A 56,999-nucleotide genomic window follows, 5' to 3' on the forward strand; every position below is an offset into this window, starting at 1 on the left:
TGACCCCAGGCACGCCGTTCTCCTGTCACCGGTTCCTGTTCTTCGACAGCTCAGAAACCTAGGCAGGGAGCGGCGTGCCGCCACGACAGGCGCGCTCACCTACCCACAGATGTGTCAGGAGAGCCGGTTGACCGGTGATCCCGACGGGCGGACTACTCGCCCGCGGGCGTCAGCACCAGCCGGTCCTCGGCCGCGGCCTCGACCGCCTCGCGGGTGTACGCCCACGGGAGCGTCTCGCCGTCGACGAAGAGCTCGGTCTGGTCGGAGTAGTGCGACGACGCCGGGTGCCCGGAGACGCCGGTGAGGTTGATCCACCGCGAGTCGTCCCAGTCGGCGAGCGAGACCACCATCCGCATCGAGGGTGCCGCGGTCACCTCGAAGCCCTCGACCGCGTTCCAGGAGGTGGCGTCGACGATCGACGAGCCGCCGCCGACCTCCCAGCCGGTGCGGTTGAAGAGCCGCTCGACCGGCGCGATGCCGGACTCGCCGAGCGTGGCCTGGCGCAGGTCCATCCGGTGCAGTCGGCCCCACTCCCACAGCTTCGGGTCGCGGGACTGGCGCCGGGTCATCTCGTCGCGGGCGTCGATGAGCGCCGCGCGCAGGATGTCGTCGCGGGTCTCGACGGTGCCCTCGGTCGTCGCGTCGTCCCACCACGGGCCGGCGGGCTCGGTGAGCATCTGGCCGACCACGCGGAACCACCTGTCGCCGCCGTCGGGCCAGGTGCGCTGGCGCAGGTCGTCGTGGAAGGTCTTCTGCAGCAGCGTGCGCCACACCGCGTTGAAGTACGCCGCGGGAGCGCTGTCGGCAGGAGAGGTGAAGTCCCACCCGCGCAGCAGGTTCTGCGCGTTGCGGTAGTAGGGCGACGGCAGCCGCTCGACGTCGAGGAGGTAGGGCACGAGGGTCTCGGCCATCGGGTTCACCGAGTCGAGCTGCAGCTCGGCCATCTCCTCGACGGACAGCTCGCCCTCGTCCTCGAGCACCTCACGGATGCGGGTCGACCGGTAGCCGTAGTCCCAGTCCTCGGTGAGGAGGTAGGGGTAGTCCTCGTCGACCACGGCCTGGTTGGCCGTCGCGATCCAGCCCTCCTCGGGGTCCAGGACGCTCGGCAGGCCGTCGAAGGGGATGTAGTCGCCGGTCCAGTCGTTGGCGCTGATCCAGCCCTCCACCGGCAGCGTGCCGTCGTTGCCGGCTCGCCGGATCGGGATCCGGCCGGGCGACTGGTAGCCGATGTGGCCCTCGCGGTCGGCGTACACCAGGTTCTGCGCGGGCACGCTGAAGTCGGCGGCCGCCGCCCGGAAGGAGTCCCAGTCCGAGGCGCGGTTGAGCGCCAGGATCGCGTCGGCGGTCGGGGCGGGCTCGAGGGCGGTCCACGCCAGCGCCACGGCGTACCCGGTGCCGCGCTCGCCCGGCTCGTCGGTCGGCGCGTTGGCGCCGACCGAGGCGAACTCGGCCGACACGTCGCTGATCAGGGGGCCGTGGACGGTCTCGCGCACCCGCAGCTCGACGTCGTCCTCGCCGCGGACCTCGATGGTCTCGGTGCGCACCTGCATCGGCTCGGTCTCGCCGTCGCGGACGTAGCGGTCGTCGCCGGCGGTCTGCTCGAGGAACAGGTCGGTCACGTCCGGGCCGAGGTTGGTGAAGCCCCAGGCGATGTCGGCGTTGTGCCCGATGATGACCCCGGGGACGCCGGAGAAGGTGAAGCCGGCGGTGTCGAGGGTGCAGTCGGGCGTGACGTCGCGGCAGTGCAGGCCCATCTGCATCCAGATGCCCGGCTGGCTGATCCCCAGGTGCGGGTCGTTGGCGAGGATCGGCAGGCCGGTGGCGCTGTGCTCGCCGTCGACGACCCAGGAGTTGCTGCCGATGCCGCGGCCCTTGCCGATGAGCTCCGGCATCGCGTCGAGCCGGTCCTGCACGCGCTCGAGCGCGTCGACCACGCCTCGCGGGTACGCCGGGCGGCGCGGGTTGCGGGTGGCGTTGCCGGTGGCGTTCTGCTCGAAGACGCCGTCGACCACGCCGCCCCCCTCCACGATCGGCGGGTGCTCGTCGTAGGGGTACTCCGGCCACAGGGACGCGATCTCGTCCTCGGTGTGATCCAGGGACAGCAGCACCCGGTCGACCTCGGCGTCCATGTTGCCGCGCAGGTCCCACGCCATCGCCTTGAGCCAGGCCAGCGAGTCGACCGGCTGCCACTCCTCGGGCGTGTAGTCGAGGCCCGTGAGCCCGAGCACGCTGTACTCGGTCGCGAGCTGCGAGGGGCTGCGGTCGGCGAGGTAGGCGTTGACCCCGTCGGCGTACGACGACAGCGCGTCGCGCGTGGCCGGCTCGAGCAGCGCCCACTCGCGCTCGGCGACCCGGCGCCACCCCATCGTGCGGATGAACCGGTCGGTCTCGAGGGTGTCGGGACCGAAGATCTCCGAGAGCCGCCCGGCGGTGACGTGTCGGCGGAAGTCCATCTCGAAGAACCGCTCCTGGGCGTGCACGAAGCCCTGCGCGAACATCAGGTCGGCGTCGGTGTCGGCATAGACCTGCGCGATGCCGTGCTCGTCGCGCACCACCTCGACCGCGGCGGACAGGCCGGGCACCTCGAGCTCGCCGGAGGTCTGCGGCAGGGGGCGGCGTACGACCGTGACGACCGCGGCGGCGAGCACCACGAGGACCAGCACCAGACCCAGGGCGGTCCACGCCGCCCAGCGCACCGCCCGGGGCGCGCGTCGGAAGGTCTGCCACCGCGAGCGCCGGCCGGGCGCGGCGGTGTCGGGCTCGGGGGTGGCTGCAGGCTCGCTCATGTCTTCGCCATTGTGCCGTACCATTGGCAGTCGAAGGGCCTGAGTGCCAGCGCGTCGCGCCGGCCCTGCCGATCCCCGCCCGCAGCGCCACCCGAGGACCACGATGCCCACCTACCAGTACGCCTGCACCGAGTGCGGCCACTCCTTCGAGCAGTTCCAGAGCTTCAGCGAGGACGCGCTGACCGTCTGCCCCGAGTGCGACGGCCGGCTGCGCAAGCTGTTCAACGCCGTCGGCGTGGTCTTCAAGGGCTCGGGCTTCTACCGCACCGACAGCCGCTCGTCCGACTCGTCCTCCTCGACCCCCGCCGCGGCGACGTCGGGCGCCTCGTCCTCGAGCGGCGCGGCCTCGACCTCGTCGTCCTCGGCGTCCTCGGCGTCCACCTCGAGCTCGACCTCCTCGACCTCCGACTGACCCCTGTGGAGAGCCCGAGCGGCCGACCGCCCGTCCGGCCTAGCGTCGGCGCATGCTCCCGGGACTCCCACCTGCCCGCCGCCGGCTCCGCGCCGTACGCCACCAGCTGCGGCGTCGACGACGACTGATCGCCGCGACGCTGGCGGCGCTCGCGGTGCTCAGCGCGCTGCGTACGCTCGCCCCGCCTGCGCCTCCCACCGTCGAGGTCCTCGTGGCTGCCCGCGACCTGCCGTCCGGGGCGCTGATCGGCGAGGACGACCTCGTCGGCCGCGCGTGGCCGGCCGACCTCGCGCCCGACGCCGCCGCCACGTCACCGGCCGGTCGCGTCCTGGCCGCACCGATCGCCCGCGGTGAGGTCGTGACCGACGTACGTCTCGTCGGCCCGCGGCTCGCGCCCGCCGGGGAGACGGTCGTGCCGGTACGGCTGCCCGACGCCGGCATGGCCGCGCTGCTGAAGGCCGGGGACGAGGTCGACCTGCTCGCCACCGACCCCGGCACCGGCGCGTCCACGGTGGTGGCGCGGGACGTCACGGTGCTGGCCACCCCCACCGGCGTCCCGGAGGGCCCGGCCGGCGGGTCGGGCGGAGCACTGGTGGTGGTCGGCGCGAGCGCCACGGAGGCGACCGGCATCGCCGGGGCTGCGCTGACGCAGTTCCTCACGGTGTCGTGGAGCCACTAGCATGAGCCGCGTTCACTGACCCGCGGCTCCTCGGGGGCCCCACACGAGGGAGATCGACCATGAGTGGCTTCAAGGCATTCGTCCTGAAGGGCAACCTGATCGAGATCGCGACCGGCCTGATCATGGCCTTGGCCTTCGCGGCCGTCGTGACGACGTTCACCGAGTGGCTCACCGGCCTGCTGCCGGACACCAGCTCGGAGATCTTCTCCACCGCGCCCCAGAGCTTCGGCGCATTCCTCAATGCGCTCGTCTCGTTCCTCATCATGGCCGCCGTCGTCTACTTCTTCATCGTCCTGCCCTACACGAAGGCCAAGGAGCGCTTCTTCCCCACCGAGGAGGCCGGCACCCCCGCGGACGTCGCGCTGCTCGAGGAGATCCGCGACCTGCTCCGCGCCCGCGGCGGCGCGGTCTGACCCCTGGCGGCGTACGCCCGGCTCAGCCGTGGTGCGGCGGGACCTGCTCGCGATACCAGTCGTCGCCCTTGCCCGTACGGTCCTCGCGAGCGTCGCGGTCGTCGGAGGTCTGCTCGGGCCCGCCGTCGCCGAAGACCGCGGCCAGCCGGCGGCGGCGCTCCCACTCCGGCTCCGCACCCTCGCCGGGCGCCGGGGGCGTGTCGGAGGAGGGCGGCCTGCTCATGCGCAGACGCCGAAGATGCGCTCCTCGGGCGGCGTCGTCGTCTCCGGCTCCTCCGACGGCGTCTCCGTCGGGGTCTCGGTGGGCGAGGCGGTCTCGGTGGGCGTCTCGGACGGCGTCTCGCTGGGGGTCTCGCTGGGCGAGGCGGTCTCGGACGGCGTCTCGCTGCCCGGCGGCGGTGTCGCCGTGGAGCTGGGCGGTGCCTCGGCGCTGGTCGAGGTGCCCTTGAGCAGGCGGGCCGGGATCTCCTTGTCCTGGGCGATCAGCTCCCAGATCCGGTCGGCCTCGGGCCTCCAGAACACCTTGCCGCGGAACTCGGAGTCGGTCGAGTAGTAGTCGGTCGGCAGCGTGACGAACTTGATCTTGTCGAGGCCGATGCCCTGCAGCTGCATCGCGACCTTGCCCAGCCGCGTGACCCGGGCGAACTCCTCGTCGGTCTGCAGCGACTCGGTCGCGGCGTCCAGGAAGCGCACCACCTTGTCGAGCCGGGTCAGGGTGCCGGCCGAGAGGACCTTGCGCACCAGCGCACCGATGAACTCCTGCTGACGCCGGATGCGAGAGATGTCGTTCTGCTGCTCCAGCTCGCCGACGTAGCGGGCCCGGACGTAGTCGAGGGCCTGGTCGCCGGTGAGCACCGACGGGTCGCCGGCGGGCACGTAGATCTGCCGCGGCCGGTCGACGATGTCCTCGGGCACGCACACCGGCACGCCGCCGACCGCGTCGACCATCGAGCCGAAGCTGGCGAAGTCGACGACGACGAAGTGCTCGACGCGGATCCCGGTGTTCTGCTCGACCTGGGCCAGCGTGCACACCGGCCCACCGATGCCGTACGCCTCGTTCCACATCACCTCGGTCGCGGCCGGGGAGTCGCAGCCGTCCTCGGGACGGTCGACGATGGAGTCGCGCGGGATCGACACGGCGTACGCCCGGCTGCGGTCCGCGGACAGGTGCACGAGGATCGTGGTGTCGGAGCCGCCGCCGCCCTCGGCGTCGATGTCGCAGCCCTCGCACTCGCGCGAGTCGGAGCCCATCACCAGGATGTCGAGCGGCTGGCCGTTGCCGGTGTAGACCTCTTCGGGCCGGTCGGTGAGCACGTCGGTGGAGATGCCCTCGATGTTGCCGTCGAGGTGGCGGACGAAGTAGATCGTGCCGAGCCCCGTGACGAGGGCGAGCACGAGCGCGCTGATCAGGATCACGCGACCGACGGCGTGCTTGCGGGCGACCTTGCCCCGGCGCTTGGGCGCGCCCACGGCAGGTTCCGGGCGCGACTCGTCGGACACGGGCTCACCTTCGAACGGGTGGGGAAGAAACTGACCGGGACGGAATCTACTTCACTTCGGCAACTTTGCCGCCCTCCGCAGGACGCGGCGCGCGGCCGCGTACGACCTCAGCCGTCGCGTCGCGTCGCCAGCAGGCCGATGAACTCGTCGGCCATGTCGAGCTGCCGCACCAGGCGCTGCCGACGCTCGGCCGCGTCCTCCGACACCGCACCGAGGCGCGCGCGGGCGACCTGCCGGGCAGCGTCGTCGGCAGCCGGGTCGTCGAGCACCTCGAGGTCGGCCATCACGGCCTTCATCTCGTCCAGGCTGAACCCCAGCGGCTTCATCCGGCGGATCACGAGGATCTTGTCGACGTCGGCCTCGGTGTAGAGCCGGAAGCCGCCGTCGGTGCGCCCCGACGGGGTGAGCAGGCCGACCTCCTCCCAGTGCCGGAGGCTGCGCAGCGAGAGCTCCGTACGGGTCGCGACCTCGCCGATGTGCATGACGGGCCCCTCGACGGACTGCTCGCCCACGACCGCCACCCTCCTCACGATTTCAACCCTACCCTCACGTGAGAGTAGGTTTCCCCCCCGTGCCTGCCACCGCCGAGCCTATGGCCCCCGTCACCGAGCCCACCGTACGAGCCGCCCTCCGCTCGCCGCGGCTGCTGCGCACCGAGGTCCTCGCCGGCCTCGTCGTCGCGCTGGCGCTCATCCCCGAGGCGATCTCGTTCTCGATCATCGCCGGGGTCGACCCGCGGGTCGGGCTCTTCGCGTCCTTCACGATGGCGGTCTCGATCGCCTTCCTCGGCGGCCGCCCGGCGATGATCTCGGCCGCGACCGGCGCCATCGCCCTCGTCATCGCGCCGGTCATGCGCGACCACGGGTACGACTACCTGATCGCCACCGTGCTGCTCGGCGGCGTGCTCCAGGTCGGCCTCGGCCTGGCCGGCGTCGCGCGTCTGATGAGGTTCATCCCGCGCCAGGTCATGGTCGGGTTCGTCAACGCCCTCGCGATCCTGATCTTCCTCGCGCAGGTCCCGCACCTGGTCGACGTGCCGTGGCTGGTCTACCCGATGGTCGCCGTCGGCATCGCGCTCATCGTGGGCTTCCCGCGCATCAACACCGTCATCCCGGCGCCGCTCGTCGCCATCGTGGCGCTCACCGCCTTCACCCTCGTGGCCGGACTGTCGCTGCCCGACGTCGGCGACGAGGGCGAGCTGCCCGACAGCCTCCCCGAGCTGTTCCTGCCCGACGTCCCGTGGACGCTGGAGACGCTGCAGGTCATCGCCCCGTACGCCGTGGCGATGGCACTCGTCGGCCTGCTCGAGTCCCTGCTCACGGCCAAGCTCGTCGACGACATCACCGACACCCGCTCCGACAAGACCCGCGAGGTATGGGGCCAGGGCGCCGCCAACGTCGTCACCGGCTTCTTCGGCGGGATGGGCGGCTGCGCGATGATCGGCCAGACGATGATCAACGTGAAGGCCTCCGGCGCCCGCACCCGGATCTCCACCTTCCTCGCCGGCGTCTTCCTGCTCACCCTCGTCGTCGGCTTCGGCGACGTCGTCGCGCTCATCCCGATGGCCGCGCTCGTCGCGGTCATGGTGATGGTGTCGGTGGCGACCTTCGACTGGCACTCCGTGCAGCCCTCGACGCTGCGGCGGATGCCGCGGTCGGAGACCACGGTCATGCTCGCCACGGTCGCGGTCACCGTCCTCACCCACAACCTGGCCATCGGCGTCGGGGTCGGCGTGCTGGTCGCGATGACGCTCTTCGCCCGCCGCGTCGCCCACCTCACCGAGGTCCAGCGCGAGGTGGTCGAGGACCGGCAGGGCGTCCCGACTGCCGTCTACCGCGTCACGGGCGAGCTGTTCTTCGCCTCGTCCAACGACCTCTACACGCAGTTCGACTACGCCGGCGACCCCGACCACGTGGTCATCGACCTCTCGCAGTCCCACGTGTGGGACGCCTCGTCCGTCGCCTCGCTCGACGCGATCACGACCAAGTACACCCGCAAGGGCAAGGTCGTCCAGATCGTCGGGCTCAACCCCTCGAGCGCCGAGCGCCACGAGCGGCTCAGCGGGTCACTGCCGTCGCACTGACGCGCGACCCCGTACGCCGTCGTGGCAGGATGCTGCCCGCCGCGGCACCATGGTGACGCGACAACGCCCCAGTAGCTCAGTGGATAGAGCAGCCGCCTCCTAAGCGAAAGGTCGCAAGTTCGACTCTTGCCTGGGGCACCACCCAACCACCAGCACGCGTCACTCCGCACCCGCGCCCGACACCGTGGCGGGGAAGACGAAGTCCTCGTCGGGCAGGAGGTCCTCGACGCCTCGCACGGCGTCGCCCACCTCGGAGCCGCCGCTCGTGCCGATGGAAGGTGCGATGCAGGTCGCGCATGGCCCCGCTCGTCAGCCGCGCGGCGCCGTCACCCCGGCCCGGGCCAGGCTGTCGAGGTGCGCCCACACCTCGTCGGCCGACCCGGTGCCGTGCACGCGGAGGAGCTCGGCCAGCGCCGGGTGGTCGGCGGCGAGCAGGTCGGCCGCGCGCAGGAGGTCCTGTCCGGACGCCACGGCCCGGAGCAGCTCGGCCGTCGTGGGCTCGGCATGCGTGCGCGCGGTGGAGCCCGTCAGCGTCGTCGAGTCCTGCTCGCGGATCTCCTCGAGACGGGGCGCCACCTGGCTGTGCGCCAGGCCGGAGACCACCTCGTCGGAGAGCTCGACCAGCGCGCGGAGCCGTTGGACCGCGAGCGGGTTGCCGATGGTGGTGCGTCGGCCGCTCGCGAGCTGGGAGAGCATGGGGGCGCTGACCCCGATCGTGCGCGCCACGGCGGCCTGGCTCAGGCCGAGGGTCCCAGTGACCCGGTCGAGCACGTCACCGATCGCCGCACCGTAGAGCTCGACCTGCCGCTGACGGCTCTCGGACTGCACCACCATGACCGGATCGTAACGCACGCACATGTTATGTTTGCGATTGCTAACGCTGGGTAGGACCGTCGCAGGAGGTACACCATGACCACGCCGATGCCGACGTTCCACACCCGCACCACGAGGGCGCTCGCCGCCCTGGCCGCCCTGACCCTGCTCGTGCTCGCCACCACGCTCGGCGCGGTCGGCCCCGCCGCCGCGAGCGAGACCAGCACCGAGAGCGAGACCGACAGCCAGACCGAGAGCCGGACCGAGACCGACTACGCCCGCATGGTCCTCGTCCTCGATTCCTCCGGCTCCATGGCGGAGCCGGCCGGTGGCGGGAGCACCAAGATCGAAGCCGCCCGCCAGGCGCTGGGGACCGTCGTCGACGGCCTGCCCGACGAGGCGTACGTCGGGCTCCGGGTCTACGGCGCCACGGTGTTCTCCCGCGACCAGAAGGGCGCCTGCACCGACTCCCAGCTGGTCGTCGAGCCGGGCACCGACAACCGCGAGGACCTGCGTGCGGCGCTGGAGCAGTACGAGCCGTACGGCGAGACCCCCATCGGCTTCGCGCTGCGCAAGGCGGCCCGCGACATCGGCGGCGAGTCCACCCGCTCCATCGTCCTGGTCTCCGACGGGATCGCCACCTGCGAGCCCGACCCGTGCGTGGTCGCCGGCGAGCTCGCGCAGCAGGGGATCGACCTGCAGATCGACGTGGTGGGTCTCAGCGTCGACGCGAGGGCGCGCGCCCAGCTGCGGTGCGTGGCGGCGAAGGGCAACGGCACCTACTACGACGCCGAGGACGCTGACGACATCGTCGAGAGCCTGGAGACAGCCGCGGACCGCGCACTGCGACCCTTCGACCTCGACGGCACGCCGCTGGCGGGCGGCGACTCCGCCACCCCCACCCCGATCGGCGCCGGGCTCTGGAGCGACAGCGTCGGCACGACGTCGCAGACCTCCGAGCGGTGGTTCTCCTACACCCGCACGATGCCCGGCTCGACGGTGCGAGTGGGGCTGGCGAGCCTCGGCGGTGACCCCGAGGAGTGGGACACCGTGCGGGTCGCGACCAGCACGCCGCTCGGTGACTCCTGCGGCACCGACAGCGGCTTCAAGAACATCAACTCCGCCGAGCTCCTCGGGGCCGAGATCGCCGTGGGCGCGCCACAGAGCGACGAGGACTGCGTGGCCTCCGACGAGTTGCTGATCACGGTGTCGAGGTCGCTGGACCACCTGGGGCGCGGGCAGGCCCCGTTCAGCCTGCAGGTGGTCGAGGAGCCGCCGGTGGACGGCGAGTCGCTGCCTGAGCCGGACGACTGGAACAACATCGACTTCGAGCCGCCCGCGGTGACCGGCGACCCCGAGCCCGTCACCGGCGGGGACTCCTTCGCCACCGCGCCGGCGCTGGTGGACGGCGCCTATCGCGGCACCATCGTGCCGGGCGAGACGCAGGCCTTCCGCGTCGAGGTGGCGTACGGCCAGACGCTGAGCGCGCGGCTGCGCACGCCTGCGGCCTCCCCGGCGCTGCGGGAGCAGATCGGGATGCTGGGGCCGTATGCCTCCCTGCGGGTCTACAGCCCGATGCGCGGCGAGGTGGTGATGAGCGGCAGGCAGATCAGCCCCGGCGGCTTCGCCGCGAGGTCCGTCGCCGGCGTCATGGGGGTCCAGACCCCCGAGGTGCGCTACAACAACCGCGTCGGCTCGAGCACGCTGAGCAGCAGCCTGCCGGGCTACTACTACGTGGTCTTCGCCGCCGACGCGGACAGCTCAGGCGAGTCCTACGAGATGCCCTTCCGCCTCGACCTGCAGGTGCGGGGCGAGGAGGCCGGCGTGCCGGAGTACGCGGAGGGGCAGTCACTCGTCACCGGTGGCGACGCACCGCTGGGGGCGCCCGTCCCGACGACGGCGGAGCCGGACGAGGAGCCGAACGACGAGCCGTCCGCGGAGCCGACCGAGACCTCCGGCGAGTCGCGCGGGCCGACGCGGGCCGCCGGCGACACGGCGGACGAGTCGACGTCGGCCGCCACCCTGGCAGCCGCGGGCGGGTTGCTCGCGGTGGCCCTCGGGTGCGTGCTCGTGGCCGTCAGGCTCCTCCGCGGTCGCCGAGCCTGAGCGTTGCGCTCCGACACCATGCAGGCAGTTCGCCGCCGGCGGGTGCCCGGCCGAGCGTGACGCGCGGCCTGCGACGCACGAACTGCCTTCATGGTGCGGAACAGGGTCAGGCCAGGAGCAGCCACGCGGCGCCCGCCAGGCAGGCCGCCGCCACGACCAGCAGCAGCACGGCCAGCCGACGCCGATCGGGGACGGGGGTGTCCCCGCCGGCCTCCGTCCGGTCCTCCGCCGTCGGTCGCGGGCGCACGCGGGTGGGCGCGGACACCACGCCCTCGAGCTGGTCGAGCACGACGACCGGCTCCTCCGGGGCGGGTGTGCCGGACAGGTCGAGCGCGACGAGCCGTTCGCGGAGCGCGGCTGCGCTGGGCGGACGCGCGGTGGACTCCGTTCGGACCGCCTCGAGCAGCAGTGAGGCCAGCGGCTCGAGGCTGGGCTGGGCGGCCAAGACGGCGGGCACGGCGTCCCGGGTGCGAGGCGGACGGACGCCGGTCAGCATCTCCAGGCCGACCATCCCCGCGGCGTACACGTCCTGCGTGACGGCAGGGTCGGCCCCGCTCGCCTGCTCGGGCGCCATGTAGCCCGGCGAGCCGATGACCTGGCTGGCGTGGGTCAGCCGCGGGTCGTCGAGCCGCGCCGAGATCCCGAAGTCGGTGAGCAGCAGGTGCGGGCGCGCGGTTCCGGTCGCGTGCAGCAGCAGGTTGGCCGGCTTCACGTCGCGGTGCACCACGCCGGTGGCGTGCACGGCCTCGAGAGCGGTGAGCAGCTGCAGCAGCAGCTCGCGGGTCCAGCTGGCCGGGAGCGCCCCGTGGTCCCCGATGAGGGTCGCGACCGACCCTCCCCGGACCAGCGGCATCGTGAAGAGCACGCGGTCGTCCTCACCCGCCCACGACAGCGGGGTGACGACGTGGTCGTGGGAGATGCGGGTGGCCTGCTCGCGCATGAACCGCACCAGGGAGGCGGAGTCGGACTGGCGCAGCACCTTGCCGGCGTACACCTGGTCGTCGCGGCGGTCGCGCACGACCCACACCGACCCCATGCCGCCGTCGGCGATCGGCTCGAGGAGCTCGAAGCGCCCGGCGAAGACCTCCCCCACGCCCATCCCCTCAGAGGGTCTCGAAGCGGATCCCCGCCGCCTGCAGCCGCGCCAGCAGCGCGTCGCCCATCGCCTGGACGGGCGTGACCTGCCCGGCGGCCTCAGGGTTGTCGTCCAGCGCCAGGCACAGCGCGGCCTCGGAGAGCATCTTCGCGGTCTCGGTGTAGCCCGGGTCGCCTCCGCTGACGCGGGTGTGGACGGTGCGGCCGCCGGCCTCGCCGACGAAGTCGACGGTGAACCACGACTTCTCGCGCTTGGCCGCGTCGGGGCCGGAGCCCTGCGGCACCTTGGAGAGCAGGAGGTCGCGCAGCGGCTTGACCTGCGACGCGACGGTCAGGGCGCCCACCCCGACGGCACCACCCGCGGCGTAGCGCAAGGTCTTGGTCCCGGCCCAGTGGGAGTAGCGGAACTTCGGTCCGTACGCCTCGAGCGCGGCGCCGCTGCGGGCGACGACGATCGCGTCGATGGTCGGCAGCGGGAGCAGCCAGTAGCCGAGGACGGGATCGCGGTGCGGCTTGCCGCCGACAGAGCGGGACGAGCGCCCCTCGGGCCGGGTCTCGGCGCGGCGGCGGGCGGCGTACGTCTTCCGCATCTCGCGGGCCCGGGAGAACTGGTTGAGAGCGGAGTGGAAGGTGCCACCGGAGAAGGTGCCGCCGGAGCGGACGACGCCGCGCAGGGTGATCGGCTGGTCGGACGGCAGCTGCCGGACGGTGAAGTACGCGCCGAGGTCGTGCGGGATCGAGTCGAAGCCGCACGCGTGGACGAGCCGGGCGCCGGTGCGCAGCGCTGTCTGGTGGTGCTCGAGGAACATCCGGTCGACGAACTCCGGCTCGCCGGTGAGGTCGACGTAGTCGGTGCCGGCCTCGGCGCACGCGCCGACGAGTGGCCCGCCGTGCTCGAGGTAGGGCCCGATGGTGGTGGCGACCACCCGGGTGCGGCGCGCGACGTCGGCGAGGGCGGCGGCGTCGGCGGAGTCGGCGACGAGCACCTCGACGTCGCTCGCCCCCTCATCGGCCAGGCGGCGGCGCACGGCCTCGAGCTTGTCGGCGTTGCGGCCGGCGATCGCCCAGCGCAGCCCGGTCGGGGCATGCGCGGCGAGGTAGTCGGCGGTGAGGCCGCCGGTGAACCCGGTGGCGCCGAAGAGGACGAGGTCGAGGTCACGGCCGGGGCGGGGGTCGGTCACCGCGCCATCGTGCCACGCGGAACCACGGCACCGGCCGCCCCGTCCCACCGCCATGCGAGCACGCCGGACCCTCACGATCGTCACCAGCCTCGCCGCCGCCGTGGGCGTCGGCTACGTGCTCGGCAGCGAGCCGGGCCGACCGGGGGCGACCGCCTCGCCGCCGATCGCGCTCGCCAACGCCGACCTCGGCGCCGCGGGCAGCTGCGAGGACCTGCTCGCCTCGTACGTCGACCGCGCGCTGGACCTCGTCGGGCCGTACGGCTGGGGCGGCGGTGGGTGGGTCGAGCTCGGCCTCGGCTCGGAGGGCGGCTCGGACGCCGGCGCGGGCGACGCCATGGCGGCGGAGAGCGCCCAGCCGGGCGTGCGCACGTCCCGGTCGACGAGCAACGAGTCGGGCACCAACGTCCAGGAGGTCGGCGTCGACGAGTCCGACGTCGTCAAGGTCGCCGGCAGCCTGCTCGTGCGACTGCGCGACGGCGAGCTGCTGGCCTACGACGTCGCCGGCGACGAGCCCCGCCTGCTGTCGTCCACCCCGCTCGACGACGCGCGCGGCAGCTCGGCCTGGGTCGGCGACCCGGGTGGCGAGCTGGTCCTGGTCGACGGCCGGGCGGTGGTCGTAGGGACCGCGCAGGACGGGACGTCGACCACGATCACCACGGTCGACCTCTCCGACCCGACCGCACCGTCGGTGGTCGATGCGACGACGATCGGCGCGCGGGCCTCGGCCGTGAGGCTGCACGACGACGTGGTGCGCGTGGTGCTCCACAACGGCCTGCCCGAGCTCGACTTCTCCTTCCCCGACGGGGCCTTCGGCCAGCTCCGCGCCGGTCTGCGCAACCGGTCGCTCGTGCGCGACACCACGCTCGCCGACTGGCTTCCGACGGTTGAAGGCGAGCCGCTGGTCGACTGCGCCGACGTGGCGGTCCCGAGCGACGAGGAGATCGCCCTCGGCACGACGACCGTGCTCGCCCTCGACCCGGCGGACCCGACCGCCCGGACCACGACCGCGGTGGCGACCGACTCGGACGTCTCCTACTTCTCGACCGACCGGTTCTACCTCGCCGCAGCCGGCCCGCGGTGGGGCTGGGGCGAGTGCATGGACTGCCGCGGCGGGCCGACGACGTCGAGCGGCACGACGCCGCTGTTCGCCTGGGCGCTGGACGGGGCGAGCGCCACGTACGTCGCGTCGGGCGAGGTCGCCGGCACGATCGCCGACCGGTGGTCGATGGACGCCGTCGGCGGGTCGCTGCGGATCGCGGTCGGGCCGAGCAGCGAGACCGGCGACTTCAACTCCGTGGTGACGCTGCGCGAGGACGGGTCCGAGCTGGTCGAGGACGGCCGGGTCGACGGCCTCGGCGTCGGCGAGGAGATCAAGTCGGTGCGCTGGTTCGACGACCTCGCGATCGTGGTGACCTTCCGCCAGGTCGACCCGCTGTACGCCGTCGACCTGTCGGAGCCGTCGGCCCCGGTGCTGCTCGGGGAGCTGAAGATCCCCGGCTTCTCGGAGTACCTCCACCCCCTCGGGGAGCAGCGGCTCATCGGGATGGGCCAGGACGCCTCGCCCGACGGCGTCGTCCGCGGCGCCCAGGCCGCGCTCTTCGACGTCAGCGACCTGACCGACCCGCGCCAGCTCGACGTCGTGCGCTACGCCCCCGGGACGCATTCGGGCGCCGCCGCCGACCCGCGCCAGTTCACCTGGCTGCCCGAGCAGCGGGTGGCCCTGACGGTCGTCACCCGCGGCTGGACCGGCACCACCGGATGGGTCTCGGTCCTCTCGCTGGACGACGGCTCGATGCGCAACCGGATGGTCGAGGTCGAGCACGGCAGCGCCGTCGCGGACGTACGGCTCGTGCCGCTCGCCTCGGGCGAGGTGGTGCTCGTGACGGGCGACGACGTCTCCTTCTTCTCCATCGCTGGTTGAGGAGGGACGAAGTCCCGTCACGAAACCCGGTCAGGGAGGTGGGTTTCGACGCGCCTGTCGCGACTTCGCAAGCTCACTCGCGGGCTTGCTCAACCTCCCGCCACACGCCCTCCACGACTGCGTCGTGGCGGGCTAGTGTCGTGACATGTGCCGCAACATCCGCCCGCTGAACAACTTCGAGCCGCCCGCCACGCGCGACGAGGTCACGGCGGCCGCCCTGCAGTACGTCCGCAAGGTGGCCGGCACGACGAAGCCCTCGCAGGCCAACGAGGAGGTGTTCTGGGCCGCGGTGAAGGAGATCGCGCACGTCACCGAGCACCTGCTCGACGACCTGGTGACCTCCGCGCCGCCGAAGAACCGTGAGGTCGAGGCGGCCAAGGCCCGGGCCCGCGCGCAGGCACGGTACGCGTGACGCTCGCCGCGCAGCGCCCGGTCGACGAGGCGCTCGAGCTGCTCGCCACCCGGCCGCTTGTCGTGCTGACCGGTGCCGGCCTGTCGACCGACTCCGGCATCCCCGACTACCGCGGGCCGGGCTCCCGGGCGCGGGCGCCGATGACCTACCAGGAGTTCGTCGCGACGCCGCAGACGCAGCAGCGCTACTGGGCGCGCAGTCACCTCGGGTGGCAGCGGATGGGTCGCGCCCTCCCCAACCCCGGCCACCACGCGCTCGCGGCGCTCGACCCCTCGCTCCTCATCACGCAGAACGTCGACGGCCTGCACGAGGCGGCGGGGTCGCGGCGGCTCGTCGCCCTCCACGGCCGCGTCGCCGACGTCGTGTGCCTGTCCTGCCGGACGACCAGCTCGCGCGCGGCCCTGGCGGCCGAGCTCGACGCCCTCAACCCCGGCTGGGTCGAGCGGCACACCGGCGCGGAGGCGCGGCCCGACGGCGACGTCGACCTCGACGACACCGCCGACTTCGTCGTGCCGCGGTGCCCCTGCGGCGGGGTGCTGAAGCCCGACGTCGTGTTCTTCGGCGAGAACGTCCCGGCCGACCGTGTCGCGCGCTGCTACGCCGCGGTCGAGGCGCTGGGCACCGACGGCGCGCTGCTCGTCGCCGGCTCATCGCTCACGGTGATGAGCGGCCTGCGGTTCGTGAAGCGGGCGGCCTCCGGCGGCACCCCGGTCGTCGTCGTGAACCGCGGGCTGACCCGCGGGGACGCGCTCGCGGCGTACAAGCTCGACGTGGGGTGCAGCGAGTTCCTGACCGAGCTCGTGGCCCGCACCGCCTAACGGCGCACGAAGATGTGCTCGGCCGCCTCGGCCACCAGCTCGGCGGTCTCGCCGCCGGAGCCGATGAGGATGCCCTCGTCGGTGCGCGCGATGGTCACGGTCTTGCCCGGCAGCGCCCCGACGCGGCGGAGCAGGCCCATCAGCTCCTCGTCCTTCTGCATCTCCTCGGAGATCCGCTTGACGTGGACGCGCTGGTCCTCCGCGGCAGCGGCCTCCGACAGCGGCTCGACGTTGTCCATGAAGTCCTCGCCGGCCTGGTCGCCGAGCTCGTCGAGACCGGGGATCGGGTTGCCGTAGGGCGACTCCGTCGGGTGGTCGAGCAGCTCGAGGAGCCGCCGCTCCACGGTCTCCGACATCACGTGCTCCCAGCGGCACGCCTCGGCGTGCACGAGCTCCCAGTCGAGACCGATGACGTCGGTGAGCAGCCGCTCGGCGAGCCGGTGCTTGCGCATCACGCGGGTGGCGAGTCGCTGCCCCTCCTCGGTGAGCTCGAGGTGGCGGTCGCCCTGGACGGTGAGCAGCCCGTCGCGCTCCATGCGGGCCACGGTCTGCGAGACGGTCGGCCCGGACTGGTGCAGCCGCTCCGCGATCCGCGCCCGCAGCGGGACGATGCCCTCCTCCACGAGCTCGTAGATCGTGCGGAGGTACATCTCGGTGGTGTCGATCAGGTCGCTCACGGGGGTCATTGTGTCCCATCGGCCAACCGCCGCCGGCAGGCGCGTCATGGCACAGTGGGCCGGTGACCGACCTGATCGTGCCCCGACGCTTCTGCGGACCTCCCGACTCCGGCAACGGCGGCTGGACCGCCGGCGCGCTGGCCGCGCTCGACGACGCGGACGCGCCCGCGGACCACTGCACGGCCTGGCCGGCGATCGAGGTCTCGCTCCGGCAGCCGCCGCCGCTCGACACCCCGCTCCCGGTCACGAGCGCCGACGGCGTGGCGACGGCGTCGTACGACGGGGCGCCCGTCGCGACGGCGCGGCGCGTCGACCGTGCGCTCACCGAGGTCGAGCCGGTCGACCCCGCGCTCGCCGCGACGGCGCAGGCGTCGTACCCCGGGTTGTCCTTCCACCCCTTCCCCACCTGCTTCGCCTGCGGCACGGACCGCGAGGAGGGCGACGGCCTGCGGATCTTCCCCGGCCCGGTGGCCGCGGGACCGGGGCACGACGAGCGGGTCGCGGCGGCCTGGACCCCGCACCCGAGCCTGCACGAGGACTGGCATTCGTACGTCGACGACCAGCCGCGCGCCTCGGTCGCGGTCACCTGGGCGGCGCTCGACTGCATCGGCGGGTGGGCCGGCGACCTGACCGAGCGGTTGATGGTGCTCGGGCGGATGACCGCGCGCCTCGACGACCTGCCCGTGATCGGCGAGCCGCACGTCGCGGTGGGCGAGCCGCGCGGCCGGGACGGGCGCAAGACCTTCACCGCGTCCACGCTGTACGACGCGGCGGGACGGGTGGTCGCGACCGCCGAGCACACGTGGATCGCGGTGGATCCGGCGCTGTTCGGTGGACGGACACCTGCCCCGATCAGTTGACCTGACCGCGGGGTGTGTTGAGAGGATGGTGCGCATGGCTGATTTGAACGATCCAAAGACCTTCTGGTGGCGCAACGCCGTGGTGTACCAGGTCTATGTCCGCAGCTTCGCCGACAGCGACGGCGACGGCATCGGCGACCTGCCCGGCATCACCTCGCGCCTGCCCCACCTCGCCGACCTCGGCGTCGACGCGCTGTGGATCACGCCGTTCTACACCTCGCCGCAGAACGACCACGGCTACGACGTGGCCGACTACCGCGACGTGGACCCGCTCTTCGGGAAGCTCTCGGACGCCGACGACCTGGTCGCGCGCGCCCACGAGCTCGGCCTGCGGGTCGTGGTGGACCTCGTGCCCAACCACACCTCCGACCAGCACGAGTGGTTCAAGGCTGCGCTCGCCGCCGGCCCCGGCAGCCCCGAGCGCGCCCGCTACATGTTCCGCGACTCCCCCGAGGGCAAGCCCGAGGGGACGCCGCCCAACAACTGGAGCTCGGTCTTCGGCGGCCCCGCGTGGACGCAGGTCGAGGACGGCCAGTGGTACCTCCACCTCTTCGACTCCACCCAGCCCGACCTCGACTGGCGCAACCCCGAGGTCGCCGAGATGTTCGAGGACGTGCTGCGCTTCTGGCTCGACCGCGGCGTCGACGGCTTCCGGGTGGACGTCGCGCACGGCCTGTTCAAGGAGGAGAGCCTGCGCGACCAGATCGTCGAGGAGGGCGAGACGGCCTCCTCCGGCCAGGTCAACAGCGACCACTCGATGGTGTCGCTCGACCTCAAGGACGAGCCCATGTGGGACCAGCCCGAGGTCCACGGCGTCTACCGCGCCTGGCACCGGATCCTCGACGAGGCCGGACCCGACAAGATGGCGGTCGCCGAGGCCTGGACCCAGACCCCGGAGTCGATGGCCGCCTTCGTCCGACCCGACGAGCTCGACCAGGCCTTCAACTTCGCCTGGCTCCTCGCCGACTGGTCCGCCGAGCCCTTCGCGGGGGTCATCACCGACACCCTCGCCGCGGTCGAGCCCGTCGGCGCCTCGCCGACGTGGGTGCTCAGCAACCACGACGTCGTACGCCACGTGACCCGCTACGGCGGCGGCGAGCAGGGCCTGGCCCGCGGTCGCGCCGCGACGCTCGCCATGCTCGCCCTACCCGGCTCCAGCTACCTCTACCAGGGCGAGGAGCTCGGCCTCGAGCAGGTCGACGTCGCCCCGGAGCACCGGCAGGACCCGTCGTACCTCCGCACCGGCGAGGTGGGCCGCGACGGGTGTCGCGTGCCGATCCCGTGGAGCGGCAGCGAGGCGCCGTACGGCTTCGGCCCGGGCACGGCGCAGCCGTGGATCCCGCAGCCGGCCGAGTGGGCCGACCTCACGGTCGAGGCCCAGACCGGCGACCCGTCCTCGACGCTGGAGTTCTACCGCGAGGCGCTGCGGGTGCGGCGCGAGTTCGCGTGGACCGCGGGCGACGACGTCGAGGTGCTCGACGCCGAGCCGGACGTCCTGATGTTCCGCCGCGGTCCGCTCACCGTCGTGCTCAACTGCGGCGAGACCCCCGTCGAGCTGCCCGAGGGCGAGCTGCTGCTCGCGAGCGGCCCGGTCGACGACAAGCTGCCCGGCGACACCGCCGCCTGGCTGCGCTGAGGGTGGCCCCTCCGCCGCGCCCCGGGCGGTAGTTAGGGACGTTCTGGTAGGACATCCGAGCGGTTGACCTACCAGAACGTCCCTGACTACCCGGGGTGCGGTCAGCCGTCGTCGGACAGGGCCCGGTTGTACGCCGCCAGCTGGCCGGCGAACGTCGACAGCTCCTCGTCGCTCCAGGCGCCGAGGCGCCGGTCGAAGCGGTCGCTGCGGCTGCGCGCCACGGCCTCGAGGCGCGTACGCCCCTCGTCGCTGGCGTCGAGCAGGATCGCGCGGCGGTCCTCGGCGGCCGGCCGGCGCTCGACGAGCCCCAGGTCGACCAGCGTCTGCACCTGCCGGCTCACCCCACCCTTGTCCATGCCGAAGGCGTCGGACAGGTCGGCGGCGCGCATCGGGCCCTGCTTGGCCAGGTGCGTGAGCAGGAAGTAGGTCATCGGGTGCAGCTCGGGGTGGACCTCGCGGGCGCGCTCGCCCATCACCCGCTTGACCCGGCGGATCAGCGTCCCGACCTCCGCCTCGATCCGGCGCAGGTCGTCGTACCGCGTCGTCGATGCGGTGCTCATGCCTCCGACGCCTCCGCCCTGAGCTCGTCCTCGCGCTTGACCGAGGTGCGCAGCGGCACCTCCTCGATGAGGAGCACCGCGACGAGCGCTCCCACCGCGAACGGCAGGGCGACGAGGAAGATGTGTCCGGTTGCGTCACCGAACGCGCTCTCGAAGACCACCCGCACCGGCGCGGGCAGGCCGGAGACGTCCGGGATGCCGCCCGTGGTGTGACCGACCGCGTCGGCGTACTCCGGGTGGACGGCGAGGACCCGCGCGAGGCCGGTCTTCACGGAGTCGGCGACCTGGTGGGCCAGCACGGCGCCGAGGGCCGCGATGCCGATCGAGCCGCCGAGCGAGCGGAAGAACGCCACCACGGAGGACCCGGCCCCCATGTCGGACAGGGCGATGGTGTTCTGCACGGCGAGCACGAGGTTCTGCATGGTGGCGCCGAGGCCGAGGCCGAGCACGGCCATGTAGAGGCCCGTGAGCCACAGCGAGGTCGACGCGTCGATCGTCGAGAGCAGCGCGATGCCGGCGATGACGAGGACCATGCCGCCGACGAGCCAGCGCTTCCACAGGCCCGTCGCGGTGATGATCCGGCCGCTCAGGATGCTCGAGACGAGCAGGCCGCCGACCATGCAGATCGACATGAGGCCGGCCCCGGTGGGGCTGAGGTCCTTGGCGCGCTGGAAGTAGAGGCTGAGGTAGACCGTCGAGCCGAACATCGCGACACCGATCAGCACCGAGGCGACCGTCGCGAGCGTCAGGGTCCGCTCGCGGAACAGCCGCAGCGGGATCACCGGGTCGACGGCGACGTTGGCCTCGACATGGATGGCCGCGGCGATCGTGACGACGGCGCCGGCCACGAGCAGGCCGCTGGTCCAGGACGTCCAGCCGAAGTCCTGGCCGCCGAGCGACATCCAGACCAGCAGGATCGAGACGCCGCCGACGAGCAGGAAGGCACCGAGGTAGTCGATCGACACCTCGCGCTTGACCACCGGGAGGTGCAGCGTGCGCTGGAGGACGACGAAGGCGAGCGCGGCGACCGGGAGCCCGGCGTAGAAGCACCAGCGCCAGCCGACGGTGTCGACGAGCACCCCGCCGACCAGCGGGCCGCTGACCGTGGCGAGGGCGAAGACCGCGCCGATGTAGCCGCTGTAGCGGCCGCGCTCGCGCGGGGAGACCATCGTGGCGATGACGACCTGGACCAGCGCGGTGAGCCCGCCGACACCCAGGCCCTGGACGACGCGGGCGCCGATCAGCACCTCCATCGACGGCGCGAGGCCGGCGGCCAGCGACCCCACCGAGAAGATCACCAGCGCGCTCTGCACGAGCACCTTCTTGTCGAACATGTCGGCGAACTTGCCCCAGATCGGCGTCGTCGCGGTCATCGCGAGCATGGTGGCGACGACGACCCAGGTGTAGCCCGTCTGGCTGCCCTGGAGGTCGTCGACGATTGTGGGCAGCGCGTTGCTGACGATCGTGCTGGAGAGCATTGCGACGAACATCGCCAGGAGCAGGCCGCTGAGGGCCTCGAGCACCTCCCGGTGGCTCATCTCCCCGCTCTGCTCGGCGCTGACGGCGGGCGCCTGGGTCACGTACGGGTCCTCCGCTCATGGTTGCGGTTCGCAATGGTTGTCGATGACAACCATACGCGTGGGTCGTCGATCCTCCAACCCCTCGGCCCGCCGCCCCCGGTAGTCCAGTGGCGAACCGTCGGGATCCGGGCTGGAGGACGACCGTTGGCCACTGGACTACCGCACGCCGACAACAGCTGGTCACTGGACTACTCGCGGGGGACGGCGGGCGGAGGGCGGCGTACGGACCCCGGACATGCAGCGACCCGCAGGCCGGCTGCCCCTCGAGGAGGGGCCCCGGCGGATGACACCGGGAGCCTGCGGGTCGGGTGGCTGCAGTGGATTCGCCGGCAGCTGTCGGCGGACCGGGCTGCCTAGCGGGCAGCCACCTCACTCATCCGAAAAGAACTCATTCTCCGGATCACCTCCCTTCTGTGTACGGCCACCGTACGTCGGTGCGCAACAGGCCCTCAACGGGTTAAGCCGCCCCGCCCTCGAGGAGCGCCTCGCGCCGGGCAGCGGCAGTCATCGGGCGGCGCGAGGGTTCAGTCGGGCGCTGCGGGGTATCCGCCGGGGCATGACTGCCATCGACAAGATCCTGAGCTCCGCCTTCGTCGACACGTACAGCGCCGCCCTCGCGCCGTCCTTCGACTTCCTCGACACCAGTGCCGGCGCGGAGGTCGAGGTGCCGGGTGCCCCGGCGGCGGTGAGCGCCGCCATCCAGAAGCTCCTCACCGACCAGGGCCACACCGTGATCGGGGCGAGCGAGGACCAGCTCGAGCTCGCCGTCGTCACCAGGAAGACGATGCTCAGCTGGGAGCTCGCCACCGGCATCGAGATCGCCCCGACGCCACACGGCTCGCACGTCTCGGTCTTCGTGCAGAACATGCCTGGACGCCCCAAGGCACTGCTCGACGGCAAGAAGAACAAGAAGGCCGCGCAGAAGCTCGCCGAGCAGATCCGGACCGCCGTCTGACGCGCCGCCCCTGAGCGGGTGCGCCTACGGCGCCAGCCGTACGACGGCCCAGCCCTCGCCGTCGCGGCGGTAGACCAGCCGGTCGTGCATCCGGCTGGGCCGACCCTGCCAGAACTCGACGGTCTCGGGCGCGACCCGGTAGCCGCCCCACGTGGGCGGCACCGGGACCGGGCCGTCGTCGCCGAACCGCTCGTGCGCCCGGGCGTACGCCGCGGCGAGGTCGGCCCGCGAGCGCACCGGCCGCGACTGCTCCGAGGCCCACGCCCCGAGCTGCGCCCCGCGCGGGCGGGAGTGGAAGTAGGCCTCGACCTCGGCGTCGTCGAGCGCGGTCGCGACGCCCTCGACGCGCACCTGGCGCTCGAGGACGTACCACGGGAAGAGCAGCGCGCAGCGCGGGTTGACGGCGAGCTCCTCGCCCTTGCGGGAGGCGTGGTTGGTGTAGAAGACGAACCCGTCGGGACCCACGCCCTTGAGCAGCACGGTCCGGCTCGAGGGCCGGCCGTCGGCCGACACCGTGGAGACCACCATCGCGTTGGGCTCGTGGACGCCGGCCTCGAGCGACTGCCGCAGCCAGCGCTCGAACATCTCGATCGGGTCGTCGGCCAGGTCGGGCAGGTCCAGCCCGCCGCGCCCGTACTCCTCGCGCAGTCCGGTGAGGTCCATGGGTGGACAGTAGCGGCGGGGTGCACAATGAGCCGACCGTACGGAGGAGTGGCATGACCGAGATCCAGCACGGCCTCGAAGGCGTCGTCGCGTTCGAGACCCAGATCGCCGAGCCCGACAAGGAGGGGTCGGCGCTGCGCTACCGCGGCGTCGACATCGAGGAGCTCGTCGGCCGGGTGCCCTTCGAGAACGTGTGGGGCCTGCTCGTCGACGGCGCCTACTCCCCCGGCCTCCCGCCCGCCGAGCCCTACAACATCTCCATCCACACCGGCGACGTCCGCGCCGACGTGCAGGCCGCGGTCGCGATGCTCGCGCCGATGCTCGGGATGGGCCAGACCTACGACATCACCGACGAGCAGGCGCGCCTGGACCTCTCGCGCGTCGCGGTGATGGTGCTGTCGTACGCCGCGCAGTCCGCGCGCGGCCTCGGCAGGCCGGTCGTCACCCAGGCCGAGGTCGACCAGGGCCGCACGCTCGCCGAGCGGTTCCTGATCCGCTGGCGCGGCGAGGCCGACCCCAGGCACGCCCACGCCATCGACGCCTACTGGTCGAGCGCGGCCGAGCACGGCATGAACGCCTCGACCTTCACCGCGCGCGTCATCACCTCCACCGGCGCCGACGTGGCCGCCGCCTTCTCGGGCGCGATCGGCGCGATGTCAGGACCGCTGCACGGCGGCGCCCCCTCGCGCGTGCTCGGGATGATCTCCGACGTCGAGCAGTCCGGCGACGCCGAGGGCTACGTGAAGGGCCTGCTCGACCGCGGAGAGCGGCTGATGGGCTTCGGCCACCGCGTCTACCGCGCCGAGGACCCACGCGCCCGCGTGCTGCGTCGCACGGCCAAGGAGCTCGACGCGCCCCGCTACGAGGTGGCCGAGGCCCTCGAGAAGGCCGCGCTGGCCGAGCTGCGTGAGCGCCGTCCCGACCGGGTCCTCGAGACCAACGTCGAGTTCTGGGCGGCGATCGTCCTCGACTTCGCCGAGGTGCCGGCGCACATGTTCACCTCGATGTTCACCTGTGCGCGCACCGGCGGCTGGTCGGCCCACATCCTCGAGCAGAAGACGACCGGCCGGCTGATCCGCCCGTCCGCGGTGTACGCCGGCCCGGGCACGCGGCCGGCGAGCGAGGTTCAGGGCTGGGACGACGCCTGGGCGTAGTACCAAGACGTGCGGCCCTTCGCGCCCTTGCGGGTGAGCGAGACGTGCACGTGGTCGCGGTGGCGCAGCGTCGGTGAGCACTTCCGCTTCGTACGGCAGCCCGAGCTCAGGTAGGGCTTGGGTGCGAACCCGTCGTACGAGGCGTACATCCGGTCGTTCCAGATGATGTACATGATGCCCATCCGGCGGGCGAGGGCGTGCGGCTCGCCGAGGTCGTCGGGTGCGAGGACCTCCTCGATCATGGCGTCGGCCAGCGCCCCCTCGACGGGGTCGGTCGCGTCGAGGACCCAGTCGAAGGCACGGGCCTCCTTGTGCTCGCTGCGGCTCGACCCGGCACAGGGGCGGGCGATCGCGCCGTAGCCCCCACCGCGCGCGACGAGCCAGTCGGCGAGCATGAGCACCCCGGGCTTCGGCGTCTGCCGGCACGTCGTCTGCGGCTGGTAGCCGGCGTACGGCTCCATCGGCATGAGGTACGGCGCGGAGGACGTGACGGTCCCGGTCCGGCTCGACGGCTCGTCGGCCGCCGCCGCGACGCCGAGCCCGCCGACGAGCAGCGCGAGGGCGAGCACGCAGCTGCCCGCGGCTCGTACGACGACACGCGACGCTCGCATCGAGACGTCCCACCTTCCCCTGTGACCACATCCGGCACAGGGACCGTAGGCCGCCTGAGAGACACTCGTCAGGGGATCGTCAGAACATCAGCGCTGTAGTTCGCAGGCGGCGGTCCCGCCCGGCATCCGGTGCCGGTTGGCCGCGACCCAGGCGTACGTCCGGCGCGCCAGCGGGTCCACCCCGGGGGCGGTCACCAGCCGGCCGACCAGGCGCCACGAAAGCGGCCCCGTGCGCAGGATCGAGGCGAAGGCACGGTGGCCGTAGTCGACGCGACCGTCCGGGTGGACGTAGGGCATCTCCACCACGGCGCGCGCCGGGTCGACACCGAGGGCGTCGAGGTCGGCGGCCTGCACGGTGGAGCTGTCGATGTCGACGCCCAGGCGCAGGACCAGGCGCGCGGTGCGCATGCAGAAGCCGCAGTCGGCGTCGTTGAGCATCAGTCCGCGGGGCACGCGACAAGGCTACGCGGACCCACCGATTCGCCGGCCGAAGCAGCGGCTCAGCTCGGACCCCTTGTAGTGGCCGAAGCCGGGGATCGGCTCGTAGCCGGCCGAGGCATAGAGGGCGATGGCCTCGGGCTGCTTCACGCCGGTCTCCAGCACCAGGGCCTCGATCCCCGCCTCGGCCGCCGTCGCCTCGAGGTGGGCGAGCAACACCCGGGCGATCCCGCGGCGCTGCGCGGCCGGGACGACGTACATCCGCTTGATCTCCGCGGTCACCTCCGCCCCCAGCGCCCGGACCGACGACCTGCGCCACGCACCGGTGGCGACCGGCACGCCGTCCAGGTAGCCGACGAAGAACTGCCCGAGCGGGTCCTCGAAGTCGCGCGGGTCGATCGGCGACTCGTCGCGGCCGCCGTACCGGGCGACGTACTCCTCCTGCACGGCCTCGACCAGGGCCATCGCGTCGGGGTGGGTGATCGCGACCCGCTCGACTGCAGGTCGGTGTTCATGGTTCGTCCCCCGTCTCGGACCTCGGCTCGGCAGGTGACAGACTAGGACCCGCTGACAGCGTCGTCAGGACCGCCGTTCCCCGTCACACGTGAGGTTCGATAGATGACCGACGCCCTGCAGATCCCCGCCGAGCTGCTGCCCGCCGACGGCCGCTTCGGAGCTGGTCCGTCCAAGATCCAGACCAGCCACCTCGACGCCCTCGCGGCGACCGGTGCGTCGCTGATGGGCACCTCGCACCGGCAGGCACCGGTGAAGAAGACGGTCGGCCGCGTCCGAGAGGGTCTCACCGCCCTCTTCGACGTGCCCGAGGGCTACGAGGTGGTGCTCGGCAACGGCGGCGCGACCGCGTTCTGGGACATCGCATGCTTCGGACTGATCCGCGAGAAGAGCCAGCACCTGTCCTTCGGCGAGTTCTCCTCCAAGTTCGCCACGTCGGCGAAGAAGGCGCCGTGGCTCGCTGACCCGTCGGTCATCACCAGCGAGCCCGGCTCGCGTCCCGAGCCGGTCGCCGAGGACGGTGTGGACGCCTATGCCTGGGCGCACAACGAGACCTCGACCGCGGTCATGGCCCCCGTACGCCGACCGGCCGGCGTCGATGACGACGCGCTCGTGCTGGTCGACGCCACCTCCGGTGCCGGCGGCCTGCCGGTCGACCTCGACCAGGTCGACGTCTACTACTTCGCCCCGCAGAAGTGCTTCGCCTCCGACGGCGGGCTGTGGCTCGCGCTGATGTCCCCGCGCGCGCTGGCCCGCGCGGAGGAGATCGCGGCGAGCGACCGCTACGTCCCGCCGTTCTTCGACCTGCCGACCGCGATCGACAACTCCGCGAAGAACCAGACCTACAACACCCCGTCGGTCGCCACCCTCTTCCTGATGGCCGAGCAGCTCGACTGGATGAACGGCCAGGGCGGGCTCAAGGCGATGGTCGAGCGCACGACCGCCTCCTCCGACGCGTTGTACGGCTGGGCCGAGCGCACCGCCTTCACCACGCCGTACGTCGCCGACCCCGCCGACCGCTCGCTCGTCATCGGCACGATCGACTTCGACGACTCGATCGACGCGGCGGCGATCGCCGCGACGCTGCGCGCCAACGGCATCGTCGACACCGAGCCCTACCGCAAGCTCGGCCGCAACCAGCTGCGGATCGCGATGTACCCCGCGATCGACCCCGCCGACGTCGAGAAGCTCACCGCGGCGATCGACTACGTCGTCGCCAACAGCTGACCGGGCACTTCCTGCCCGTCACGGACGCCGACCGGGCACTTCCTTCCGCACGAAGTGCCCGGTCAGCGCGTCCAAGCGCAACGAAGTGCCCGGTCAGCGCGTCCAGGCGCAACGAAGTGCCCGGTCAGCGCGTCCAGGCGCTCAGGCGGCGAGCAGCTTGAGGACGGCGCGCTCCAGGGCGGCCTGGCGCGCGTCGTCGGTGTCGTAGGAGCCGCGCACCGTGATCGTCCGACCGCGCTCGTAGGCCTCGACCACGCGCGGGTCGACGTACGACGTGCGCGCGAGGGTCGGGGTGTTGCCGAGGAAGTCCGAGACCTCCTTCATCGCGCTCGACACCGCCCGCTTGCGCGAGGCCTTGGTCCTGCCCGGCTCGTCGGACTCCGCGAGCGCGGACGCCGCGATGACCGTGGCGTGCCAGGTGCGGAAGTCCTTGGCGGTGGCCTCGATCCCGAAGCAGCCGCGGATGTAGTCGTTGACGTCGGACGACGACAGGTCGCGCCAGGTGCGCCCGTCCTTCCACGCCAGCAACCGGTCGCCACCGCCGCGCCGACGTCGCATCACGTCGAGCGCGCCCACGGCCGCCGGGTCGTCGATGTCGATGCAGTGCTCCACGCCCGACTTGCCGGTGAAGCAGAACCGCAGGCCGCCGCGGTGGCGCGAGACGTGCTCCTTGAGCATCGTGGTCAGCCCGAACGAGCCGTTGGTGTCGGTGTAGACGTCGTTGCCGATGCGGAAGTAGCCGAGGTCGAGCAGGCGTACGGCGACCGCGCAGGCGCGCTCCTTGGACATCCCCTCGGCGCCGATGTCGGCCAGCACCCGCTCGCGCGCCTTGGACAGCGCCTTGCCGAACCCGAGGATCCGGTCGAACTTCGCCGCGTCGCGGCTGCTGCGCCACTGCGGGTGGTAGAGGTACTGCCGGCGGCCGGCATCGTCGGTGCCGACGGCCTGCAGGTGCCCGTTGGCGTGGGGCGTGATCCACACGTCCTTCCAGGCCGGCGGGATCACGAGGTCCTTGCACCGCTGGACCTGCTCGGGGTCGAGCCGGTTGCCGTCCTGGTCGAGGTAGGTGAAGCCCTTGCCGGACCGGCGGCGGGTCCAGCCGGGCTGGTCGGGGAACGTACGCCTCAGTCGCGGCATGCGGCGAACCTACTGGGCGCCGCCAGCCCGGGCGGACACCCACAGGGAGGGGTCGCCCTCAGGCCTCTGTGCTGCGGCGCAGGACCTCCTGCACCAGCCGGGCCTGGCTGTCGGTGAGCAGGTGCTCGGGCACCTGCACCGGCTCGCGCCCCTCGACGGTGAAGGTGTAGACGAACATGTCCGGACGCACCCGGACCCCCGTGGGCACGGGCGGCGCGACCGCCTGGGCGACCAGCGGGCCGAGCCCGGCGTCGTCGAGGTCGACCTCCGCGACTTCCGAGAGCCCGGCGAAGCCACCGCTGCGCTCGACCCGCAGCCGACGGCGGGGAGCGGTGCCCGAGCCATGCTCCGACCGGGGTCCCGACCGGGGCTCCACCCCGACCTGGCCCCACGCCTCGCGCACCGCGTCGGCGTGCTCGCCGGCCGCGCCCACGGTCGCCGCGGCGAAGGTCGCGAAGCTCGCGCCGGGCGGGACGTCGCCGCCGACCAGCGCGTCGTACCAGATCCGGCCCGCGCCCTCGATCGCCCGGCCGCCGACCGCGAGCGCCGCGAGGTGGAAGGCCTTGTTGGGGATGCCGGAGTTGAGGTGCACGCCGCCGTTGTCGGCGGTGGTCTCGACGTAGTCGTCCATGTGCCCGACCTGCGGGTCGGCACCGACCTCGGGGTCGTCGTACGCCGTGCCGGGTGCGGCCATGTCGCGCAGGGCTCGCGCCCGCACGGTGGGCCGGAAGAGGCCCTCGCCGATCAGCCAGTCGCCCTCGGCGGCGTCCTGGCCGAGGAGGCGCTGCTTGAGGCAGGAGGCGAAGACGTCGGCGACCGACTCGTTGAGCGCACCCGGCTGGCCGCGGTAGATGAGGTCGGCGGTGTGCTCGATCACCGCGTGGGCGAACTCGTGGGCGAGCACGTCGACGGGCTTGGTGAACCGCTCGAAGACCCGGCCGTCGCCGTCGCCGAAGACCAGCTGGGTGCCGTCCCAGAAGGCGTTGTTGTACCCGGAGCCGTAGTGGACGGTCAGGCTGACCATCGCCCCGGCCCCGTCGTGCGAGTCACGCGCGAGGTCCTCGAGGAACATCCGCAGCGTCGCCTCGATGCCGACGGCCGCCTCGTCGACCGCCACGTCACCAGTGGCCGGGTCTCCGGGCCGGCGCACGGGCGCTCCCGGCAGCGAGGTGGACGACCCGGCGTCGTGCACCGTCCAGTCCGGCGCGGCGACCTCGCGCGCAGAGACCCCCTCGGCCGTCACGGCGCGCGCCTCGAGCCCGCGCAGCGACCGCAGGCGGCGCACCGCCTCGTCGCGGGCCACCGCCTCGGGGCCGTCGACCCGCTCGGCGAGCCAGGGCGGGATGAAGGTGCACCGAGGTGCGGCGGCGTGGGCGTCCCGAGATGTCATGGGACAGGTCTACCCCTCGGCTCCGACAGCCGGAAGGGGACACGACCGGCGCACCGTCGCGCGGGGCCCCGCCTCCGCGAAATCCCGATCTGCCGCGCGGCCCACTAGACTCGACCCGCTGCGGCCGTGACGGCCGCGCCCGGCCCACGGCCGCTCTCTCATCTCTGCCTCGTTTCCGTTCGGAAGGCTCCTGCATGTCCACCCAGTCCCGCTCCGACCTGCGCAACGTCGCGATCGTCGCCCACGTCGACCACGGCAAGACCACGCTGGTCGACGCGATGCTCCGCCAGGCCGGCGCCTTCACCGCGCACCAGGCCGAGAGCGTGGCCGACCGCGTCATGGACTCCGGCGACCTCGAGCGCGAGAAGGGCATCACGATCCTCGCGAAGAACACCGCCGTCCACTACACCGGCCCGTCGGCGCCCGACGGCATGACGATCAACATCATCGACACCCCCGGCCACGCCGACTTCGGTGGCGAGGTCGAGCGCGGCCTGTCGATGGTCGACGGCATCGTGCTGCTCGTCGACGCCTCCGAGGGCCCGCTCCCCCAGACCCGCTTCGTGCTGCGCAAGGCGCTCAACGCCGACATGCCGGTGATCCTCGTGGTCAACAAGACCGACCGTGGCGACGCCCGCATCAGCGAGGTCGTCGACGAGTCCTACGAGCTGTTCATGGACCTGCTCGACGAGTCGCACAGCCAGGACGCGCTCGACTTCCCGGTCGTGTACGCCTCGGGCAAGGCCGGCATCGCCTCGCTGGAGAAGCCCGAGGACGGCACCATGCCGGAGGGCTCCGACCTCGAGCCGCTCTTCAAGACGATCCTCGAGACCATCCCGGCCCCGCAGTACGACGACGAGGCGCCGCTGCAGGCCCACGTCACCAACCTCGACTCCTCGCCGTTCCTCGGCCGCCTCGCGCTGCTGCGCATCCACCAGGGCACCCTCAAGAAGGGCCAGACCGTGGCGTGGATGCGTCGCGACGGCGAGGTGAAGAACGTCCGCATCACCGAGCTGCTGGTCACCGAGGGCCTCGAGCGCAAGCCCGGCGAGTCCGCCGGCCCCGGCGACATCGTCGCCATCGCCGGCATCCCCGACATCACGATCGGCGAGACCCTCGCCGACGCCGAGAACCCCGTCGCGCTGCCGCTGATCCACGTCGACGAGCCGGCCATCTCGATGACCATCGGCACCAACACCTCGCCGCTCGTCGGCAAGGTCAAGGGCTCCAAGGTCACCGCCCGCCTGGTCAAGGACCGCCTCGACGCCGAGCTCATCGGCAACGTCTCGCTGCGCGTCCTGCCGACCGAGCGCCCCGACGCGTGGGAGGTCCAGGGCCGCGGCGAGCTGGCGCTGGCGATCCTCGTCGAGCAGATGCGCCGCGAGGGCTTCGAGCTCACCGTCGGCAAGCCGCAGGTGGTCACCCGCGAGGTCGACGGCAAGGTCCACGAGCCATTCGAGCGCCTCACCATCGACGCCCCGGAGGAGTACCTCGGCACGATCACCGAGCTCCTCGCGACCCGCAAGGGCCGCATGGAGGGCATGACCAACCACGGAACCGGCTGGGTCCGGATGGACTTCGTCGTCCCCTCGCGCGGCCTGATCGGCTTCCGCACCGAGTTCCTCACCGAGACCCGCGGCACCGGCATCGCCCACCACATCTCCGAGGGCTACCACCCCTGGGCCGGCGAGATCCGCTCGCGCAACAACGGCTCGCTGGTGGCCGACCGCAGCGGTGCGGCGACGGCGTACGCCATGACGTCGCTCCAGGAGCGCGGCGTGCTCTTCGTCGAGCCGACCACCGAGGTCTACGAGGGCATGATCGTCGGCGAGAACTCCCGCTCCGACGACATGGACGTCAACATCACCAAGGAGAAGCAGCAGACCAACATCCGGTCCGCCACCTCCGACAACTTCGAGAAGCTGATCCCGCCGAAGCGGCTCTCCCTCGAGCAGTGCCTGGAGTTCTGCCGCGAGGACGAGTGCGTCGAGGTCACCCCGGAGCAGGTGCGCATCCGCAAGGTCGTGCTCGACGCCAACGCGCGAGCCAAGACCGCGAGCCGCGCGCGCAAGGCGAGCAAGTAGGAGCGCCCGGCCCTGGGGCATGATCGGGGCATGGAACGGATGTCGCCCGGCGTGATGGGCCGCGAGGGTCGGTACGTGCTGCCGCAGGAGTCGGGGCCGCGCGCCGCCGACCTCGTGCTGGCCGGGAAACCGCTCCCCCTGACGGGGACGATGCGCATCTACACCTGCGGCATCACCCCGTACGACGTGACCCACCTCGGCCACGCCGCCACCTTCGTGTGGAGCGACCTGCTCGTCTCGCTCGCGCGCAGGCTCGACGTCAAGACGGTGAGCAGCCGCAACGTCACCGACGTCGACGACGTGCTGACCGCAGCGGCCGCGCGCGCCGCGCAGCACTACGACGAGCTGGCCGCGATGCAGGAGTTCCAGTTCGACCGCGACATGCGTGGCCTGGCCGTGGCCCGGCCGGACCTGACCCCGAAGGCGCACGCCCACGTCACCCAGGTCGTCCAGCTCACCGACGCCCTGCTGCGCACCGACGCGGCGTACGTCGTGGGCGGGGGCGTCTTCTTCCGCGCACCTGCCGACCTCGACCGGCACGGGCTCGACGAGGACAGTGCGGTCGCCGCCTTCGAGGAGTTCGGCGACCGGGTGGACGACGGACGGGAGGCCGTCTGGGACGTGCCCCTGTGGAAGCCCTCCGGCGACACCGACCCCGCATGGCCCAGTCCGTGGGGCTGGGGGCGGCCGGCGTGGCACGTCGAGTGCTCGGCGATGGCCGCGACCGTCTTCGGCGCCTCGGTCGACGTGCTCGCCGGCGGCGCCGACCTGGCGTTCCCGCACCACGCCTACCAGGCGGCGATCCTCGAGGCGGCCACCGGCACCCGGCCGTTCGCCCGCCGCCAGCTCCACGTCGGCACCGTGCTCGTCGACGGGGCCAAGATGGCCAAGTCCGCCGGCAACCTGGTCCACGTGAGCGAGCTGCTGGCCGAGCACGACGGCTCCGCGATCCGGCTGATGCTGCTCAACCGCCGGTGGTCGGACCCGTGGGACTACACGCCCGCGGAGCTCGCCGACGCCACCGACCTCCTCGCCCGGCTCCGCGCGGCGGCAGTGCCCCTCGGCGGCGACGGCGCCGGCGTGGTCGCTGCCCTGCTGGCCGACCTCGACGTGCCTGCTGCCATCGAGGTCGCGCTGCGCGACGGCGGCGAGGCCGCGCGCACGCTGCTGGCGGTCCTCAAGCTCTGACGTGGAAGGCTTCAGCCCGTGAGCGACTCGCCCGACCACCACTCCAGCCCGCCCGCACCGGCCGACCCCCAGCTCGCCGGGCAGCTGGCCGCGTGGCTCGAGCAGCTCGGCCTGGCCGGGCAGCTCGCGGCGGCCGGGCTGCCGACCTTCGAGCGCGACGCCGACGGGACGGCCCTCTGGCGCGAGGCGACGGGGGACCCGGTCGGCCAGGAGCGGCTCGAGCAGCTGGACCGGCTCCTGCGGTCGGAGGGCGAGGACCCGGCGTACGCCGTGCCCGTCGACCTCGTGCGGCTGCGGCGCGAGGCACGCGTGCGGGCCGAGCTCCTCGACGGTGGCTGGGTCGACTACGCCGGCGTCGCCGCGCTGCGCGGGGTGTCGCTCAACGCGGCTCGCTTCGCGGTGCACAAGGCGGCCGAGCGGCGCACCCTCCTGCTCGTCTCGCACGAGGGGACGGTCCTGGTGCCGTCCTTCCAGCTCGACGACGCGGGCGAGGTCCGCACCGAGCTGCTGACCGTCCTCGAGCCGCTGCTCGCCGCGGTCGACCCGTGGCGCGCCTGGATCTGGCTCACCCACCCCGCCGCGCTGCTCGGCGGCGCGGTGCCGCACGAGGCCGCCCGCGACCCCGAGGAGCTGCCCGTCGTGCAGCGCGCCGCGGTCGCGCTGGCCGAGCGTGCGCGCTCGACGCAGGGCTGACCGGGCGCGCCTGTCCGACCCGTCAGCGGAGCGGGTCGGTGACGACCGCGACGCCCTCGATGCGGACCGGCTTGTTCTTCGTCACCACGATGCGCAGCTTGCCCTTGCGCGCCTTGCCGAGGTCGAAGGTGCGCAGCGTGCTGGAGAACCGCTTGCCGGCGAAGTCCACGACGCCGAGCTTGCGCTTGCCGAGGAAGACCCGGGCCTTGCCGCCACGCTCGAACGTGCCGAGGACGAGCACGATCCGCTGGGTGAGCGGCACGCGGGTGACCAGCTCGGAGCCCCTCTTGCGGCTGGTGATGTAGTCGCCGAACGTCGCCCGCCTGTCCTTCTTGCGGTTCCACGTGCCCTTGCGCGCGAAGGTGCTCTCGTCGCGCGGGACCGTGAAGGTGGCGGTCGCCGGGGTCGGGTCCGCCACGCCTGCGGCGTCGACGGCGGCGACGCCGAAGACGTGCGTGCCGGCCCGGTAGCGGCTGGTCACGCCGAAGGGGTCGCACGGCAGCATGTCCCCGTCGACCGTGCACCGGAACCTCGCCGGCATGACGCTGGAGGCGTAGGTGAACTTCTGCCGGCGCTCCAGGACGATCGACCCGTCCGCGGGACCGGACGTGATCGTCGTGTCCGGGGCTTCCGGAGTCGTGGGCGGAGTCGTCGGCGGGGTCGTGGGCGGGGTCGTGGGCGGGGTGGGCGGCGGGGTCGTCTGGTCGGTCTCCTCCAGAGCGAAGGAGGCGTCGTTGACGTCGAAGAAGTAGTTGTCCACCGCCTCGATCCTCAGCCGTACGTCACTCGCGGTGACGTTGGGCATCACGAGGGTCTCCGAGCCGTCGTTGGGCGTCGACGCCGCGAGCACGGTGCCGAAGGTGGCGCCGCCGTCGGTCGACAGCGAGACCTTGACGTTGTCGGCCAGCGGACGCGTGCCGTTGACGGCCCAGGTCACCGGGACGGCGGACCCGCCTGGGACGGTGCCGGCCGCGGCCTGCGAGGTGACGAGGAACGGGCCGGCGGACGGATCGACCGTCAGGTCCACGTCGTCCCAGGCGACGCCGCCGCCGTTGGGAAAGCGGTCGCGCGCGGTGAGCCGGAAGTTCATCACCCGGTCGTTGCCGCCCTCGAAGCTGCCGAGGTAGTCGCCGGTGGGCAGGAACTCGGAGTAGCAGTCGAGCAGCGCGTCGGGCAGCTGCTGGTTGGTGGGTGTGGTCGCTGTCGGGCAGGCACCGGTGGCGGCGTTGGTGTTGCCTGCGAGGACCTGCGCCATGTCCGGGAAGACCCGCGTGATGGCGCCGTCGGCGATGTTGAGGCCGGGCGACGGGCTCGTCAGCGTGCCCTCGTCGGTGACGACGGCGTCGTTGCCGAAGACCCGGAAGAGCGGCCCGTACCTCTTGGTGTTGGCCGACAGGCGGGTGCCCTCGCCGACATTGGTCTGCTCCCAGAGGTAGACGAGCGCGTCACCGTCGGCGTCGGTGCCGGAGACCCCGGACAGGGCGAACGGCGTACGGGCCGGGATGGTCTTCGCGGCAGGCGCCACGACCACGGGTGCAGTGTTGTCCGCGACGTCGGGCTGTCCCTCCACCGGCACGCCGTCGTTCTGGGCCGGGCCGCCGCGCGAGGTCTCGCCCACGAAGCCGGCCACGCCGCCGGGCTCGACGGATAGCGCGGCGACGTCGTCGAGCACGTCGCCGGGGCCGGGGATGATCGAGGCGGTGTCGTTGAAGATCACCTGGAAGCCGCGCTCGTCGGGGGTGCCGACGGCCGGGGTGTAGCCGAACTCGTCGAAGCCCCATTGGGCGATCGAGACCGGGCGACCGGTGAGATCGGTGATCGCGGCGTCGAGGCCGGCGGTGGTGTAGGACGCGAACGGCACCGTCGTGGTGTCGCCGCCGAAGCCGAGCGCGAGGCTGTCGCCGGCCTCGAGGGGCTCGGTCAGCGAGACGGTCTGGACCTCGATGTTGTCGTAGGTGGCCGCGCGGTAGGCGTCGACCTCGTCGATGGTGAGGAACGAGAAGTAGGGGTCGGTGTGCGGCTGGAGGTCGTCCTGGCCGCAGATGCCGGCGTAGGCCATCACCGACGAGCCCGATCCGGGCTCGACGGACGCCTCGGAGATGTTGCCGCCGCAGGCGCCGAGCGCACCGTTGAAGGTGTGGTTGCCGGCGAACTGGTGGCCGATCTCGTGGGCGACGTAGTCGATGGCGAAGAAGTCGCCCTTGGGCTCGGGGAGGCCGGTGCAGCCACCGCCCTTGTAGTCGCCTCCGACGACGCCGAGATAGGCGATGCCGCCGCCGTTGACGCCCAGGGCGATGTGGCCGACGTCGTAGTTGGAGGCGCCGATGATCTGGCCGAGGACCGTTCGGTTCTTGCCGAGCGTCGGCACGTCGCAGAAGTCGAGCTCGCTCGGGGTGTCGTCGCCAGGGGTGCCGGGCGTGCCGTTGTCGTCGTACGGCTCGAAGCACGGGGCCACGCCGCAGGGGCCGTTGGCACCGGTGGCCTTCGCCTCGGTGTCGAGGTTGAGCTGCTCCGTGCCCTCGACGAGGCGCAGCTCGGTGGCGAGGTCGTCGTTGTAGATCTGGTTGACCCGGTTGATCAGGGTGACCTTCTCGGCGAGGACGTTCTCGGTGCCGAAGTAGGCCGCGTAGGACGGGTCGGAGGTCAGCGCGAGCCGGTAGTAGTGGCGCTGGACCGGCTCGCCGGGGGCCGTGGAGCGTCCCTCCGCCGACTCGGCAGCCTCGACCGTCTCGCGGATCGCCTCGATCTCACCCTCGGCGCGACGCTGCTCCGGAGCGGGCAGCGCGATCGCGTCGTAGCTGAGGTGGGCGGTCGTGCCGCGGCGGTTGTAGGCCGGGTCGACGTACCAGTCGCCGCGCCCACCGGGCGTGCGCACGAAGGCGTGGAAGCCCATCGGGGTGATGTCCATCGCGATGGTGGCGCGGGAGTCGGTGACGCCGACGCCCGACCAGGTGCGGATGTCGGCGTTGTCCGCGGCCAGGCCCGGCTCCATCCGCTCGGTGGGCGTGACCCGGAAGGACTGCAGCGAGCCGTCGGGCGCGGGGACACGGACCACGGCCTCGCCGCTGCGCGGCAGCTCCGCACGCAGGGCGGCGAGGTCGACGCGCGTGGCGGAGTAGGCGCGAGGCTGCACCCGGACCTGCGCGCCGGTGGGCTCGAAGCCGCGGAGCGGGGCGAACGTGCGGTCGTCGGGTGCGGCACCGACCGGAGCGATCGAGCTCAGGGCACCTGCTCCCACGACGAGGGCGAGACTGGCGGCAAGACGGCGTACCGGAGACGACAACGCGTGCTCCTTCTGGTGGCGGAGATCGCAGCGTAGGTGCGCGCGACGGGCAACGGCATCACTCTTTGGTACCGGTGCCGGAAGGACTCAGCGGCCGAGGCCGGCGGCCCTCGCCAGGGTGATCGCGTCCTCGCGCGTGGCGACGTCGAGCTTGGCCAGCATCTCCGAGACGCGGTTGCGGATGGTCTTGGGTGCGAGGAACAGCCGTCCGGACACCTGCTGGGTGGTGAGCCCCCGGGCCAGGAGGTCGAGGATCTCCCGGTCACGGGCGTCGAGGCGGCTGAGGACGTCGGTGTCGGGGACCGCGGACGCGGCGACGCGTACGGAGGCGCTGGCGCCGGCGCTCAGGACGACCGAGCCGGCAGCGGTCGCCCGGATCGCGCCGAGCAGCTCGTCGGGCGGCGCGTCCTTGAGGAGGTAGCTGTCGACGCCCTCGGCCAGGCTGCGCAGCACCGTGACGGGCTCGCGGGCCATGGTGAGGATCACGATCCGGGTCGCGGGCCACCGCTCGCGCAGGCGCAGCCCGAGGCTGACGCCGTCGCCGTCGGGCAGGTGGAGGTCGAGGACGCACACGTCGGGGACAGGGTCGGCCGGGAGGTCGAGCGCGGCCGCGACGGTGCCGGCCGTGCCGACGACCTCCATCCCGGGGTCGGCGCCGACGAGGGCCGACAGGCCGGCGAGGACGACGGGGTGGTCGTCGACCACGACCACCCGGATCACGCGGCGGACCCGGGGATCACGAGGCGTACGACGAGGCCGGCGCGGTCGCCCGGCACGACCTCGAGCCGGCCACCGGCCTCCCGGGCGCGGGTGGCCAGCGAGGTGAGCCCGACGCCGGGCACCACCGGTGCGCCACCGGGACCGTCGTCGGAGACGGTGGCCTCCAGCACGTCGTCGTGATGCGTGACGCGCACCCGGACGTGGCGGGCGCCCGAGTGGCGCAGCGCGTTGGTCACGGTCTCGGCGACGAACCGGTAGGCCACGATCGCGCGGGCCCCGTCGACCTCGTCGACGGCTTCCGCGTCGAGGGTGAGAGCAGGCCCGGCCGCCGTGGCGAACGAGCCGACCAGCTTGGTCAGCGCACCCGCCAGGTCGGCACCGACCAGCGGCTCGGGGGTGAGCGCGGAGACGATGCGGCGCAGGTCGGCCCGGCAGGCGGCGAGGTCGTCCGCGAGCGCGTCGAGGTCCACCGCGGTGCCGGTCGCGCGCGCGGCCTCGACGCGCATGCCCATCCCGGCCAGGGCCGGGCCGAGGTCGTCGTGCAGGTCGGCGAGGATCCGCGCCCGCTCGACCTGGCGCTGCTGGATCACGTCGTTGCGGGCGTGCTGCGCCTCGACCGCGAGGTCGACCGCGCGCGCCGCGAGGGCGACGGTCGGGGCGAGCTGGCGCACGACGGCGTCCTGCCGTGCCTCGAGCCCCTCGGGGTGTCGCGGCCGCACGGCCATGGTGCCGACCCGCTCCTCCCCCACCACGAGGGGGAAGCTCGTCCAGCCCGGCCGGTCCTCGACCTCGTCGAGCACGATCTCGACGGCGTCGGTGCCGCTGGCGACCGCGACGAGGTCCCCGGCCGTGGCGAGCAGCAGCCGCGGGTCGCCGTCGCGCCGCAGGTCGCCTGACAGCGTGACGAGGTCGTCGGGCGAGAGGATGCCGCTGCCGTAGCGACGCGCGACCCAGGCGCGACGCAGCGTCACTGCCGCGGGCGTCGCCATCATGATCGTCACGGCCGCGGCGAGCGCGCCCACCACCTCGGCGCCGAAGATGCGCTCGTGCTCGGCGAACTGCCACATCACGCCGCCGGCCGCGACACCCGCGACCAGGATCCCCACGAGCAGGCCCACGTCGACCAGCGGCTCGATGACGGGGCGCGGCTCGCGCACGACCGCCGACGCGGCCACGGTGCCGGCCACGGCGAGCAGGCCGAGGGTCGCCGCGAGCCCGAAGGCGGTCACGCTCCCCCAGGTCCACGCGGCCGCGCCGGCGGCGACCGCCGCGACACACCACGCGACGATCCACGTACGCCACCGCCGCGCGGCCCGCCCCGACGCCGGCAGCGCGGCGAGTGCCACCGCGAGGACGGGGAGCAGCCACGCGGGACCGGCGGCCGCCCCGGGCTGGGCGCTGGGGAGGATCGCGAGGACCATCGCGACCGGCGTCAGCGCCGCCACCGCCACGGCGGCCCACCCCACGAGCGACCTCGCCGCCCGGTCGACGAGCACCACGCCCGCGATGCCGAGGGGCAGCCAGCCGAGGAGCGGCAGGCTCGCGTCGGCGACCAGGCGGTCGTGCGGCAGCACGAGGATCGGCGGCAGGGCGCCGAGCGAGAGGACCGCGACGGCGAGCAGCACCTGCCCGGACACGCCGCCCGGCTGCGGCGCCTCCCCGGCGCCTTCCTGCGGCGCCTCGGGAGACATACCCGCGATCCGGGTCGACACTGTGGTCATGGCGTCAGTATCCGCGGGAGGGGCTGGGCCGGGAAGGCTCCGGGACCGGCCCGGGACGAGCGCGGGACGAGCCGGGACCGCGGGGCCTCGCGCGCGGGTCACGCCAGGGGCGACCGTGGCCGTGACCGCTCCCGACCAGCACCTCCCGGAGGACCGACCATGACCACCGCACCCGCGACGACCGCTCCCGTCGGTCGCACCACCCGCGTCCCGGCCTACCCGGTGCTCGTCGGCATCGCCTACGGCGTCTGCGTCGTCGGGATGTCGACGAGCATCGCCGCCGAGATGGTGTTCGGCTACACCGGCTCCGGCGAGCAGCCACGCTCGCTCGGCGAGCAGCTGGCCGGGGTGGTCGGTTTCGGCACCCTCGCGCTCCTCGTCTCGGTGCTGTCGGTGCGCCTCCTCCGCTCGGAGCGTCAGCGCCAGGTGGGCGCGATCGTCCTGGGCATCGCGGCCGTGCCCGCCCTCGCCTTCTTCTGGTGCGGCATGCCGGCGATCCTGGGTGCGGCCGCGGCCGCGCTCGCCGGGCTGACGCGAGGGCGTACGCCTGTCGCCGGCGCCGCGCGGGTCTTCGGCCTGATCGGGCTGGCCTTCGCCGTCATCAACCCGATCGCGAACTTCCTCGGCGTGACGATCTCGTGGATCGTGACGTCCTGACGGCCCCGGTCAGGGCGAATCAGCTCGCGACGGCTCAGTCCGCGACGGCCTCGGCGCGCAAGGTCGGGGCGAGCACGAGCAGCCCCAGGAGCGGCAGCACGGCGAGCACCAGCAGCGCGGCCGGCATGCCCAGCGGTCCGCTGATCCCGGCCACCACGGCGGAGCCGACGCTGCCTCCGATGAGGAAGAGCAGCGTCGAGACACCGAGCGCCACCCCGCGTACGTCCTGGTGCACCGCGTCGCCGACGACGGCGCTCAGCGCCGGCTGGCCCAGGCCGAAGGCGAAGGTGACGAGGATGATGCCGGCGACGAGGACGGCCGCACTGGACCAGCCGGCGCCGGCCGTGGCGACCAGCAGGGCAGCAGACGCGACGAGGGCGGAGACGGCGAGGGCGCGGCTGGGTCCGATCCGGTTGAGCAGCGGACCGGTGACCTGCGGGACGAGCAGCGCGACCACGGCGCTGGGCACCATCGCCAGGCCGACCTGCCACGCCTGCCAGCCCTCCCCCAGCAGCACGGCTGGCAGGGCGATGAGCATCGCGAACCACGACGCGGGGACGGACGAGGCGGCGACGGCGCTGCGCACGACGGTGGCGTTGCGGATCACCTCGACCGGCAGGAAGCCGTCGGGGCGCCGGCGCACGGTCGCGCGGACGGCAGGCACGCCGAGCACGAGGAGTGCGGCGCCGATGGCGGCGACCAGCAGGCCCGCGGACGGCGACTGCACGAGCAGCACCATGCCGGCGGCGGTGAGGGCGACGACGACCGCGCCGACGACGTCGAGCCGTGCGCCGCTGCCACCGGTGGGCAGGGCCCGCCAGAGCAGCGGCACGACCAGGGCGCCGAGGATCGGCAGGGCCATCACGGCCCGCCAGCCGTACGCCGCCTCCACCAGTCCACCGATCAGCGGGCCGAGGCAGCTGACCGCCGCCGCGACGCCGGCGAGCCGGCCGAAGGCGAGACCGCGGACCTCGCCGGAGTACTTCGCGGACAGGATCGTCACGCCGAGGGTCGGGACGGCCGCCGCCCCCGCGCCCTGCACCATGCGCGCACCCAGCAGCAGCTCGAAGGTCGGTGCGACAGCGGCGACCAGTGCGCCGATCGACATCAGCACCAGCCCCGCGAGCAGCGGCCCTCGGACGCCGACCAGGTCGGAGATCCGGCCGTAGAGCGCGGTCGTGACGGCCAGCATCAGCACGTAGAGGCTGATGGTCCATGCCGCCAGCCCCGCGCTCACGCCGAGGTCGTCGCCGAGCATCGCGAGGGCGACGGCCGCGCTGGAGGAGCCCATGCCGGCGAGGCCGAAGAGGAGCCCCAACAGCAACGAGACGCGACGGGAGTCGTCGGCGTCCGCGGTCGTCGCTGACGTGTCGTGTGCTGAGGTCATCGAGGGTCAGGAACACCGCGAGGGGCGCCGTTGTTCCCTCCGCGCGGTCGCACCGGGCGTACGGTTCCGCCCATGTCGCAGTCACCCGTCGCTGCTCTCGTGGTCGTGCTGACCCTCGTGGTCGTCCTGCTCACGAGCGGCGTCGCCAAGCTGCGTGACCGCCGCGCGACCCGGGACGCGTTCACCGCGCTCCGCGTGCCGGGGGTCGTCCCGGCCGAGCCGGGTGCTGCGGCCCTCCCGTGGGTCGAGGTCGTCACGGCGGCCCTGCTGCTCGCGGCACCCGCCGCCTGGCTCGTGCCCGTCGCGGTGGTCGTCCTGCTGCTGATGCTCGCCTACACCGCCCTGGTCGCGCGGGCCATGACGTTCGACGAGCCGGTGACGTGCTCCTGCTTCGGCGGCATCGGGCGGCACGACGTCGGAGCCAGGACCCTCGCGCGCAACGTGCTCCTCACCGGCCTCGCCGGCGCCGCCCTCTGGTACGCCCTCGGCGACGGCTCGGTGCCCGCAGCGCTCGCAGCGCTGGACCGCGACGGCTGGTGGGCGGTGGCCGCCGCGGCTGCCGCGTGCGCGGTCGCCGGGCTGGTGGTCGGCACACCCCAGGCGGTCGTCCCTCTGCCCACGGAGGACGCCGAGCTGCTCGACTACGAGCGCCAGGCCATCCCGTACGGCGCCCTCAGCCTGACCGGCGGCCGCACCGTCACGCTGGCGGAGCTCAGCGCGACCCAGGCGCGGCTGCTCGTGGTGCTGAACCCCCACTGCGGCCCGTGCGTGCGCACCGCCGAGCTGCTGGACGACTGGGCGGCGCGCCTGGCGCCGGCGGTGGGCGTGGTGGCGGTCTATCCCGATGCGGCGTCGGCAACGTCTGCGGTGGGGCACTCCGCCGACCTCGCGGCCTGGGAGCCCGAGCTCAACGTCCGCCGTGTCTTCTCGGTCGCCGCGCCGGCCGCGGTCCTGCTGGGCGCCGACGGCTTCCTGGCCGGCGGGCCGGTCGAAGGGGAGGCCGAGGTGGCCGGGTTCGTGGCGGAGGTGCTGGCGGAGGTGGACGAGAGCCCGGCGCCGGCGGAGTGAGCGACGCGGTGGGTCAGCCCTCCGCCACGCGCACCAGCTGACGTACGCGTGCGTCGAAGGCCTTCTCGAATGCGTGCTCCTGCGCGAAAGTCACGCCGGCCAGGGCAGCGCGGCGAATCTCCGGCCGGTCCCTCGACAGGCGCTCGGCGACGTCCGCAAGTGCCGTCCCGCTGCGCTCATCGGTGACCCACGCGAACTTTGCTTCCCGCGCGAACCCGTTGAGCGCCGCGTTCCTGAAACCGAGGATAGGTACGCCCATCCCGGCGGACTCGAGGTAGGTGCCCGACGGGTCACCTTGGGTGTGCGGAAGGACCATCAGGTCGACCTCGTCGGCGACCCGATCCATCCACACAGGGTCGAATGCGACTTCGCCGGCGAACTGCACGGACGGACCCGCCTGGCGTCGCAGCTCGGCTTCCATCGGCCCGGTCCCGAAGATGGTCAAGGTATGCCGAACGCCCCGTGCATCGAGCTCCCGTGAGGCTGCGACCGCATGATTCGGACCCTTCGCGGGATGCAGTCGGCCCGAGAAGCCCAGCCTGAGCGGAGCCGCCCGGTCGGACGCATCGTCAATGCGCTCGCGGGCCTGCTCGACGCGATGGAGTGGAAGTCTCGAGTCGAACACCAGGATCGGCTCGTGCTCGTGCACCCGTCGGGCCGGCCGCCCGTACCAACGCCAGGCGTTCCAGCCGTTGCACGCAAGCGCCGAAGCACGCTTCACCATGTCGCGTTGCACCAGTTCCTGACGCACCGCGCCGGCCATCATGCGGGGCCGGTTGACCAACCTGGAACCCGGCAACGCGTACCGCAGCCGTTCAAGAGCGGGGTTCTCAGCGAACATGACCGTTGGCACCCCCAAGTCGAGCAACGGCCGCTCCCGCACAGCCAACGACAGGTGTAGCACGTCAGGCTTGAGATGGCTCACCAGCTCGACGGTGTTGCCATGCAGTACGTCCAACCCGAGTGCATCGGGGGCGTACCACTGAAGTCCCAGATTGCCCGCGATGTCTGCGTCTGCGGCGGGCCCGACTGCCGTGACTTGGCCGGGCCATCGGTCGACGAAGCCGCGCAGGCCCGTCAACGTCTTGTCGGCCAGCTGCACCTTTCCCCCTGCCACCGGAACAGAGGGCAGCACGACGACGAGGTGCTCCATGACCGCAAGGCTAGGCCTACGTCTTGGCGCTGAGCACCAGCGACCACGCCCTGCGTTCTCGTTGCACCGCCCGAATCGCTCGTCCGCGCCATAGGATGAACACGTCGTTCTGCATCGCAGCTGATCGCGGTCAACAATTCGAATGGACGAGCTTGCGCGATGTGCGGGGTGATGTGATGGGTGAGGCTCGCGTCTCTGTCGTGGTTCCCAGTCGAGGGGGCGCCGCGAGGTTGCCAGTCTTGTTCGAAGCGCTAACCAAGCAGGACTTCGCCGATCCATGGGAAGTCGTGGTGGTGCTGGACGGAGTGGTGGACGAGTCAGCGCAGGTGATCGACCGGTACGCGGAGCAACTTCCCATCCGTTGCATCGAGCTCGACTACAACATGGGACGCTCGGCTGCCCTCAACGCCGGATTCGCCGAAGCCACTGGTGACATCCTCGTTCGCTGCGACGATGACTTGGTCCCGTCAATCAGCTACTTGTCGCTCCACGCCACCGCGCACCGTGCAGGCCCTGTCGGTGCGGTCGGCCTCTACCGCAACGTGTACCCGGACAACTCGTACGCCCGCGCCTATGGCAGGGACTGGGATGTCCGATTCCGTCAACAGGCCTACTCCACGCCGAGCGATCAGCGCTGGCGCTACTGGGCCGGCAACGTATCCGTCTCGCGTGACACCTGGGCATCCGTGGGGCCGTACGACACGAGTTTTCGCAGCTACGGATGGGAAGACGTCGACTGGGGCTATCGTCTCCACCGCCTCGGCATCCCAGTCGTTCTGGAACCCGAACTCGAGACAGTGCACCGCATCGCTGCCACGACGACCGTGACTCGCAGCCAACGGGCCTTCTACGCGGGGGCGGCCAAGCGGCACTTCGAGAAGAAGCACGACGTAAGTCCGTCCGCCAGCGGGTCGGGAGCATGGAACTCGATCGTTCGCGTGGCCGCAAGCCGCCTTAACGAGCCCGGCGTCAGCAAGGTGGCTCGGGTCGTCGACTCCCTGACAAACAGGCTCCCCCCTGGAGCAGCGCGCAAACTGATCGCGCTGAGCGTCGAGTCCGCAGCGACTGCTGGCTATGCGAAAGCCTCGAACGAGGGCCTCATCTGATGGAGAGTCCCGTGGACGTTGCCGTTTTTGCGCCCGGCCTGCTGGCTGGGGGCGGAGCCGAGAAGACGGCACTGTCCGTGGCAGCCGCGCTCAGCGACCTCGGGTTGTCGGTGGTGTGCTTCACCGACCGGCCGATCGACTCTGGGTGGCTCGACGAGCACTTCGGCCTCGCCATTGGCGACGTCCACTTCTCGGTCCTTCCACCTTCGGTTCGGGCGCGAATCCGCGCCCCCCGAGCGCTCCTCGACCTGTGGGAGGACTTGAGGATTCTGCGTGCGGTGAAGAGGGTCCGGCCGCGATTGTTCGTCAACGTGAAGTTCAAGAGTTCTCTTCCGGGAGCAGGGACCGTCAACTGGTACTTCACGCACTTTCCTCACGCGCTCGAGGTGTCCCCACGCTCGGCGCCGCATTCCGCCTACCTTCGTCTGACCGCATGGGCGCGACGGCTATTGCTCCACCGCCAGAACGGAAGCTTCATCGAGACCTACGACCTGGTCACCGCCAACTCCAAGTTCACAGGCGAGCACGTCGCCGAGCGTTGGGGCGTGGTCGCCGAGACGATGTATCCCCCGTGCGACCTAACGCCAGGGACTGAAGCAGCGCAGCCTCGCGATCGCATCATCTTGGCTGTCGGGCGATTTCAAGGTCGCGATGAAGGCGTCCCCCACAAGAATCAACACGTGATGGTGGATGCCTTCTCGGAGCTGGAGGACCTCATCGCGGCAGGATGGGAGCTCCACCTGGTCGGCGCGGCACACGGCCATGAAGCCGAGACCTACCTCGACGAGGTTCGCAGTATGGCCAGCGGGTTACCGGTGCTGATACACCCGAACGCGTCGCAGAGCGAGCTTGCCGACCTGCGGCGCCGCGCGTCCCTGTACTGGCACGCTCAGGGATACGACACCGATGTGCGCACGCGTCCCGAGGCTCAGGAGCACTTCGGGATCTCGACAGTCGAAGCCATGGCGGCCGGCGCCATACCGCTGGTCTACGCAACCGCTGGCCCTCAGGAGATCGTCGCTCCGTTGAACCCCGACTGGACGTGGGAGACCCTTGCCGAGCTGCGTCTGATGACTCGCTCAGTTGCCTTTGCGACTGACACTGCCAGCCACCGTGCCGCCTGCGTCCGGCGCGCGGCGGACTTCGGAGAAGATGCCTTCCGCGAGCAGGTTCGGGACGTGTGGAAGCGCCTATGCGCAGGGCATGCGAGGGAGACTTCATGACCCGCCCAGAGGCGAGCCAGACGAACGACTGGACTGGCCGCATCATCTTTGCCTGTCCTCGGATCCCGGAACTCGGCGGCGGTGGCACATCGACCGAGGCCCTCTCTCGAGCGATGATCCAGAGGGGGGTGGACGTGTCGCACGTGACCCTGAATCCGGGGATTCGCCCATCCGCAGTCCCCACTCTGACCGTGTTCGAAATGGGAGACGCTCATCGGACGCCGGCGTTCCGAGGCGCCCGAGGCGCACGGTCACGAGCAGTCGGTGCGGTGACGGCACTTCGCAAGCGAATCGACCGACGTCGGGGTCTCCGCCGTCTCCGAAGCTTCGTCGAAGCACTCGAACCTCACGACGTCGTCGTGTTCACGAACTTGTTGCCGAAGATCGTCTTAGATGCGTCGGGTTACCGGCGCACTGAGAACTCGCCCATCTTCATCGGCCAGCACCACTCGACGTTCCTCGGCAAGGGTTCGGAGTGGGAGCGCGGGCCGAAGATGCGCCACTTCGACGACGTGGATCTCTTCCTGGCGCTCACGGACGCGGACGCGGACCTCTTCCGAACAGTCGTCAAAGCTCGTTGCGGCAGCGTCCCCAACATCGCTCCTCCGATGGACCGCAGCCGTAGCCGTCCCGCCCCCCACGTCGTGGCGCTCGCTCGCTACGAGCACGAGAAGCGGTTGGACCTGATGATCGAGGCGTTCGCGGCCGCCACCCGTCACGCATACCAGGACTGGCAGTTACATCTATACGGTGAAGGCTCCTTGCGTAGTCAGCTGGAAGAGCAAATCCGGCGCCTCAAGGTCGAGGACCGGGTTCGCCTCATGGGGCGAACCGACGACGTCGAAGAAGTGCTGGGCACTGCGTCGTTGCACCTCATGACGTCGGAGTTCGAAGGCTTCCCCATGTCAGTGCTCGAGGCCTCCGCGATGGGGCTCCCGACCCTCGCGTTCGACTGTTCACCAGGCCTTCGCGCGCTGGTGTCCGACGACTCGGGGGTGCTGGTCGACCCCGACGACCCGGCGGCGTTCTCCATCGAGCTCGAGCGCCTCATCGCGGATGGTGGGCTACGAGCGCGTCTGGGCAACGGGGCCCTCGCGGTGGCAGCGACATTCAGCGGCGACGCTGTCGTCGACCGTTGGTTCGACCACATAAAGGACTGTGTTCGCCGCCGACGTGATGCAGGCAATCCCGAAATGGGTACGGGGGCGGGCTCGTGATCGCGCTGCTCCGTCGTTTCAACGCCCTCTTTGGGCGACCTGTCAAGGTCCGGTTGCTGCTCGTGCTGGTTGGCTCTCTGACAATCGCCTTGGCAGAAGCGGCTGCGATCCTTGCGGTGCTTCCACTCATGGCACTCCTGACAGGCGCGACACCCCGGAGCAGCCGCGAGCTGCGCATTCTTCATGATCTTTTCGGTCAGCCGACACAAGAGCGCCTTGCGGTGTACGTGGCCCTCATCGTTCTTGCCGGCTTCATCCTCAAGGGACTCGCGGCGCTCGCGATCCGGTGGTGGTCAATTGGATTTGTCCTGAGGCAGGGAACTGCGTCGGCCGCGAAGCTCCTTGACTACTACCTGAGGGCGCCGTATGCCCTCCACCTACGTAGGAGCACTCCTGATCTCCTACGTGTGTTGAACGACGGAGTCGTGGCGCTCCATGGACCCATGGTGTTGGGAGGCGTCGCCGTCGTCACCGAGGTAATCACGATCCTTGTCCTCGGGACGGTGCTGTTGGTGGTGAACCCGCTGGGAACCGCGGTACTCGGGCTCTACTTCGGTCTTTCTGCCTGGGCGCTCGGACATGCAGTCAAACGACGGACCCGACAAGCAGGGGCGACGATCATCGACAGCGCCCTTCACTCCAACAAGGCCGCCCTGCACGCGCTTGGTGGCATCAAAGAGATCAAGCTCAGGCACGAGGGATCAACCTTCGTCAACAGGTACCAAGCGGAACGACTTCGGGCTGCCAGCGCGATGAGGGTGCACACTTTCATGGGAGAGCTACCCAAGTACGTCCTGGAAATGCTGTTCGTCATCGGGGTCGGAATCACGACAGCAATCGCCTACACCCAAGATGACCCAGAGGCTGCTCTGGGAACCGTTGCGCTAGTAGGGATTGCCGGCTTTCGCATCTTGCCCAGCGTCGTTCGGATGATGGCTTCCATCAACATCGTCAGGGGAGCCGTACCTACGCTCGACGTCATCGAGCCGGACCTGCTGGCAGCAAACAGCGCGGCCGCGACTGGACGCCAAGGCCCTGTCGCGCGCCTGCCCCTGGAGACCGCCCTCGAGCTTCACGAGGTCCGATTTCGATATGAAGAGTCCAAGGACGACGTCTTGAAGGGCGTCTCACTAACTGTTCCAGCGGGTTCTTCACTAGCCATCGTTGGCGGAAGCGGAGCGGGCAAGACAACCTTGGTCGATCTGATTCTCGGGCTTCACCGCCCTAGCCACGGCTCGGTCTTTGCGGACGGCAAGGACGTTCAGACCGCGCTCGCCGCATGGCAGTCGGGCCTGGCAATGGTTCCTCAGGATGTCTTCCTGCTCGACGAGTCTCTACGCGACAACATCAGATTCACTGCGACCCCGCCGGCCGATCCGGACCACTTGATGGACAAGGTCCTTGCGCAAGCGCAGTTGGAGGACGTCGTGGCCACCGCGGAACATGGCCTGGACACGCATGTGGGAGAGCGCGGTACCCGTCTTTCAGGTGGACAGCGCCAACGCATCGGAATCGCGCGGGCGCTTTACCGCGAGCCGACGTTGCTCGTGCTCGATGAGGCCACGTCGGCCCTCGACAACGAGACCGAACACAAGGTGACCGCGACGCTTGATGAGCTGCGCGGGCAACTCACGACGATCGTCGTCGCCCACCGCCTGTCGACGGTCCGCCACTGCGACCAAGTCGTCCTCCTAGAAGACGGGCGCGTGCGGGCGAAGGGCACCTTCACCGAGCTGTCGCGAACCGACGAGTATTTTGCCCGCTTGGTGAGCCTTGGCTCGCTGGAAGGGTGAAACATGGCGCGCACTCCTCGACGCATCCTCATCGTCGCCCCCGCCTTCCACGGCTACGGCGACTCGATCGCCGGCGCCCTGCGCCGGGCGGGGCACGACGTGGTCGTCCACCCGTACGACGCCAACGCGACTCTCGGCGCCAAGCTGCGCACCAAGCTCGTCCACGAGCTGCCGGGCCGGCTCGGCTCGCGGTCCGGTGCGATCGCACAGCGCCGCGCGCTGACCACACGTGCGGTGGAGGCCGTCACCGCCACACGTCCCGACGTCGTTGTCACCGTCAAGGGCGACGCCCTCGGCACCGACTACTGGGACGCCGTGGATGCGTCGGGCGCCCGCCAGCTGCTCTGGCTCTACGACGAGCTCGCCCGGATGGACTTCGCCGACGCCGTCCTCACCTCGCGCCCCTCGATCGTGTCGTACTCCCCCCACGACGTCGCCGCCCTGCGCGAGCGTGGCCTACGCGTCGGCCACGTGCTCTGCGCCTTCGACCACACCGTCCCCTTCACGCCGGCGCCCAGCGACGAGGTCGTCTTCATCGGTGCCCGCTACCCCGATCGCATCCAGCTGCTCGTCGGGTTGCACGAGCGCGGCGTGCCCGTCCGGGCTTACGGCCGCGACTGGTCGGGGCACCCCTACGACCGCGCCCGCACGTGGCAGATGAGCCGACCCGACGTCCCCTCGGCGCGCGAGGTGGACCGCGCCACCGCGTACGGACTGACGGCCGGCGCCGTCGCGGCGCTGAACTCCCACACCGACCAGGACGGCTTCACCGTGCGGACCTTCGAGCTGCCCGGCACCGGGTCGCTCCAGCTCATCGACCGTCCGGACGTCGACGCGCTCTACGAGCCCTGGCGGGAGGTGCTGGTGTACTCCGGCCTCGACGAGCTCGCGGTCCTCTGCGACCGAGCGCGTAGCGACCGCGGCTGGGCGCGGGCGATCGCCGAGCGCGGCCGCGCCCGCACTCTCGCGGAGCACACGTTCGACCACCGCGTCCCGCTGCTGGAGGACGCATGGGCCTGACCCACCCGCGCGACCTCGTCGCGTGGCAGCGCTGGCAGAAGTCCCGCCACCGGCTGCGCCAGGTCCGCCACGCCGTACGTCCGGGAACCGCGCCGCAGCCGGAGCGGTTCGTGCTGACGACCTACGACCCCGAGCCCCGCCTGCTCGTCGCGCTCGACTCGTCCTCCCCCACCAGCCTCGCCGCCCTCGTCGAGCCGCTCGCGCACCTCGACGTGCCGCTCGCCGTGCTGTCGCCCGGACCCGCCCCCGACCTCGGCGGGCGCCGACCACTGGCGCAGCAGGACGTCAGCGCCGACCTCCCCGCCGTCCTCCGCGGAATCGGCGTCGTCGTCTCGCTCGGCCACTACCTGCCCCGCGGGGAGCGCGCGCACCAGTGGGCGCGCGACCTCGGAGCGCAATCGATCGTCGTCCAGCACGGCGCCCTCACGCCGTACGCGCCCCCGCTGCCGCACGGTGCGCGCCTGCTGGCCTGGAGCGACGCCGACGCCGACTTCTGGAGGTCCGGGCGCACCGACGTCGATCACGAGGTCGTGGGCAGCCAGCTGCTGTGGCGCGCGGGTCTCGTGACAGGCGGCGGGGCGCCTTCTTCGACCAGCGGCGGCGCCGACACGCGGCTGACCTACCTCGGCCAGGGGCATGCCGCCGAGCTCTCACGGGCCCGACTGGTGCACGCGGCCGCGAGCTTCTGCCGCTCGCAGGGCGCCGTCTACCGGCCGCACCCGTCGGAGCACGACCGGCTCTCCCGGCTCACCCACGACGCCTTCCGCCGCCGGGGCATCACGGTGGACGGCACCACGCCGCTGGCCGAGCTCACCGGGCCGGTCGTGAGCGTCTTCTCGACCGGCGTGCTCGAGGCCGCCGCCCAGGGGCGGGACGCGTGGGTCGACTTCCCGCGACCGCCCGCATGGCTCGGGGAGTTCTGGGAGCGCTACGGCATGCACCGCGCGGGATCCAGCCCGACTCCGGCTCCGCCCCGTCAGGCGGTCGAGCCGGCCCGCAACATTGCCGCGATTCTCGCGACCGTCTAGCCGCGTCGTTCGCGCCACTTGTCCCAAACGGGCTTGAGGTAGGGCTTGAGGCGTCCGCGCCACCTCCACGCCTGGGTGCGTGCGGCGATCTCCGGGCGCGTCATCGGACTTCGCACCTTGACGCTGAACCGGTCGAGCAGGTCCTCCGGGACCAGCTCCTGCCCGATGCCGAACCTCTCGGCGAACGCCACGACACCGATCTTCTTGTCGGGATAGCCGCAGAAGTGCATCACGAAGGCGTCCGAGAGCGAGTCCTCGTAGTAGTGCCCGCGTGAGTTGAGGGCATGGTGCTCGACGATGCGCACCCGGTCACGATGCCCGCGCGTCTCCATCCACCAGACGAACAGGTCCTGGTCCCCTCCAGTGAAGGTCCCGTGCCGCTCGTCGTCCCACCAGTCGCGCGCGAACTCGAGGTGACTGTCATCCATTACCGACAACAGGTCGAAAACCTCCGGCGAGCGCTTCAGGCACATGACTCCGGTGTTGGCCACGGACCAGAAACCGTTGGGCTCGAGCGGCCCCTCGGCGATCACGATGCTGTGACCGTCGGCCTCGGCCTGCTCGATCAGCTGCCTGAACCCATCACGGTCGAAGTCGGTGATGAACGCATCGTCGTCGAGCCAGACCACCCAGTCGTAGCGCGGCAGGACGCGGGCGAGGATCGAGGTCTTGTAGAAGAACTTCGTCCCGATCCCCTCGTCCACACCGCACTCGAGCCGGTAGTCGAGCTCGTGCAGCCGCGCGTACACCGCGTGGTTGACGTACGACCGGAGCCGGATCTCGTCACCACCGGACACCAGACAGATGTCGGCGCCGTCGCCGATCCCCCGTTGCACCTCCGCATCCTGTCACGGTCGCCGTGCGGCTGTGGAACACTCGCGTCCATTCGTTGCGACACATGAGTGAAGGGGCGGCGTGACCTCCGTTCTCTGCGTCATCCCCGCCCGCGGTGGCTCCAAGGGCGTCCCCCGGAAGAACCTCCTCGACGTCGGCGGCAAGCCCCTCATCGCCTGGACGATCGAGCAGGCGCTGGCCACGCCCGGCCTCGACGTCCTCGTCTCGACCGACGACGAGGAGATCGCCGAGGTCGCCCGGGCCGCCGGGGCCCGCGTGCCGTGGCTGCGGCCGGCCGCGCTCGCGCAGGACACCACCCCCACCGAGCCCGTCGTACGCCACGCGATCGAGCAGGTCACCGCCGAGCGAGACCGGCCCGACGCCGTGATGCTGCTCCAGGCCACCTCCCCCGTCCGGCACGACGACACCCTCACGCGGGCGCTGGCCGAGTTCGCGGCGACCGGCGTCGACTCGATGGTCGGTGTCGTGGAGCAGCCGCCCTTCATCTGGCAGGCCGGCGACCCGCCCCGCGCGGCGTACGACGTGGGCGCCCGGCCGCGCCGCCAGGACCTGACCGAGGAGACCCGCCGCTACCGCGAGACGGGCTCGCTCTACGTCACGCGCACCGAGGTCTACGAGCGGTTCGACAACCGGCTCGGCGGGCGCATCGGACTGTTCGTGATGGCCGAGGACGAGGGCGTCGACATCGACACCGAGCTCGACGTCGCACTGGCCGCCCGGCTCCTGGCTGGAGGCGTCCGGTGAACACGGACGCAACGGATCCCGAGCACTTCAGCGTCGTCATTCCTACCCTTCAGATGTCACCGCTGCTCCCCAATCTCCTGAGGCTCTACGACGATCACCCCTTGGTCGATGAAGTCATCGTGATCAACAACTCGACGGCTCCGCTCGACCTCCACGCCGCGAAGCTGCGCATCCTGGACCAGGAGTCCAACATCTTCGTCAATCCCGCCTGGAACCTCGGCGCGCAGACCGCGACATCCCCGCTCCTTGCGATTTCGAACGATGACATCCTGATCGAGCCCGAGCTCCTCGACTCGGCTGCGGAGCGCTTGCTCTCCGGGGCCGTCGGCATCATCGGCGGTGACATCAGGCTCACAGGTGTGCCGAGAGGGCGCCCGCGTTTCTCCCGTGTCTATCGACGCCCCGAAGGATTTGGGGTGCTGATGCTCATGCGCACCGAGAACTACGTCCCGATCCCGGACGAGCTCAAGATCTGGCAGGGGGACGACTACCTGTTCCACCGACAGTCGGGCCACAACTACTGCTTCCGGGGCTTCCGTCTGGAGACGCCACACCACGTCACAGCAGGGCGTGCCGAGTTCAACGCCCAGAAGGCCGACGACTTCGCCCTTTACATGCGCGACCACCACCGTCGGTCGAGCTACTGGTCCCAGCCTGGGCTCGACTTCCGTGCGCTGAGGATGGCGATCGCGGTGCGCCGGCTTCTCCGTCCACTTCCGACGACGTGGCAGGACAGGCGCGGTGCGCGGTGAGCCCGACCGGCACGGATGAGGGTTGCGACGCATTGACGCGAGTGCCCACGCGCCGGCGATCCGCTGGCTACCGTTGTCGCACACGTACTCCCACGGAAGGCCTGCGCCTTGATCATCGAGCGTGACCTCACGCCGTACGTCGTCTACTCGGGCGACCCGGTGCTGCGCGCCCTCGAGAAGATCACCGCCAACAAGGCGCGGGTGATCTTCCTCGTCGACTCGCACGGCCACCTCGACGGCGTGCTCTCGGACGGCGACTTCCGCCGCTGGGTCAGCGCGGCTGCCACCCTCACCACCGACGCGCCCGCGATCGAGGCCGCCAACACCTCGCCGCGCAGCCTCCCGATCGGCAGCAGCCCCGCCGAGATCTCCCACGCCTTCGGATCCGGCATCGACCACGTCGCCCTCGTCGACGACCGCGGCCACCTCGTCGCGATCGCGATCAACCGCGCCGACGAGCTCCGCATCGGCCGCCACGTCGTCGCACCCGACGCACCGGCACTGATGATCAGCGAGATCGGCATCAACCACCAGGGCGAGGTCGGGCTGGCCAAGCAGCTCGTCGACCTGTCCGTCGAGGCCGGCGCCGACGTGGTGAAGTTCCAGCTGCGCGACATGGACTCGCTCTACCGCCAGGGCTCCTCCGGCTCCGGCGGCGAGGACCTCGGCCCGCAGTACACCCTCGACCTGCTCGCGAAGTACAACCTCGCCGCGGACGACCTCTTCGAGGTCTTCGACCACTGCCGCGACGTCGGCGTCGACGTCATGTGCACCGCGTGGGACCCGGTCAGCGTCGACCGCCTCGTCGACTACGGCGTCCCCTCGCTCAAGGTCGCCTCCGCCGACATGACCAACCACTCGCTGCTGCGCCACATGGCCGCCAGCGGCACCCCGATGGTGATCTCGACCGGCATGTCCACCGAGGGCGAGATCCGCGAGACCGTCGACCTGGTCCGCAGCACCGGCGTGGCGCACGCGTTCCTGCACTGCCAGTCGACCTACCCGGCGCCGTTCAAGGACGTCAACCTCGCCTACCTCACCCGGCTCGCCGAGCTGACGCAGGCGCCGGTCGGCTACTCCGGCCACGAGCGGGGCTTCCACGTCGCGCTCGCCGCGGTCGCCCTCGGCGCACGGATCATCGAGAAGCACTTCACCGTCGACCGCGACCTCGAGGGCAACGACCACAAGGTCAGCCTGCTGCCGGCCGAGTTCAAGGAGATGGTGCAGCGTGTCCGCGAGGTCGAGGAGGCGCTCGGCACCACCGCGCCCCGCGCGGTCTCCACCGGCGAGATGATGAACCGCGTCAACCTCGCCAAGTCGCTCGTCGCGGCCCGCCGCATCGAGGTCGGCGAGACCCTCACCGACGCCGACATCGACATCAAGAGCCCCGGCCGCGGGCTGCAGCCCAACGCCTACGACAAGCTGGTGGGACGTACGACGACCCGCGCGCTCGACGCCGGCGACTTCTTCTACGCCACCGACCTCGGCGACGCCGCCCCGCGCGGGCGCGACTACGACTTCGACCGCCCGTGGGGCCTCGCCGTGCGCTACCACGACATCGACGCCATGACCCGGGACACCACCCCCGACTTCCTCGAGTTCCACTTCTCCTACAAGGACCTCGACCTGCCGGTCGCCGACGTCTTCGCGAAGTACGACGGCGGGCTCCCGATGGGCTTCACCACGCACTCGCCCGACCTCTTCGCCGGCGACTTCCTGCTCAACCTCGCCTCCGAGGACGACGCGCACTGGGAGCGCTCGATCCGCGAGCTGCAGCGCGTCGTCGACACCACCCGCGAGATGCAGCAGCACTTCACCAAGGGCGCCGACGCGAAGGCCAACGCCGAGGGCCCGGTCATCGTGGCGAGCCTCGGCGGCTTCACCACCGACGCGTTCGTCGCGCCGGCCGAGCGCGAGCGGATGTACGCCCGGGTGGCCGCCGGCCTCGCCCGGGTCGACGACTCCGGGGTGCGGCTGTGCGCGCAGACGCTGCCGCCCTACCCGTGGTACATGGGCGGCCAGCTCTACTGCAACCTCTTCGTCGACCCGCGCGACACCGCGGAGTTCGCCGAGCGCCACGGCCGGCGCCTGTGCTTCGACGTGTCCCACTCCAAGCTCTCGGCCAACTACCTCGGCATGTCGTTCGCCGAGGCGACCGCCCTGCTCGCGCCGCACACCGAGCACCTCCACCTCGTCGACGCGACCGGCGTCGACGGCGAGGGCGTGCAGGTCGGCGATGGCGAGATCGACTGGGCCGTGCTGGCCGGGCAGCTCGCCGAGCTGGCGCCGGGCGTGAGCTTCATCCCCGAGATCTGGCAGGGCCACGTCAACGACGGCGAGGGCTTCTGGATCGCCCTCGAGCGGCTGGAGCGATGGTTCTGAGCCAGCCCACCCCACCACCGACCGCGCTGTGGGTGGTCCCGGTGAGCGACCTGGCCGGGGTCGCACGGCACGTCCTCGACGTCGCGCGCGCCGGCGTCCCGGGCTGGAGGCTCGTCTTCCTCGCCCCACCCGGTCCGCTGCCCGACCGGCTGCGCGAGCTCGGCGCCGAGGTCCGCGAGGGGGCCCTCGGTCCCGCCCACGGCCTGCGCGCGTCCGTCGCGACGCTGCGCCGGGTCGTACGCCGCGAGCGCCCCGCGGTGGTGCACACCCACCTGGCCCACGCCGACGTCGTCGCCGCTCTCGCCGTCGGCCTCCGGCTCGGTCGTGGCCCGCGGCTGGTGACCACCGAGCACGGCATCGCCCGCGACGACGCCGTCTACCACCGCTCGTCGGCCCGGACCCGGGCCATGGCGGCCGTGCACGCCGCTCGTCTGCGCCGCGTCGACGCCGCGATCGCCGTGAGCCGGGCGACCGCGGACGCGATGGCCGACAAGTGGCGGCCGCGGACTCCGGTCACGGTCGTCCCCAACGGCCTCGACCCGGTGGCGGCCCTGCCGCGCGCTCCCGGCCTGCGGGTCCTCTCCCTCGCGCGGCTCGCGCCGGAGAAGCGGCTGCCGTCGCTCCTCGACGCCTTCGCCGTCCTGCGCCACGACCACCCCGAGGCGCGCCTGACACTGGCGGGGACCGGCCCGGAGGACGCGGCGCTGCGCGAGCAGGTCGAGCGGCTCGGGCTGCGCGACGCCGTCAGCCTGCCCGGCTTCGTCGACCCCGTGGCGGCGATGGCCGAGCACGACGTGCTGGCCATGCTCTCGGTCTGGGAGAACTGCTCCTACGCCCTGCTCGACGCCGCCGCCCGCGGGATGGGCGTCGTCGCCAGCGACGTCGGCGGCAACCACGAGGTGCTGCCGCCCGCCTCCCTCGTGGACGCCGAGGACCCGTGCGCGGTCGCCGCCGCGCTGGCCGCCCAGGGTCTCGACCCCGCCGTCCGCCCGACGCTGCCGGACTGGCCGACGGTGGACGACATGTGCGCGCGGATCTCGGAGACGTACGCCGCGGCAGGGGCGCGATGATGGCCCGCATCGACACCCCCTGGAGCTTCCCGGACCGTACGGTCGAGCGGGCCGACCTGGCCGACCGCGAGATCCGCGCGAGCGACTTCCTGCTGATGGCCGTCCTGCCGGTTCGCGCGCTCGAGGTCGCCGGGATCCCGGTCAACGAGCTCGCCATGGCCGCGCTGGTCGTCCTCTGCACGATGCGACCGGCGCGGGGAGGCGCGCGGCTCCACCCCGCGGTCGTCCTGGCCAT

The 56,999-nt window shown here is 71.8% G+C and carries 51 protein-coding genes and 1 tRNA gene (1 of these 52 running past the window's edge); 30 read left to right on the top strand and 22 right to left on the bottom strand.

The window, feature by feature from the left end; genetic code table 11:
- Window positions 1-152: 152 nt before the first annotated feature.
- Complete coding sequence (locus IE200_RS00005) at window positions 153-2,786, bottom strand: penicillin acylase family protein (RefSeq protein ID WP_191277319.1); 2,634 nt, start codon at window positions 2,784-2,786, stop codon at window positions 153-155.
- 103 nt (window positions 2,787-2,889) lie between these two features.
- On the opposite strand from IE200_RS00005, the gene IE200_RS00010 reads away from it, so the two are divergent.
- The 3 genes from IE200_RS00010 to IE200_RS00020 are packed head-to-tail and all read left to right on the top strand — an operon-like array spanning window position 2,890 to window position 4,290.
- Window positions 2,890-3,198, top strand: a complete 309-nt coding sequence (locus IE200_RS00010; RefSeq protein WP_191277320.1) for an FmdB family zinc ribbon protein — start codon at window positions 2,890-2,892, stop codon at window positions 3,196-3,198.
- 52 nt (window positions 3,199-3,250) lie between these two features.
- A complete protein-coding gene (locus IE200_RS00015; RefSeq protein ID WP_191277321.1) occupies window positions 3,251-3,877 on the top strand; it encodes an SAF domain-containing protein in 627 nt (208 codons plus the stop codon).
- A gap of 59 nt (window positions 3,878-3,936) precedes the next feature.
- Window positions 3,937-4,290, top strand: coding sequence for an MscL family protein (locus IE200_RS00020; RefSeq protein WP_191277322.1), 354 nt, complete (start codon window positions 3,937-3,939; stop codon window positions 4,288-4,290).
- 22 nt (window positions 4,291-4,312) lie between these two features.
- Here IE200_RS00020 and IE200_RS00025 read toward each other — a convergent pair whose 3' ends face one another.
- From IE200_RS00025 to IE200_RS00035, 3 genes are all read right to left on the bottom strand, one after another.
- Window positions 4,313-4,513, bottom strand: coding sequence for a hypothetical protein (locus IE200_RS00025; RefSeq protein WP_191277323.1), 201 nt, complete (start codon window positions 4,511-4,513; stop codon window positions 4,313-4,315).
- The gene (locus tag IE200_RS00030; RefSeq protein WP_191277324.1) at window positions 4,510-5,790 is read right to left on the bottom strand and encodes an LCP family protein; all 1,281 of its coding nucleotides are present in this window, start codon (window positions 5,788-5,790) and stop codon (window positions 4,510-4,512) included. Before IE200_RS00030 ends, IE200_RS00025 begins: the two co-directional genes overlap by 4 nt.
- A gap of 107 nt (window positions 5,791-5,897) precedes the next feature.
- Window positions 5,898-6,320 (bottom strand): MerR family transcriptional regulator, encoded by a 423-nt coding sequence (locus tag IE200_RS00035; RefSeq protein WP_229855919.1) that lies wholly within the window; start codon window positions 6,318-6,320, stop codon window positions 5,898-5,900.
- A 41-nt stretch (window positions 6,321-6,361) separates the two neighbouring features.
- Between IE200_RS00035 and IE200_RS00040 the strand changes: the two genes are divergently transcribed.
- The gene (locus IE200_RS00040; protein WP_229855920.1) at window positions 6,362-7,873 is read left to right on the top strand and encodes a SulP family inorganic anion transporter; all 1,512 of its coding nucleotides are present in this window, start codon (window positions 6,362-6,364) and stop codon (window positions 7,871-7,873) included.
- 65 nt (window positions 7,874-7,938) lie between these two features.
- Window positions 7,939-8,014, top strand: a tRNA-Arg gene (locus tag IE200_RS00045).
- Window positions 8,015-8,182: 168 nt separating this feature from the next.
- On the opposite strand, the gene IE200_RS00050 is transcribed toward IE200_RS00045, so the two are convergent.
- Window positions 8,183-8,707: a DNA-binding protein gene (locus IE200_RS00050; protein WP_191277325.1), complete on the bottom strand. Its 525-nt coding sequence runs from the start codon at window positions 8,705-8,707 to the stop codon at window positions 8,183-8,185.
- Window positions 8,708-8,782: 75 nt separating this feature from the next.
- Between IE200_RS00050 and IE200_RS00055 the strand changes: the two genes are divergently transcribed.
- Window positions 8,783-10,792, top strand: a complete 2,010-nt coding sequence (locus IE200_RS00055) for a vWA domain-containing protein (protein ID WP_191277326.1) — start codon at window positions 8,783-8,785, stop codon at window positions 10,790-10,792.
- Window positions 10,793-10,898: 106 nt separating this feature from the next.
- Here the strand turns inward: IE200_RS00055 and IE200_RS00060 are convergent, their stop codons facing one another.
- Entirely contained in the window at window positions 10,899-11,885 is a 987-nt protein-coding gene (locus IE200_RS00060) for a serine/threonine-protein kinase (protein WP_191277327.1), read from the bottom strand.
- Between the two features lie 10 nt (window positions 11,886-11,895).
- On the bottom strand, window positions 11,896-13,068 hold the full coding sequence (locus tag IE200_RS00065; RefSeq protein WP_229855921.1) for a saccharopine dehydrogenase family protein: 1,173 nt from the start codon (window positions 13,066-13,068) through the stop codon (window positions 11,896-11,898).
- A 52-nt stretch (window positions 13,069-13,120) separates the two neighbouring features.
- On the opposite strand from IE200_RS00065, the gene IE200_RS00070 reads away from it, so the two are divergent.
- From IE200_RS00070 to IE200_RS00080, 3 genes are all read left to right on the top strand, one after another.
- Window positions 13,121-14,989 (top strand): beta-propeller domain-containing protein, encoded by a 1,869-nt coding sequence (locus tag IE200_RS00070; protein ID WP_191277329.1) that lies wholly within the window; start codon window positions 13,121-13,123, stop codon window positions 14,987-14,989.
- Between the two features lie 145 nt (window positions 14,990-15,134).
- Window positions 15,135-15,401, top strand: a complete 267-nt coding sequence (locus IE200_RS00075; protein ID WP_191277330.1) for a DUF2277 domain-containing protein — start codon at window positions 15,135-15,137, stop codon at window positions 15,399-15,401.
- Complete coding sequence (locus IE200_RS00080) at window positions 15,398-16,219, top strand: Sir2 family NAD-dependent protein deacetylase (RefSeq protein ID WP_191277331.1); 822 nt, start codon at window positions 15,398-15,400, stop codon at window positions 16,217-16,219. Before IE200_RS00075 ends, IE200_RS00080 begins: the two co-directional genes overlap by 4 nt.
- Here IE200_RS00080 and IE200_RS00085 read toward each other — a convergent pair.
- The gene (locus IE200_RS00085) at window positions 16,216-16,896 is read right to left on the bottom strand and encodes a metal-dependent transcriptional regulator (RefSeq protein ID WP_191277332.1); all 681 of its coding nucleotides are present in this window, start codon (window positions 16,894-16,896) and stop codon (window positions 16,216-16,218) included. The genes IE200_RS00080 and IE200_RS00085 overlap by 4 nt on opposite strands.
- 62 nt (window positions 16,897-16,958) lie before the next feature.
- Between IE200_RS00085 and IE200_RS00090 the strand changes: the two genes are divergently transcribed.
- Together IE200_RS00090 and IE200_RS00095 are read left to right on the top strand one after the other, a co-directional pair.
- A complete protein-coding gene (locus tag IE200_RS00090) occupies window positions 16,959-17,756 on the top strand; it encodes a hotdog family protein (RefSeq protein WP_191277333.1) in 798 nt (265 codons plus the stop codon).
- Between the two features lie 34 nt (window positions 17,757-17,790).
- On the top strand, window positions 17,791-19,392 hold the full coding sequence (locus IE200_RS00095) for a glycoside hydrolase family 13 protein (RefSeq protein ID WP_191277334.1): 1,602 nt from the start codon (window positions 17,791-17,793) through the stop codon (window positions 19,390-19,392).
- 101 nt (window positions 19,393-19,493) lie between these two features.
- Here IE200_RS00095 and IE200_RS00100 read toward each other — a convergent pair whose 3' ends face one another.
- Both IE200_RS00100 and IE200_RS00105 read right to left on the bottom strand, forming a co-directional pair.
- Window positions 19,494-19,952, bottom strand: a complete 459-nt coding sequence (locus IE200_RS00100; protein WP_191277335.1) for a MarR family winged helix-turn-helix transcriptional regulator — start codon at window positions 19,950-19,952, stop codon at window positions 19,494-19,496.
- Complete coding sequence (locus IE200_RS00105; RefSeq protein WP_308432981.1) at window positions 19,949-21,532, bottom strand: MDR family MFS transporter; 1,584 nt, start codon at window positions 21,530-21,532, stop codon at window positions 19,949-19,951. Before IE200_RS00105 ends, IE200_RS00100 begins: the two co-directional genes overlap by 4 nt.
- A 556-nt stretch (window positions 21,533-22,088) precedes the next feature.
- Between IE200_RS00105 and IE200_RS00110 the strand changes: the two genes are divergently transcribed.
- The gene (locus tag IE200_RS00110) at window positions 22,089-22,487 is read left to right on the top strand and encodes a hypothetical protein (RefSeq protein WP_191277336.1); all 399 of its coding nucleotides are present in this window, start codon (window positions 22,089-22,091) and stop codon (window positions 22,485-22,487) included.
- A gap of 24 nt (window positions 22,488-22,511) precedes the next feature.
- Here the strand turns inward: IE200_RS00110 and pdxH are convergent, their stop codons facing one another.
- Window positions 22,512-23,150: a pyridoxamine 5'-phosphate oxidase gene (gene pdxH / locus IE200_RS00115; RefSeq protein WP_191277337.1), complete on the bottom strand. Its 639-nt coding sequence runs from the start codon at window positions 23,148-23,150 to the stop codon at window positions 22,512-22,514.
- A gap of 53 nt (window positions 23,151-23,203) precedes the next feature.
- On the opposite strand from pdxH, the gene IE200_RS00120 reads away from it, so the two are divergent.
- Window positions 23,204-24,304, top strand: coding sequence for a citrate synthase 2 (locus tag IE200_RS00120; RefSeq protein ID WP_191277338.1), 1,101 nt, complete (start codon window positions 23,204-23,206; stop codon window positions 24,302-24,304).
- Here IE200_RS00120 and IE200_RS00125 read toward each other — a convergent pair.
- The 3 genes from IE200_RS00125 to IE200_RS00135 all read right to left on the bottom strand — a co-directional run bounded on the left by IE200_RS00125 (window position 24,277) and on the right by IE200_RS00135 (window position 25,818).
- Complete coding sequence (locus IE200_RS00125) at window positions 24,277-24,915, bottom strand: hypothetical protein (RefSeq protein WP_191277339.1); 639 nt, start codon at window positions 24,913-24,915, stop codon at window positions 24,277-24,279. The genes IE200_RS00120 and IE200_RS00125 overlap by 28 nt on opposite strands.
- An 87-nt stretch (window positions 24,916-25,002) precedes the next feature.
- Window positions 25,003-25,368 (bottom strand): thiol-disulfide oxidoreductase DCC family protein, encoded by a 366-nt coding sequence (locus tag IE200_RS00130; protein ID WP_191277340.1) that lies wholly within the window; start codon window positions 25,366-25,368, stop codon window positions 25,003-25,005.
- Window positions 25,369-25,377: 9 nt separating this feature from the next.
- Window positions 25,378-25,818: a GNAT family N-acetyltransferase gene (locus IE200_RS00135; protein ID WP_191277341.1), complete on the bottom strand. Its 441-nt coding sequence runs from the start codon at window positions 25,816-25,818 to the stop codon at window positions 25,378-25,380.
- A 153-nt stretch (window positions 25,819-25,971) separates the two neighbouring features.
- On the opposite strand from IE200_RS00135, the gene serC reads away from it, so the two are divergent.
- A complete protein-coding gene (serC, locus tag IE200_RS00140; RefSeq protein WP_191277342.1) occupies window positions 25,972-27,093 on the top strand; it encodes a phosphoserine transaminase in 1,122 nt (373 codons plus the stop codon).
- A gap of 141 nt (window positions 27,094-27,234) precedes the next feature.
- On the opposite strand, the gene IE200_RS00145 is transcribed toward serC, so the two are convergent.
- Both IE200_RS00145 and IE200_RS00150 read right to left on the bottom strand, forming a co-directional pair.
- Complete coding sequence (locus IE200_RS00145; protein ID WP_191277343.1) at window positions 27,235-28,230, bottom strand: DNA topoisomerase IB; 996 nt, start codon at window positions 28,228-28,230, stop codon at window positions 27,235-27,237.
- A 58-nt stretch (window positions 28,231-28,288) separates the two neighbouring features.
- On the bottom strand, window positions 28,289-29,620 hold the full coding sequence (locus IE200_RS00150; protein ID WP_191277344.1) for a protealysin inhibitor emfourin: 1,332 nt from the start codon (window positions 29,618-29,620) through the stop codon (window positions 28,289-28,291).
- A gap of 194 nt (window positions 29,621-29,814) precedes the next feature.
- On the opposite strand from IE200_RS00150, the gene typA reads away from it, so the two are divergent.
- The 3 genes from typA to IE200_RS00165 are packed head-to-tail and all read left to right on the top strand — an operon-like array spanning window position 29,815 to window position 33,585.
- Entirely contained in the window at window positions 29,815-31,704 is a 1,890-nt protein-coding gene (typA, locus tag IE200_RS00155; RefSeq protein ID WP_191277345.1) for a translational GTPase TypA, read from the top strand.
- A 30-nt stretch (window positions 31,705-31,734) separates the two neighbouring features.
- Window positions 31,735-32,892: a cysteine--tRNA ligase gene (locus tag IE200_RS00160; RefSeq protein WP_229855922.1), complete on the top strand. Its 1,158-nt coding sequence runs from the start codon at window positions 31,735-31,737 to the stop codon at window positions 32,890-32,892.
- Between the two features lie 18 nt (window positions 32,893-32,910).
- Window positions 32,911-33,585 (top strand): hypothetical protein, encoded by a 675-nt coding sequence (locus IE200_RS00165; protein WP_191277346.1) that lies wholly within the window; start codon window positions 32,911-32,913, stop codon window positions 33,583-33,585.
- A gap of 22 nt (window positions 33,586-33,607) precedes the next feature.
- On the opposite strand, the gene IE200_RS00170 is transcribed toward IE200_RS00165, so the two are convergent.
- The 3 genes from IE200_RS00170 to IE200_RS00180 form a co-directional block, all read right to left on the bottom strand.
- Window positions 33,608-36,868: a reprolysin-like metallopeptidase gene (locus IE200_RS00170; protein WP_191277347.1), complete on the bottom strand. Its 3,261-nt coding sequence runs from the start codon at window positions 36,866-36,868 to the stop codon at window positions 33,608-33,610.
- An 87-nt stretch (window positions 36,869-36,955) separates the two neighbouring features.
- On the bottom strand, window positions 36,956-37,588 hold the full coding sequence (locus IE200_RS00175; protein ID WP_191277348.1) for a response regulator: 633 nt from the start codon (window positions 37,586-37,588) through the stop codon (window positions 36,956-36,958).
- Entirely contained in the window at window positions 37,585-39,309 is a 1,725-nt protein-coding gene (locus IE200_RS00180) for a sensor histidine kinase (RefSeq protein WP_191277349.1), read from the bottom strand. Before IE200_RS00180 ends, IE200_RS00175 begins: the two co-directional genes overlap by 4 nt.
- Window positions 39,310-39,468: 159 nt before the next feature.
- Here IE200_RS00180 and IE200_RS00185 point away from each other — a divergent pair, with 159 nt between their 5' ends.
- Window positions 39,469-39,966, top strand: coding sequence for a hypothetical protein (locus IE200_RS00185; RefSeq protein ID WP_191277350.1), 498 nt, complete (start codon window positions 39,469-39,471; stop codon window positions 39,964-39,966).
- A 34-nt stretch (window positions 39,967-40,000) separates the two neighbouring features.
- Here IE200_RS00185 and IE200_RS00190 read toward each other — a convergent pair whose 3' ends face one another.
- Window positions 40,001-41,353, bottom strand: coding sequence for an MFS transporter (locus IE200_RS00190; protein ID WP_191277351.1), 1,353 nt, complete (start codon window positions 41,351-41,353; stop codon window positions 40,001-40,003).
- Window positions 41,354-41,425: 72 nt separating this feature from the next.
- On the opposite strand from IE200_RS00190, the gene IE200_RS00195 reads away from it, so the two are divergent.
- Window positions 41,426-42,421: a TlpA family protein disulfide reductase gene (locus IE200_RS00195; RefSeq protein WP_191277352.1), complete on the top strand. Its 996-nt coding sequence runs from the start codon at window positions 41,426-41,428 to the stop codon at window positions 42,419-42,421.
- 13 nt (window positions 42,422-42,434) lie between these two features.
- Here the strand turns inward: IE200_RS00195 and IE200_RS00200 are convergent, their stop codons facing one another.
- Entirely contained in the window at window positions 42,435-43,574 is a 1,140-nt protein-coding gene (locus tag IE200_RS00200) for a glycosyltransferase (protein WP_191277353.1), read from the bottom strand.
- Between the two features lie 176 nt (window positions 43,575-43,750).
- Between IE200_RS00200 and IE200_RS00205 the strand changes: the two genes are divergently transcribed.
- The 6 genes from IE200_RS00205 to IE200_RS00230 are packed head-to-tail and all read left to right on the top strand — an operon-like array spanning window position 43,751 to window position 50,961.
- Window positions 43,751-44,680 (top strand): glycosyltransferase family 2 protein, encoded by a 930-nt coding sequence (locus tag IE200_RS00205; RefSeq protein WP_268245526.1) that lies wholly within the window; start codon window positions 43,751-43,753, stop codon window positions 44,678-44,680.
- Between the two features lie 11 nt (window positions 44,681-44,691).
- Complete coding sequence (locus IE200_RS00210; RefSeq protein WP_191277355.1) at window positions 44,692-45,903, top strand: glycosyltransferase; 1,212 nt, start codon at window positions 44,692-44,694, stop codon at window positions 45,901-45,903.
- The gene (locus tag IE200_RS00215) at window positions 45,900-47,120 is read left to right on the top strand and encodes a glycosyltransferase (protein ID WP_191277356.1); all 1,221 of its coding nucleotides are present in this window, start codon (window positions 45,900-45,902) and stop codon (window positions 47,118-47,120) included. Before IE200_RS00210 ends, IE200_RS00215 begins: the two co-directional genes overlap by 4 nt.
- Complete coding sequence (locus IE200_RS00220) at window positions 47,117-48,913, top strand: ABC transporter ATP-binding protein (protein WP_191277357.1); 1,797 nt, start codon at window positions 47,117-47,119, stop codon at window positions 48,911-48,913. Before IE200_RS00215 ends, IE200_RS00220 begins: the two co-directional genes overlap by 4 nt.
- Window positions 48,914-48,916: 3 nt before the next feature.
- Window positions 48,917-49,933: a CgeB family protein gene (locus IE200_RS00225; RefSeq protein ID WP_191277358.1), complete on the top strand. Its 1,017-nt coding sequence runs from the start codon at window positions 48,917-48,919 to the stop codon at window positions 49,931-49,933.
- On the top strand, window positions 49,924-50,961 hold the full coding sequence (locus IE200_RS00230) for a hypothetical protein (RefSeq protein WP_191277359.1): 1,038 nt from the start codon (window positions 49,924-49,926) through the stop codon (window positions 50,959-50,961). The genes IE200_RS00225 and IE200_RS00230 overlap by 10 nt, the downstream gene beginning before the upstream one ends.
- Here the strand turns inward: IE200_RS00230 and IE200_RS00235 are convergent.
- Complete coding sequence (locus tag IE200_RS00235) at window positions 50,958-51,797, bottom strand: glycosyltransferase family protein (protein WP_191277360.1); 840 nt, start codon at window positions 51,795-51,797, stop codon at window positions 50,958-50,960. The two genes, IE200_RS00230 and IE200_RS00235, sit on opposite strands and share 4 nt — an antisense overlap.
- A gap of 79 nt (window positions 51,798-51,876) precedes the next feature.
- Between IE200_RS00235 and IE200_RS00240 the strand changes: the two genes are divergently transcribed.
- From IE200_RS00240 to IE200_RS00260, 5 genes are all read left to right on the top strand, one after another.
- The gene (locus tag IE200_RS00240; protein ID WP_191277361.1) at window positions 51,877-52,560 is read left to right on the top strand and encodes an acylneuraminate cytidylyltransferase family protein; all 684 of its coding nucleotides are present in this window, start codon (window positions 51,877-51,879) and stop codon (window positions 52,558-52,560) included.
- On the top strand, window positions 52,557-53,312 hold the full coding sequence (locus IE200_RS00245) for a glycosyltransferase family 2 protein (protein ID WP_191277362.1): 756 nt from the start codon (window positions 52,557-52,559) through the stop codon (window positions 53,310-53,312). The genes IE200_RS00240 and IE200_RS00245 overlap by 4 nt, the downstream gene beginning before the upstream one ends.
- A 108-nt stretch (window positions 53,313-53,420) precedes the next feature.
- Window positions 53,421-55,694: an N-acetylneuraminate synthase family protein gene (locus IE200_RS00250; protein WP_191277363.1), complete on the top strand. Its 2,274-nt coding sequence runs from the start codon at window positions 53,421-53,423 to the stop codon at window positions 55,692-55,694.
- A gap of 41 nt (window positions 55,695-55,735) precedes the next feature.
- A complete protein-coding gene (locus tag IE200_RS00255; protein ID WP_229855924.1) occupies window positions 55,736-56,764 on the top strand; it encodes a glycosyltransferase in 1,029 nt (342 codons plus the stop codon).
- A protein-coding gene (locus IE200_RS00260) for a hypothetical protein (protein ID WP_191277365.1) crosses the window boundary here: on the top strand, window positions 56,764-56,999 show its 5' portion. Its footprint extends 916 nt past the window's final position; only the first 236 of its 1,152 coding nucleotides appear in the window; the start codon lies at window positions 56,764-56,766; the stop codon falls past the right edge of the window. Before IE200_RS00255 ends, IE200_RS00260 begins: the two co-directional genes overlap by 1 nt.

Origin of the sequence: Nocardioides flavus (ex Wang et al. 2016), assembly GCF_014653115.1 — a bacterium.
In the GTDB taxonomy this organism is placed as follows: domain Bacteria; phylum Actinomycetota; class Actinomycetes; order Propionibacteriales; family Nocardioidaceae; genus Nocardioides; species Nocardioides flavus.

Bases quoted from the DNA above. Each gene is read 5' to 3' on its own strand.
- serC (WP_191277342.1), top strand. From the start codon at position 25,972: ATGACCGACGCCCTGCAGATCCCCGCCGAGCTGCTGCCCGCCGACGGC.
- IE200_RS00005 (WP_191277319.1), bottom strand. From the start codon at position 2,786: ATGAGCGAGCCTGCAGCCACCCCCGAGCCCGACACCGCCGCGCCCGGC.
- IE200_RS00025 (WP_191277323.1), bottom strand. From the start codon at position 4,513: ATGAGCAGGCCGCCCTCCTCCGACACGCCCCCGGCGCCCGGCGAGGGT.
- IE200_RS00180 (WP_191277349.1), bottom strand. From the start codon at position 39,309: ATGACCACAGTGTCGACCCGGATCGCGGGTATGTCTCCCGAGGCGCCG.
- IE200_RS00205 (WP_268245526.1), top strand. From the start codon at position 43,751: ATGGGTGAGGCTCGCGTCTCTGTCGTGGTTCCCAGTCGAGGGGGCGCC.
- IE200_RS00010 (WP_191277320.1), top strand. From the start codon at position 2,890: ATGCCCACCTACCAGTACGCCTGCACCGAGTGCGGCCACTCCTTCGAG.
- IE200_RS00100 (WP_191277335.1), bottom strand. From the start codon at position 19,952: ATGAGCACCGCATCGACGACGCGGTACGACGACCTGCGCCGGATCGAG.
- IE200_RS00145 (WP_191277343.1), bottom strand. From the start codon at position 28,230: ATGCCGCGACTGAGGCGTACGTTCCCCGACCAGCCCGGCTGGACCCGC.
- IE200_RS00230 (WP_191277359.1), top strand. From the start codon at position 49,924: ATGGGCCTGACCCACCCGCGCGACCTCGTCGCGTGGCAGCGCTGGCAG.
- IE200_RS00135 (WP_191277341.1), bottom strand. From the start codon at position 25,818: ATGGCCCTGGTCGAGGCCGTGCAGGAGGAGTACGTCGCCCGGTACGGC.
- IE200_RS00070 (WP_191277329.1), top strand. From the start codon at position 13,121: ATGCGAGCACGCCGGACCCTCACGATCGTCACCAGCCTCGCCGCCGCC.
- IE200_RS00215 (WP_191277356.1), top strand. From the start codon at position 45,900: ATGACCCGCCCAGAGGCGAGCCAGACGAACGACTGGACTGGCCGCATC.
- IE200_RS00125 (WP_191277339.1), bottom strand. From the start codon at position 24,915: ATGCGAGCGTCGCGTGTCGTCGTACGAGCCGCGGGCAGCTGCGTGCTC.
- IE200_RS00120 (WP_191277338.1), top strand. From the start codon at position 23,204: ATGACCGAGATCCAGCACGGCCTCGAAGGCGTCGTCGCGTTCGAGACC.
- IE200_RS00185 (WP_191277350.1), top strand. From the start codon at position 39,469: ATGACCACCGCACCCGCGACGACCGCTCCCGTCGGTCGCACCACCCGC.
- IE200_RS00190 (WP_191277351.1), bottom strand. From the start codon at position 41,353: ATGACCTCAGCACACGACACGTCAGCGACGACCGCGGACGCCGACGAC.
- pdxH (WP_191277337.1), bottom strand. From the start codon at position 23,150: ATGGACCTCACCGGACTGCGCGAGGAGTACGGGCGCGGCGGGCTGGAC.
- IE200_RS00195 (WP_191277352.1), top strand. From the start codon at position 41,426: ATGTCGCAGTCACCCGTCGCTGCTCTCGTGGTCGTGCTGACCCTCGTG.
- IE200_RS00110 (WP_191277336.1), top strand. From the start codon at position 22,089: ATGACTGCCATCGACAAGATCCTGAGCTCCGCCTTCGTCGACACGTAC.
- IE200_RS00160 (WP_229855922.1), top strand. From the start codon at position 31,735: ATGGAACGGATGTCGCCCGGCGTGATGGGCCGCGAGGGTCGGTACGTG.
- IE200_RS00095 (WP_191277334.1), top strand. From the start codon at position 17,791: ATGGCTGATTTGAACGATCCAAAGACCTTCTGGTGGCGCAACGCCGTG.
- typA (WP_191277345.1), top strand. From the start codon at position 29,815: ATGTCCACCCAGTCCCGCTCCGACCTGCGCAACGTCGCGATCGTCGCC.
- IE200_RS00050 (WP_191277325.1), bottom strand. From the start codon at position 8,707: ATGGTGGTGCAGTCCGAGAGCCGTCAGCGGCAGGTCGAGCTCTACGGT.
- IE200_RS00150 (WP_191277344.1), bottom strand. From the start codon at position 29,620: ATGACATCTCGGGACGCCCACGCCGCCGCACCTCGGTGCACCTTCATC.
- IE200_RS00225 (WP_191277358.1), top strand. From the start codon at position 48,917: ATGGCGCGCACTCCTCGACGCATCCTCATCGTCGCCCCCGCCTTCCAC.
- IE200_RS00075 (WP_191277330.1), top strand. From the start codon at position 15,135: ATGTGCCGCAACATCCGCCCGCTGAACAACTTCGAGCCGCCCGCCACG.
- IE200_RS00020 (WP_191277322.1), top strand. From the start codon at position 3,937: ATGAGTGGCTTCAAGGCATTCGTCCTGAAGGGCAACCTGATCGAGATC.
- IE200_RS00200 (WP_191277353.1), bottom strand. From the start codon at position 43,574: ATGGAGCACCTCGTCGTCGTGCTGCCCTCTGTTCCGGTGGCAGGGGGA.
- IE200_RS00015 (WP_191277321.1), top strand. From the start codon at position 3,251: ATGCTCCCGGGACTCCCACCTGCCCGCCGCCGGCTCCGCGCCGTACGC.
- IE200_RS00055 (WP_191277326.1), top strand. From the start codon at position 8,783: ATGACCACGCCGATGCCGACGTTCCACACCCGCACCACGAGGGCGCTC.